51 protein-coding genes, 1 tRNA gene and 1 other RNA gene (2 of these 53 running past the window's edge) are annotated in these 57,671 nt (G+C 47.1%); 23 read left to right on the top strand and 30 right to left on the bottom strand.

Going from position 1 to position 57,671, the window contains the following annotated elements; genetic code table 11:
• The 8 genes from LTAR_RS09210 to LTAR_RS16880 all read right to left on the bottom strand — a co-directional run.
• On the bottom strand, positions 1-612 hold the 5' portion of the coding sequence (locus tag LTAR_RS09210; RefSeq protein ID WP_062421931.1) for a M48 family metallopeptidase. Its footprint begins 168 nt before the window's first position; 612 of the gene's 780 nt are visible here — the first part of the coding sequence; it begins with the start codon at positions 610-612; the stop codon falls past the left edge of the window.
• Complete coding sequence (locus LTAR_RS09215) at positions 609-1,646, bottom strand: quinone-dependent dihydroorotate dehydrogenase (RefSeq protein ID WP_062421932.1); 1,038 nt, start codon at positions 1,644-1,646, stop codon at positions 609-611. Before LTAR_RS09215 ends, LTAR_RS09210 begins: the two co-directional genes overlap by 4 nt.
• 4 nt (positions 1,647-1,650) lie before the next feature.
• Positions 1,651-3,087 carry an orotidine-5'-phosphate decarboxylase gene (gene pyrF / locus LTAR_RS09220; RefSeq protein ID WP_062421933.1) on the bottom strand — a complete coding sequence of 479 codons (1,437 nt, stop codon included), beginning with the start codon at positions 3,085-3,087 and terminating at the stop codon, positions 1,651-1,653.
• Between the two features lie 22 nt (positions 3,088-3,109).
• On the bottom strand, positions 3,110-4,102 hold the full coding sequence (pyrB, locus tag LTAR_RS09225) for an aspartate carbamoyltransferase (protein ID WP_081419915.1): 993 nt from the start codon (positions 4,100-4,102) through the stop codon (positions 3,110-3,112).
• Between the two features lie 25 nt (positions 4,103-4,127).
• Positions 4,128-5,198 carry an amidohydrolase family protein gene (locus LTAR_RS17520; RefSeq protein ID WP_062421934.1) on the bottom strand — a complete coding sequence of 357 codons (1,071 nt, stop codon included), beginning with the start codon at positions 5,196-5,198 and terminating at the stop codon, positions 4,128-4,130.
• Between the two features lie 223 nt (positions 5,199-5,421).
• Positions 5,422-6,216, bottom strand: a complete 795-nt coding sequence (locus LTAR_RS09235) for a nitrilase-related carbon-nitrogen hydrolase (RefSeq protein WP_062421935.1) — start codon at positions 6,214-6,216, stop codon at positions 5,422-5,424.
• A gap of 55 nt (positions 6,217-6,271) precedes the next feature.
• Complete coding sequence (locus LTAR_RS09240; protein WP_062421936.1) at positions 6,272-6,943, bottom strand: lysoplasmalogenase; 672 nt, start codon at positions 6,941-6,943, stop codon at positions 6,272-6,274.
• Between the two features lie 84 nt (positions 6,944-7,027).
• A complete protein-coding gene (locus LTAR_RS16880) occupies positions 7,028-10,624 on the bottom strand; it encodes a PAS domain S-box protein (RefSeq protein WP_081419916.1) in 3,597 nt (1,198 codons plus the stop codon).
• 386 nt (positions 10,625-11,010) lie between these two features.
• On the opposite strand from LTAR_RS16880, the gene LTAR_RS09255 reads away from it, so the two are divergent.
• From LTAR_RS09255 to LTAR_RS09265, 3 genes are all read left to right on the top strand, one after another.
• Positions 11,011-11,448, top strand: a complete 438-nt coding sequence (locus LTAR_RS09255; protein ID WP_062421938.1) for a hypothetical protein — start codon at positions 11,011-11,013, stop codon at positions 11,446-11,448.
• A gap of 74 nt (positions 11,449-11,522) precedes the next feature.
• Positions 11,523-12,209 carry a response regulator gene (locus LTAR_RS09260; RefSeq protein WP_062421939.1) on the top strand — a complete coding sequence of 229 codons (687 nt, stop codon included), beginning with the start codon at positions 11,523-11,525 and terminating at the stop codon, positions 12,207-12,209.
• Entirely contained in the window at positions 12,206-13,417 is a 1,212-nt protein-coding gene (locus LTAR_RS09265; RefSeq protein ID WP_062421940.1) for a sensor histidine kinase, read from the top strand. Before LTAR_RS09260 ends, LTAR_RS09265 begins: the two co-directional genes overlap by 4 nt.
• An 18-nt stretch (positions 13,418-13,435) precedes the next feature.
• Here LTAR_RS09265 and LTAR_RS09270 read toward each other — a convergent pair whose 3' ends face one another.
• The 7 genes from LTAR_RS09270 to LTAR_RS09300 form a co-directional block, all read right to left on the bottom strand.
• Positions 13,436-13,870: a DUF3592 domain-containing protein gene (locus LTAR_RS09270; protein WP_062421941.1), complete on the bottom strand. Its 435-nt coding sequence runs from the start codon at positions 13,868-13,870 to the stop codon at positions 13,436-13,438.
• A gap of 113 nt (positions 13,871-13,983) precedes the next feature.
• Positions 13,984-14,433, bottom strand: coding sequence for a nitroreductase/quinone reductase family protein (locus LTAR_RS09275; RefSeq protein WP_158423417.1), 450 nt, complete (start codon positions 14,431-14,433; stop codon positions 13,984-13,986).
• Positions 14,434-14,463: 30 nt separating this feature from the next.
• Complete coding sequence (locus LTAR_RS09280) at positions 14,464-15,216, bottom strand: MBL fold metallo-hydrolase (RefSeq protein WP_062421943.1); 753 nt, start codon at positions 15,214-15,216, stop codon at positions 14,464-14,466.
• Positions 15,217-15,222: 6 nt separating this feature from the next.
• Entirely contained in the window at positions 15,223-15,738 is a 516-nt protein-coding gene (locus tag LTAR_RS09285; RefSeq protein ID WP_062421944.1) for a flavodoxin domain-containing protein, read from the bottom strand.
• Positions 15,739-15,803: 65 nt separating this feature from the next.
• On the bottom strand, positions 15,804-16,664 hold the full coding sequence (locus tag LTAR_RS09290; RefSeq protein WP_158423418.1) for a CPBP family intramembrane glutamic endopeptidase: 861 nt from the start codon (positions 16,662-16,664) through the stop codon (positions 15,804-15,806).
• A 155-nt stretch (positions 16,665-16,819) separates the two neighbouring features.
• On the bottom strand, positions 16,820-17,770 hold the full coding sequence (locus tag LTAR_RS09295; protein WP_062421946.1) for a sugar-binding transcriptional regulator: 951 nt from the start codon (positions 17,768-17,770) through the stop codon (positions 16,820-16,822).
• A 187-nt stretch (positions 17,771-17,957) separates the two neighbouring features.
• Positions 17,958-18,863 carry a ComEC/Rec2 family competence protein gene (locus tag LTAR_RS09300; protein ID WP_062421947.1) on the bottom strand — a complete coding sequence of 302 codons (906 nt, stop codon included), beginning with the start codon at positions 18,861-18,863 and terminating at the stop codon, positions 17,958-17,960.
• A 248-nt stretch (positions 18,864-19,111) separates the two neighbouring features.
• Here LTAR_RS09300 and lsrF point away from each other — a divergent pair, with 248 nt between their 5' ends.
• From lsrF to LTAR_RS09315, 3 genes are all read left to right on the top strand, one after another.
• On the top strand, positions 19,112-19,972 hold the full coding sequence (gene lsrF / locus LTAR_RS09305) for a 3-hydroxy-5-phosphonooxypentane-2,4-dione thiolase (protein ID WP_173426731.1): 861 nt from the start codon (positions 19,112-19,114) through the stop codon (positions 19,970-19,972).
• A gap of 202 nt (positions 19,973-20,174) precedes the next feature.
• The gene (locus tag LTAR_RS09310; RefSeq protein WP_062421949.1) at positions 20,175-21,734 is read left to right on the top strand and encodes a PAS domain-containing protein; all 1,560 of its coding nucleotides are present in this window, start codon (positions 20,175-20,177) and stop codon (positions 21,732-21,734) included.
• Between the two features lie 5 nt (positions 21,735-21,739).
• Positions 21,740-22,807 (top strand): HD-GYP domain-containing protein, encoded by a 1,068-nt coding sequence (locus tag LTAR_RS09315; protein ID WP_062421950.1) that lies wholly within the window; start codon positions 21,740-21,742, stop codon positions 22,805-22,807.
• Positions 22,808-22,812: 5 nt separating this feature from the next.
• On the opposite strand, the gene LTAR_RS17715 is transcribed toward LTAR_RS09315, so the two are convergent.
• Positions 22,813-23,313 (bottom strand): substrate-binding periplasmic protein, encoded by a 501-nt coding sequence (locus LTAR_RS17715; RefSeq protein WP_413784836.1) that lies wholly within the window; start codon positions 23,311-23,313, stop codon positions 22,813-22,815.
• 507 nt (positions 23,314-23,820) lie between these two features.
• Between LTAR_RS17715 and LTAR_RS09325 the strand changes: the two genes are divergently transcribed.
• The 4 genes from LTAR_RS09325 (at position 23,821) to LTAR_RS16885 (ending at position 25,679) form a co-directional block, all read left to right on the top strand.
• On the top strand, positions 23,821-24,387 hold the full coding sequence (locus tag LTAR_RS09325) for a TetR/AcrR family transcriptional regulator (RefSeq protein ID WP_062421952.1): 567 nt from the start codon (positions 23,821-23,823) through the stop codon (positions 24,385-24,387).
• Positions 24,384-24,584, top strand: a complete 201-nt coding sequence (locus tag LTAR_RS09330; protein WP_062421953.1) for a hypothetical protein — start codon at positions 24,384-24,386, stop codon at positions 24,582-24,584. Before LTAR_RS09325 ends, LTAR_RS09330 begins: the two co-directional genes overlap by 4 nt.
• A gap of 83 nt (positions 24,585-24,667) precedes the next feature.
• An RNA gene (ffs, locus tag LTAR_RS09340) (signal recognition particle sRNA small type) lies at positions 24,668-24,767 on the top strand.
• Between the two features lie 27 nt (positions 24,768-24,794).
• On the top strand, positions 24,795-25,679 hold the full coding sequence (locus LTAR_RS16885; RefSeq protein WP_081419924.1) for a methyltransferase domain-containing protein: 885 nt from the start codon (positions 24,795-24,797) through the stop codon (positions 25,677-25,679).
• Here the strand turns inward: LTAR_RS16885 and LTAR_RS09345 are convergent.
• A complete protein-coding gene (locus tag LTAR_RS09345; protein WP_062421954.1) occupies positions 25,658-26,413 on the bottom strand; it encodes a class I SAM-dependent methyltransferase in 756 nt (251 codons plus the stop codon). The two genes, LTAR_RS16885 and LTAR_RS09345, sit on opposite strands and share 22 nt — an antisense overlap.
• A 52-nt stretch (positions 26,414-26,465) precedes the next feature.
• Positions 26,466-28,145: a sensor histidine kinase gene (locus LTAR_RS09350; protein ID WP_062421955.1), complete on the bottom strand. Its 1,680-nt coding sequence runs from the start codon at positions 28,143-28,145 to the stop codon at positions 26,466-26,468.
• A 133-nt stretch (positions 28,146-28,278) separates the two neighbouring features.
• On the opposite strand from LTAR_RS09350, the gene LTAR_RS09355 reads away from it, so the two are divergent.
• Entirely contained in the window at positions 28,279-28,917 is a 639-nt protein-coding gene (locus tag LTAR_RS09355; RefSeq protein WP_062421956.1) for a molybdopterin-dependent oxidoreductase, read from the top strand.
• 4 nt (positions 28,918-28,921) lie between these two features.
• Here LTAR_RS09355 and LTAR_RS09360 read toward each other — a convergent pair whose 3' ends face one another.
• Positions 28,922-29,692, bottom strand: coding sequence for an SdrD B-like domain and LysM peptidoglycan-binding domain-containing protein (locus LTAR_RS09360; protein ID WP_062421957.1), 771 nt, complete (start codon positions 29,690-29,692; stop codon positions 28,922-28,924).
• 77 nt (positions 29,693-29,769) lie between these two features.
• Here LTAR_RS09360 and LTAR_RS09365 point away from each other — a divergent pair, with 77 nt between their 5' ends.
• Genes LTAR_RS09365 through LTAR_RS09375 form a run of 3 tightly spaced genes read left to right on the top strand, consistent with a single transcriptional unit; the run spans position 29,770 to position 33,774 of the window.
• Positions 29,770-30,657 carry a hypothetical protein gene (locus tag LTAR_RS09365; protein WP_062421958.1) on the top strand — a complete coding sequence of 296 codons (888 nt, stop codon included), beginning with the start codon at positions 29,770-29,772 and terminating at the stop codon, positions 30,655-30,657.
• A gap of 49 nt (positions 30,658-30,706) precedes the next feature.
• Positions 30,707-33,073 carry a hypothetical protein gene (locus LTAR_RS09370; RefSeq protein ID WP_062421959.1) on the top strand — a complete coding sequence of 789 codons (2,367 nt, stop codon included), beginning with the start codon at positions 30,707-30,709 and terminating at the stop codon, positions 33,071-33,073.
• An 8-nt stretch (positions 33,074-33,081) separates the two neighbouring features.
• A complete protein-coding gene (locus LTAR_RS09375) occupies positions 33,082-33,774 on the top strand; it encodes a Type 1 glutamine amidotransferase-like domain-containing protein (protein ID WP_158423419.1) in 693 nt (230 codons plus the stop codon).
• A gap of 145 nt (positions 33,775-33,919) precedes the next feature.
• On the opposite strand, the gene LTAR_RS09380 is transcribed toward LTAR_RS09375, so the two are convergent.
• On the bottom strand, positions 33,920-34,336 hold the full coding sequence (locus LTAR_RS09380; protein ID WP_062421961.1) for an Hsp20/alpha crystallin family protein: 417 nt from the start codon (positions 34,334-34,336) through the stop codon (positions 33,920-33,922).
• Positions 34,337-34,490: 154 nt separating this feature from the next.
• On the opposite strand from LTAR_RS09380, the gene LTAR_RS09385 reads away from it, so the two are divergent.
• Together LTAR_RS09385 and LTAR_RS09390 are read left to right on the top strand one after the other, a co-directional pair.
• Entirely contained in the window at positions 34,491-34,847 is a 357-nt protein-coding gene (locus LTAR_RS09385; RefSeq protein WP_062421962.1) for a hypothetical protein, read from the top strand.
• A gap of 2 nt (positions 34,848-34,849) precedes the next feature.
• Positions 34,850-36,115, top strand: coding sequence for a cysteine desulfurase-like protein (locus tag LTAR_RS09390; RefSeq protein ID WP_062421963.1), 1,266 nt, complete (start codon positions 34,850-34,852; stop codon positions 36,113-36,115).
• Positions 36,116-36,206: 91 nt separating this feature from the next.
• Here the strand turns inward: LTAR_RS09390 and LTAR_RS09395 are convergent.
• From LTAR_RS09395 to LTAR_RS09405, 3 genes are all read right to left on the bottom strand, one after another.
• Positions 36,207-36,280 (bottom strand) — tRNA-Arg (locus tag LTAR_RS09395).
• Positions 36,281-36,369: 89 nt separating this feature from the next.
• Positions 36,370-37,251, bottom strand: a complete 882-nt coding sequence (locus tag LTAR_RS09400; protein WP_062421964.1) for a hypothetical protein — start codon at positions 37,249-37,251, stop codon at positions 36,370-36,372.
• A gap of 474 nt (positions 37,252-37,725) precedes the next feature.
• Positions 37,726-38,946 carry an MDR family MFS transporter gene (locus LTAR_RS09405; RefSeq protein ID WP_062421965.1) on the bottom strand — a complete coding sequence of 407 codons (1,221 nt, stop codon included), beginning with the start codon at positions 38,944-38,946 and terminating at the stop codon, positions 37,726-37,728.
• A 136-nt stretch (positions 38,947-39,082) separates the two neighbouring features.
• Here LTAR_RS09405 and LTAR_RS09410 point away from each other — a divergent pair, with 136 nt between their 5' ends.
• From LTAR_RS09410 to LTAR_RS09420, 3 genes are all read left to right on the top strand, one after another.
• Complete coding sequence (locus LTAR_RS09410; protein WP_158423420.1) at positions 39,083-39,766, top strand: B3/B4 domain-containing protein; 684 nt, start codon at positions 39,083-39,085, stop codon at positions 39,764-39,766.
• A gap of 127 nt (positions 39,767-39,893) precedes the next feature.
• Positions 39,894-43,694: a DNA polymerase III subunit alpha gene (locus tag LTAR_RS09415; RefSeq protein ID WP_062421967.1), complete on the top strand. Its 3,801-nt coding sequence runs from the start codon at positions 39,894-39,896 to the stop codon at positions 43,692-43,694.
• On the top strand, positions 43,687-44,499 hold the full coding sequence (locus LTAR_RS09420) for a PhzF family phenazine biosynthesis protein (protein ID WP_062421968.1): 813 nt from the start codon (positions 43,687-43,689) through the stop codon (positions 44,497-44,499). The genes LTAR_RS09415 and LTAR_RS09420 overlap by 8 nt, the downstream gene beginning before the upstream one ends.
• An 18-nt stretch (positions 44,500-44,517) precedes the next feature.
• Here the strand turns inward: LTAR_RS09420 and LTAR_RS09425 are convergent, their stop codons facing one another.
• Both LTAR_RS09425 and LTAR_RS09430 read right to left on the bottom strand, forming a co-directional pair.
• Complete coding sequence (locus LTAR_RS09425; RefSeq protein ID WP_062421969.1) at positions 44,518-46,590, bottom strand: glycosyltransferase family 87 protein; 2,073 nt, start codon at positions 46,588-46,590, stop codon at positions 44,518-44,520.
• A 111-nt stretch (positions 46,591-46,701) separates the two neighbouring features.
• On the bottom strand, positions 46,702-47,391 hold the full coding sequence (locus LTAR_RS09430; protein WP_062421970.1) for an endonuclease III domain-containing protein: 690 nt from the start codon (positions 47,389-47,391) through the stop codon (positions 46,702-46,704).
• A gap of 234 nt (positions 47,392-47,625) precedes the next feature.
• On the opposite strand from LTAR_RS09430, the gene LTAR_RS09435 reads away from it, so the two are divergent.
• Genes LTAR_RS09435 through LTAR_RS09445 form a run of 3 tightly spaced genes read left to right on the top strand, consistent with a single transcriptional unit; the run spans position 47,626 to position 50,419 of the window.
• Complete coding sequence (locus LTAR_RS09435; RefSeq protein ID WP_062531891.1) at positions 47,626-48,645, top strand: FHA domain-containing protein; 1,020 nt, start codon at positions 47,626-47,628, stop codon at positions 48,643-48,645.
• Positions 48,646-48,665: 20 nt separating this feature from the next.
• Complete coding sequence (locus LTAR_RS09440) at positions 48,666-49,163, top strand: hypothetical protein (protein WP_062421972.1); 498 nt, start codon at positions 48,666-48,668, stop codon at positions 49,161-49,163.
• 35 nt (positions 49,164-49,198) lie between these two features.
• Positions 49,199-50,419: an FHA domain-containing protein gene (locus LTAR_RS09445; RefSeq protein WP_062421973.1), complete on the top strand. Its 1,221-nt coding sequence runs from the start codon at positions 49,199-49,201 to the stop codon at positions 50,417-50,419.
• A gap of 83 nt (positions 50,420-50,502) precedes the next feature.
• Here LTAR_RS09445 and LTAR_RS09450 read toward each other — a convergent pair whose 3' ends face one another.
• Positions 50,503-51,918, bottom strand: coding sequence for a TolB-like translocation protein (locus LTAR_RS09450; RefSeq protein ID WP_062421974.1), 1,416 nt, complete (start codon positions 51,916-51,918; stop codon positions 50,503-50,505).
• Between the two features lie 117 nt (positions 51,919-52,035).
• On the opposite strand from LTAR_RS09450, the gene LTAR_RS09455 reads away from it, so the two are divergent.
• Positions 52,036-54,564, top strand: coding sequence for an ATP-binding protein (locus LTAR_RS09455; RefSeq protein ID WP_062421975.1), 2,529 nt, complete (start codon positions 52,036-52,038; stop codon positions 54,562-54,564).
• 60 nt (positions 54,565-54,624) lie between these two features.
• On the opposite strand, the gene recR is transcribed toward LTAR_RS09455, so the two are convergent.
• The 4 genes in view from recR to LTAR_RS09475 are tightly spaced (at most 50 nt apart) and all read right to left on the bottom strand, a layout consistent with a single transcriptional unit that may run on beyond the window.
• The gene (recR, locus tag LTAR_RS09460; protein ID WP_062421976.1) at positions 54,625-55,230 is read right to left on the bottom strand and encodes a recombination mediator RecR; all 606 of its coding nucleotides are present in this window, start codon (positions 55,228-55,230) and stop codon (positions 54,625-54,627) included.
• 3 nt (positions 55,231-55,233) lie between these two features.
• A complete protein-coding gene (locus LTAR_RS09465; RefSeq protein WP_081419918.1) occupies positions 55,234-55,572 on the bottom strand; it encodes a YbaB/EbfC family nucleoid-associated protein in 339 nt (112 codons plus the stop codon).
• Between the two features lie 10 nt (positions 55,573-55,582).
• Positions 55,583-57,283 carry a DNA polymerase III subunit gamma/tau gene (dnaX, locus tag LTAR_RS09470; RefSeq protein ID WP_062421977.1) on the bottom strand — a complete coding sequence of 567 codons (1,701 nt, stop codon included), beginning with the start codon at positions 57,281-57,283 and terminating at the stop codon, positions 55,583-55,585.
• Positions 57,284-57,333: 50 nt separating this feature from the next.
• Positions 57,334-57,671, bottom strand: partial view of a DnaJ family domain-containing protein gene (locus LTAR_RS09475; protein WP_062421978.1) — the 3' portion only. It continues 25 nt past the right edge of the window; the window shows 338 of its 363 coding nt (coding positions 26-363); its start codon lies beyond the right edge, outside the window; its stop codon occupies positions 57,334-57,336.

The following is a 57,671-nucleotide window of genomic DNA, read 5'->3' on the forward strand; positions in this document are numbered from 1 at the left end:
GGCGGAAATACTCTTGAGGGTACTGCCGCAGGCAGCCCGCCCGGCGCGGTCAGCGCTGTATTCACAGGCCCGGTTCCACCAGCGGAAGGCAAAGGTGAAGATGATGGCTGCACCCAATGATGACGGCATTCCTGCCATTCCGCCAAGCAGAGTATTGAGCCAGGTGTGACCGAATACAATATGCCCCATCTCATGCCCGATGACGAATTTCAACTCATCGGCGTCCATGATTTGCAGCATAGGCTCATACAAAACAATCACTTTGGGTGAATCCAACCCGAAGGTATAGGCATTCACCTGCTGGGATGGCGCAATAAACATCTCAACCGGCTCGCACCCCAGGGTATAGCGACACTCCCTGACCATTTCACCCAGTTTATCCAGCGTTTCATTCTCACCTGTTGGGTGGTCGACAGGAACGCGGATGGCCTGGCGCATCAATGTGCGGTGGTGATCCTGGTTTGCCTGATAGCTGAACATGACAAGCACTGCCAGAATGACGGGTATGACACAAACAGTCAGTCCGGTGGTAACCACCAGCACACCGCCCACCACCAGCAGGGTAGCCAGAAAGATGGGTGTTTCAGAGGGATAGCGAGCCGGCCGGTTCATTTTAGTTTCAATCCGAAATTCAGGATATCTTTCACCAGTTCAGGGCCGGTGTAGATAAGGCCAGTGTAGACCTGAACAAGCGAGGCCCCTGCATCAATTTTCTCCTGGGCATCCTGCGGGGTGATGATTCCGCCGCTGGCGATCACCGGCAAGTTCCCGCCGGTGCGGGCAACCACTTTACGGATCATTTCGGTATTCAGAGATTTCAATGGTTTACCGCTCAATCCACCGATCTCATTCGCCATATGAGAATGCAGTTTCGGCCGCTTTACTGTGGTATTGCTGATGATCACGCCGTCAATTCCAGTATTTGTAACAACATCCAGGGCATCATCCAGCTCTTCATCGGTCAAATCGGGGGCCAGTTTCACCACCAGGGGGACATTCCGGCCAGTGGCTTCGCAGGCTGCGGTGACTTCAGCACTCAACGGACCCAAAAGATCCGTCAACGCCTTGCGAGATTGCAACTCGCGCAGACCGGGAGTGTTGGGTGAGCTGACATTGATCGCCAGGTAATCTGCCAGCGGGAAGAATTTTCGGATAAGGATAAGATAATCATCAAGGGCTTTTTCGTTGGGGGTTACCTTATTCTTGCCAATATTCACTCCCATGACAAAGCCATTTCCCCGTCCGCGGGCGATTTTCTTTGCCAGAAAGTCAGCGCCGTTGTTGGGGAAACCCATCCGATTGATGACAGCTTCATCTTCCACCAGACGAAATACCCGAGGTTTCGGATTACCCGGTTGAGCTTTGGGGGTTACAGTTCCTACTTCGATGTGACCGAAGCCCAGGGCAGCCAGACCGCGCCAGCCCAGACCGTCTTTGTCATATCCGGCGGCCATTCCCACCGGATTGGGAAAACGCAGACCCATACAATCCACTTCGGGGCCTTGTTTCCTGGCCCGATACATCGCGCGGACCAGAGCCGTGGCAGGCGGAAACCACCCGGCCAAAGAAAGCATATAGATGGTCGTGTGGTGAGCCTGTTCCGGTGTGAGTAAGTAAATCAGAGGCCGAAACGTTTTATACATCATGATTTTATTTTCCCGGTTGTTTCAGAAACTCCCGAACGGCATTGATCTGATCTAATGGGATGCGTTCTTCTGCTTCCCAGTGATCCAGCAGGCCGGTCAAGGTTAATGCGGAGTGTAATTTGTAGCCGGCAGCTTCCAGCGCTTCGCTTGCGCCAGATTGTCTGTCAATCAGCACGGCGACGTCTTCTACGACAAGACCAGCCGATGCGAGTTTTTCAATGGCTTCAAATTTGCTTCCGCCGGTTGTTGCCAGATCATCAATCACTACCACCCGCTCGCCGGGTTTATAAAACCCTTCGATCTCCGCACGGGTACCGTATGCTTTGGCTTCCTTGCGCGGGTAGATCACCGGCCAGCCGGTTTGCAGGCTGATGGCTGTGGCAATCGGCAGGGCTGCATATGGCAGGGCAGCCAGCCGGTCGAATTTAAGCTCTTTCAAAATAGGAATATAGGCGGCCGCCGCCTGGGCCAGAAGGTCAGGGTGTGAGACGAGCTGGCGCAGGTCAATGTAAATCGGTGAAATCAAGCCTGATTTAAGGGTAAATTTTCCGAACCCGATACATCCGTCAGTGAGCAATCCTTCCACCAGGGCATCTGAAATGCGGCGCTTGCCATTTGTTTTGGAAGCCACAGCCGACGGATTGCACAGGCTGATCTGCCGTTGAATTTCAGTATGCAGGTCAAGCGCAGCTTTGCGCATATCGGGTGCTTTGGAGATGGCCCTTGAGACTGGAATGAGCAGGCCGGATTTATCCGCCCGCAGACCTTCACGCAAGGCAGCCGCCAGGTCACCCCCCTGGGGACCTACTCCGGGTGCCAGTATCCACATATCAGGGACCAGTTCACGTACACAGTGCAGGGCTTCCACCTGGGTGGCGCCTACCACCAGCCCGATATTATTCCCGGTGTTCCATTCCTGTGCCAGCAGGGCGACTTTTTCAAAGAGACGCAAAGGTATATGTTCACCGGCGAGATGAAGGTCTTGCAGGTCAACGGCGCCCGGATTGGATGTTTTACACAGCAGAAAAACACCGTGATTGGGATTCTTCAAGAATGGCTGGATGGAATCGTACCCGAGGTATGGGTTCAGTGTAATGCCCCCGCCCTTCAGGTTCTCAAAGGCGGATCGGGCATAGGCTTCTGCCGTGGAGGAAATATCCCCCCGTTTGCTATCCAGAAGGACAGGAATATCCGATGGAATGGCAGCCACAACCTCTTTCAAGGCCTGCCAGCCTTCTGGACCAAAGGCCTCAAAGAAAGCCGTGTTTGGTTTATAAGCGGCTGCGATATCTGATGTTGCTTCGATTAACCGCAGACTAAACTCCCGGGCGGCGCTGGCAGTCGGCTCTACCAGTTCTTCCGGTCGCGGATCGATCCCGATGCACAAAAGGGATCCGATCTTTTTGCTACGATCTTCCAATTGGGCGAAAAACGGTTTCATCCCCACCTCTTTTTACGGTTGATTATACCTTGCCTAACACGAGAGCAAGCAAAGCCATACGAATGTAAAGGCCGTATTCCATCTGACGGAAGTAGGCTGCCCGCGGATCATCGTCCACTTCCATGGCGATTTCATTGACACGTGGAAGAGGATGCATGACGATCATTTCCTCTTTGGCTTTGGCCAGTGTGTCAGTGCCAATCACATAGCTGCCTTTGACAGCTTCGTAGGAGGCTTCATCAGGGAAGCGCTCTTTTTGAACGCGGGTGACGTAAAGGACATCCGATTCTCCCAGGCAGGAATCCAATTTCTGATATGCCTGCTGGGGAATGTTTTTTGCTTTGATTTCATTGATAACTTCTTCGGGCATGCTCAGAACTTCGGGAGAAACATAATTGATTTTCACATCAAAGAGTGTGAGCAGCCGGGCCAGCGAATGGACTGTGCGGCCGTGTTTGAGATCGCCCAGCATGGTAACGGTCAGGCCGTCTATCTGCCCCATCTCTTGATAGATGGTGAACAGGTCTAACAATGCCTGAGTGGGATGTTCACCCACACCATCACCGGCATTGATCACCGGTTTGCGGGCATATTTTGCGGCTATAGCTGCAGAACCGACTTCTGGATGTCTAAGAACGATTACATCGGCATAGCATTCGAGTGAACGGATGGTATCTGGCAGAGATTCACCTTTGGAAACGGAGGAGTATTTCACCTCATTAATCGGGATGACCGATCCACCCAGACGTTCCATGGCTGATGTGAAAGAAGCAGACGTACGAGTGGAGGGTTCGTAAAACAAATTGGCCAGAATTTTTCCTTTTAGCAGGTCAAATGTGCCGATCCGGCGCACCATTCCCTGCATTTCTTTGGCAACAGCGAAAATGTAATCCAGGTCTTTCCGGTCAAACTGTTTGACTGAAATGACATCGGTTCCGTAAAAACGGGTTTCCTTATGATCACCAAACGGAAGAACAGGGTTTGGTTTATAGGCAGGTGGTTCATGAGGGGTCATATTTACTCTCCTTTTCTACTAGCAATTATTGAATTCCATTAAGGGCAGGTCTGATATTCTGACCTGATCCAGATTTGGTTGTAATCTTTCCGTCTTGATAAACAACTTTGCCCCGCAGGGTGACGGAGATCACGCGGCCGGTCATAGTGTAGCCTTCAAAGGGTGACCATCCGCAGCGGGTGTAGGTGTTTGCGGCGGAAAACGTCCAGCGGGCTTGCGGATCTATTTCCACGAATGTATCGGGCTGTTCCGGCAAATGAAAGATGCGGCGCGGATTGGTCACACTCCGCGTGATGATATCGTCTATGGTCAAACGGCCTTCTGCCGCGGCAGTCAGATAGAGGGGCAGGGCGCTTTCCAATCCTGGAAACCCAGGAGGGGGATTTTCGCCATCTTTTTCCTGTAACGTGTGAGGAGCATGATCGGTGGCAAAGCAATCGATGTATTCAAGGTTGTCCCACAAAGCCTGTACATCTGCACGACTGGCCAGCATAGGCCGAACCTCGGAACGGCCGGGGCCAATGGTAGAAACATCATCCTGACTGAGGAACAGATGGTGTGGGGTGACTTCGCAGGTCACCGGAATGCCGCGTTCTTTAGCTGCCTTGATCAGTAGAATCTCACTGCGCAAGGAAATGTGACACAGGTGCACCGGACGATTGGTCAGTTCTGCCAGTAAGATGGCAGTAGCCAGCGATGGACCTTCAGCGTGCACACACAGGGGCGAAGAAGATGGCCAATTCCTGAAATGGTTAAGCCAATCTTCCATATTATTCAATTTCAATGTGCCAAATGTTTGATCAAGGTACATTTTCAATCCGGCAGTGAAAGGCGCCAGAGTGGCAGCTTTCGTCAGATTACCGGAACCGGCGCCTAGAAATTGGGCATAATCGCAAACTGCCTTTGTCCGGGCGGCGGATAGTGCTGTTGCCAGTGTGTCTGAATCTGTGACGGATGGTTTCGTGTTGGGCATGGCCAGCACCATGGTCACACCGCCAGCCAGGGCTGCCCTGGTACCGCTTTCCCAGTCTTCCTTATGCTCACCCCCGGGTTCGCGCATATGCACATGTGGATCGATCAACCCTGGTGTACGCATGGTCTCTCTCCGGTAATAGACAAAAAAAGAGAGCCCGATTCAGGCTCTCTAATAAAAATAAAATATTGATCTCCGCCGGGAAACGACGTCATTGACTTTTGGTTTCGGAAATGCGGGGGATTTTTGTACATGTCGTGCGCTATTTTACAGGAAAAAAAGACCGTGTCAAGGGGGCAATTCTTAAAGTGGATTATTTGCGGATTTATCTCCGTCAATGACGAGTCTACCGGCAAAGGTCATCGTACAAATCCGGTCGTCTGCAGATGAAAAGGTCATTCTGACGGGTCACATGCTTGTTGTCTGCCAGAGATAAATCAATGTCGACCACAGCAATTCCGGCGGCAGTGTCATCCATCTGTGTCAAAATGTCACCGGTGGGTGAAGTAATCTGTGACAGACCGGAGAAGGTCAGGTCGCGGTCAGTGCCAGTGCGGTTGGCCGTGGCAGTGAAGATGCGGTTCTCGATGGAACGGGTGAGCATGGCCTTCTGGCACCAGGGAAGCACCAGGTTGGCTGGATGCAGAATGATCTGCGCTCCTCGGAGAGCCAGGCTGCGAGCCATTTCTGGGAAGAACCAATCGAAACAAATCATGATTCCCAGGTGGTGTCCGTGGTAATCCATTACGGGAGGTTTTTCGCTGCCGGGGACGAAAAAAGTAATTTCATTGGCGAACAGATGGGCTTTTCGATATAAACCGGTCAGACGGCCGTCAGCATAGACAACGGCGGAATTAAACAAAGTATCTCCGGACTTTTCACATAATCCCCCGGCCACCAGACGTCCGGCTAATGACCAATCGCGCAGCAATGTGCAATACGGGCCGTTATCTGCTGCTTCGCTGGCAGACATGGCCTGTTCAATAGTCTCAAAGTTATAACCTGAATTGGCCAATTCTGGCAGAACCAGTATGTCCACTTTTGCCTGATACGCCTGGTCAAGCAAGTCAGCAACAGTGTTCAGATTAGCCTGGCAATCTGCCAATTTGAAATCCGCCTGGGCAACACCTACTCTAAGCATCAGGGTCTCCTTGGGAATCAGATATTTAGGGCGATAATGGTTATGCAGAATTGCTTTATTTTAACAGCGCTCCGGTAATGATGGCTGCCTGCGCAAGATGATACAACACCATTTCCAGCGTTTTGCCACCGGGCAATGAACGGACAAAACGGTTGTATGCGAGGAGACTATCTGATAGAAGGAAAAAGAAACCGCCAGCAGTAGAAAAAGCAGCGGCAAAAACCGGCCAATCTGGACGAAACAACGTCTGGCAGGCACAAAGAGTCATAGTACAGAGAACAATACCGTAAAGAATTATCGGCACGACAAATCGTTGCCTGAAAATGCTGAATTTAAGTATCTGTAAAACATGATGAAAATAGAGATACCCCCCTGATATTAATAAAAACACAAAGAGCATAAGTCTGGGATCAAGGGCTGGTGTGGGCAGACAGAACCAGATGATGTAACTTAGATGTGCCATCAAGAAACTGAACAACCCGGCAAGGAAGAATTTTCCCGGCAGCAATAATAGCCCATCACCAACCAGTGAAAAGATCAAACCCAATCCCATCCACCTTAGGTTACCACTCCATCCTCCGAATGACAGGCTCCAGAAGATGAGGGCAGCCATGACGGGGAGCTTTGTTAGTATACTGATGTGCATCCATCCGCATGCCCGGGCGATCCAATGAATAACAGCAAGAGCAAAAGCCGCCAAAAGCCACAGGTTTACCGGTTCTGGCAAGTTGTCCTCCTGTTTACCACATCATTCGATTGCGATCAAAATGTCTGATTTCCTCATACTCCAGGAAAAATAAACGTAGATTAATCACAATGTTTTTAAATCGTTGATTTCTGAATCTTTTTTATTCTCCAAAATTTTCAGAAATGTAGCTACCACTTCCGGGTCGAATTGCCGGCCTGCCTGTTCCTTCAGGTATAACAACACCTCTTCTTCCGACCAGGCTTTGCGATATGGTCGGTCTGATGAAAGGGCATCCCAGACGTCAACCACAGAGAAAATCCTTGCGGCGATGGGAATATCATATTCTTTCAACCCGTTTGGGTATCCCGTACCATCCCACCGTTCATGATGGTAATAAGGGATATCCAATGCCGGAATCAGATACGGAATTTGAGAGAGCAGATTATGAGCATATATCGGATGTTTCCTCATCACCTGCCATTCTTTTTCTGAGAGAGGACCTTTTTTTAATAGAATCTTGTCTGGAATACCCATCTTGCCAATATCATGAAGCCTTGCGCCGCGTTGGATGTTAATCAGGTCTTGTGGGCCAAATCCCATTGCTTTTGCCAATTCCACAGAATATTTCACTACACGCTTGCTGTGACCGGCTGTCTCCTGTTCGCGTAATTCCAGCGCTCTGGCCCAGCCTTCCAGTGTGGTCTCATAGGCGTTGGCCAGTTCAGCCGCGTCTTTTTGCGTTTGTTCGTGCAAGGTAGAACGATAGATGGCATTGGCGGCAATATCGGCTATGGCACTGAGCAGTCGTATCTCATTTTGGGAGATGCTGCTTCTTCGGCCAACCCACATAAAACCGAACAGGTTATCCTGGGCAATCAACGGCATTCCGACGCTGCCCATTATCCCGTATCGAGCCCATTCATGATAAAACGTGCGTGGATCCTTCTCCAAGTTCTGGGTTATATAAGGTTTTCGTGAGGATTGAATAATGGCGTTAATACCAGTCCCCGCTTTTTGACGGGTACCAATCAAGCGTTCCCAGAGACCGTGGGCAGCTTCTACAACGGCTTCACCTGTAACAGGATCAATGATTTCAATAGTTGCACAATCGCAATCCAGCATGTTAACGGTTTGTTCCACAATGACCGGAAGCATTTCTGCCCTGCGGGGAGCTGTTCGCAAAGCCGAGCTAAGTGTGGCTATGGCCTGGAGTTCAATATCATGCTGTTTGCGATCGGTAATATCCCGAATGATCTCCATGACGGCCGGTTTCCCGTCATATTGGATCGATTGACCTGAAATTTCCACATGAACGCGCATTCCTGCTTTATTTCGATAGACCGTTTCATAATTCACAATACCGTTTACTTCAAGTTCCATCTGGCGGTGGGTTAGTTGTTCGTCTGTAACCGTCGGTTCAAGGTCCAATGGGGTCATTTCCAGCATTTCTTCTGGAGTAAACCCGAACATTTTTGGAGCCGTATTATTGACCTCAACATATTTGCTGATTGATTTCTCTCTTGACTGGAAATAAATACAGATGGCGTCTTTGTTTTCCTGGAAAAGTTCACGATATTTTCGTTCACTCTGTTCAATCCGTTCTTCTGCTCTCTTTCGTTCTGTGATAATTTCGCCAAAGACGGAAATTCCAAATGTATGATTCCCCTCTGTTAATGAATTAATCGTAAGCTGCAAAATATCAGGTGTTGATTGGACTTTGTACTCCGTGATGAAAAGGCCTTCTTTCAGAGCATTTTGATATAAACTGTGCCAGAGCTCGATGTAACCGGAACCCCTGGGATACAGGTCTTCGGGGCGCATCCCCGATTTGATTTTAATTCCCCTGTGTTTCATAAAGTAGTTTTCAAAGGTTGGATTCCATGTCAGCAGACTAAAGTTCACTGGATCTACAGTCCAAACCATATTAGGGGTATGATCAACGATCGCTTTTATAAGCGCCTGGGTCTGGGCCAGCTCTTTTTCCGCCTTCTTCTTTTCCGTAAGGTCCATATCGATGCAATAGAGTTCAAACTGCTGGCCGGAAACCTGAGCGACAGCATGGCTGGTCAGAACGGGGATACGGGTTCCATCTTTCGTCATTAATATGTGTTCCATGGCAGGAGCGGTCTGCCCGGTTTTGATCATGTTTTTTATACATAAACTTAACTCGTCGAAGGATTCAGGGGGGACGACTAGATCAAAAAAATTCCTGCCAATGGCTTCCTCGGCGGAATACCCATATAAGACTTCGGAAGCTTTGTTCCAATACTTGATTATCCCGTCAGAAGTAAATCCTTGAACAGCCACCGAAGATACACTCTGCAAGAGGTTGCCGAATCGAACCTCACTTTCATGAAGTGCATCAATTGCCTGCTTTCGTTCAGTAATATCCTGAACTATTCCAGTTCTTGATATTGGCCTTTCGTTGACATCCTTCTCTATTTGACCTGATTCGAATACCCAGCGAATATCACCATCTAATTTCCGAATAATCCTATATTCAAGATTAAAAGTAAGATTCTTGTCTTCAGCTTCATTTTGAAAACAAATTTCCACATTGTCGCGGTCATCTGGATGGATCATATCCATCCAGAGGTTAAGTGTATGGGGTTCAGATGGTTTAATTCCAAAAATCTCGTCGAGAATTTCGGATGATTCCCATGTTTCATTGATGAGGTTGGCTTTGTAAGAACCTATATGAGCCGCTTTTTGTGATTCTCGAAAGAAGTATTCGCTTTCTCTGAGCTTCTTTTCGGCTATTTTTTGTCTGGTTATATCGAGAGTCACCCCGCCAAGCAATGGATCCTGTCCGGGGCGGTCTATAGGGAATTTATACGTAGACCAGTATTTTCCGGCAAATTCCTCATCGATTTTGTGGCTGGTGTTAGACGTTATCACCTTTCTGTCATCTTCCTGGATCTTTCTGCCAAATTCATCACCAAAAAGCATCTCGTTGGTTTTGCCGATCATATCTATCGGATCCATTCCAAGATATGTGTTGAATCCCTGATTGGCAAAAAGCACTCTGCCATCAAATGTTTTAATGTAAGCCAGGCCAGGAAAGAACCGCATGAACATTTGAAATCGATCTTCACTGAATTTCAATGCCTGTTCCGCCAGGAGCCGGGCATCACTTTGCTGTTTCACCTTCTGAAGAGATCTCTTCATATTATTTACAACAATGGTGATAAAAAATTGAATGAACAACAAGGCCAATGAAAACATGATCCATGAAGCAATCGGGGAAAATATGAATAGTTGTATTGATGGAGCTGTGTTGTTTTTTGAAAGAACCAATCCGAATGCCAATAAAATACCCAGCAGGAGGAAGATCAGGCGGAACCGCTGCTGGAAGATGAAGCTGATCACAATGGTTGAAGTCAGAATGACCGGCAGTAATGGACTGTTAATACCTCCCCCGAAAAATGCAACAATATAGAACAATAACCATGCAGGAATGGTCTGGATTAGAGCGGATAATTCCAATTTACCCATAAAAAGATATCTTCGCGCAAGAAAGAAAAGCGCTGTCAGTGCCGCCACCATGATATAGGCTTCGAGTTTCTGTTCAATAAATAATGGGATATAGAAAACAGTAATAAGTGCATACACTATGAGCAGGATAAGCCCCATTCTGTTTAGGATGTCTGCCAGTGTTGTTTTTTCTTCATCCCCATCAAAAATTGGAGGTTCTACCCACTTCTTGATTTTAGCCAGCATACTGTACCTCTCTTCAAATTTCAGTACTTCCGGCTACGCAACGATGTGACTCCATTTTCTAGAGCCAGATTTTTTACATCTTTCATAACCTTGAAATACTAGAATCTTAAATCAACAACTTCACCTTCAAAGAACAGTAAAAGGTGATGATATTAAAAAATTGACATCCAATTTTTGCTTGTCTGTAGGAATACCCCTTATTCAACATGAATTCATTATAGAAATTCAGATTACACGACGCAACTGTACAAGTGAGGATGCTAAAAATATTCTGTTTCCGCAGACCTCCCGAAAATCTCCATTTCTCCTCCACAATACATCCATATTTAAACGCCATACTATATCCATAGACAGATGTGACACAGGTCACGATTTTGGAGGAGCAAATGATTCATAAAAAATCGATTTTCTTTAGTTTTGTGGGCATATTTCTGGTTTTGGCCCTGATAGCCATTGCCGGAGTGATGGGGTATCATGCCGGGCAGGTGCAGGGTTATGCCCTCGGAGGGGCATCGAACGGCGGACAGTCACAGGTGCAGGCTCCATTACCGGCTCAGATCCACCCGTATGAAATGATGCCGATACACTATTTCCCCTTCGGAATCTTTTTTGCGATTATTCCAATGATCGTAATCTTTTGTCTGATCGGATGTATCTTCCGCTTCTTCCTGTGGGGATGCACCGGGAGGCGTTACAGCCGCTGGGCAGATGCCCCATTCATGCATCATCACGGTTGGATGTATGATCAGCCGGATAATCCATACGAAAAAGAGCAACCCCAATCACCTTCGGGACAGGGACAAAAGGGGCCCGACTCGAAATAACATCCAAAACAGGGCTGATTTTCCACAAGAAGATCAGCCCTGTCGTTCTTTGAACTTTCAGGTACACTACAAACATGCATGAAACCATCCTTCTCGTAGATGATGAACCCAAGATCGTCAAACTAACAACAGATTACCTTGTGAAAGACGGATTTCGTGTTATCAGTTCGGGCGACGGTCTGGATGCTCTGGCGAAAATCAATGGCGAGAAACCCGATCTGGTGATCCTTGATTTAATGCTGCCTGGAATGGATGGCTGGGAAGTGTGCCGGAAAGTTCGTCAAAAAAGTGGAATACCCATTATCATGCTTACGGCCCGATCCGAAGAAACCGATCAGTTGATTGGATTGGAACTGGGGGCAGATGACTACATCACCAAACCATTTTCCCCTCGTATGCTGGTGGCACGGGTAAAAGCTGTTCTACGAAGGACGCAGGGGCTCATCAATCCTCCCTCCATAATCCGTGCAGAAGGTTTGGAAATTGATCTGGATGGACACCGGGTCTCGTTGGATGGCCACCCGATCCATCTGACCCCCAATGAATTCCGCTTACTCGCTGTTCTCGCTCAGCATCCGGGACAATTACTTTCAAGGGAACAATTGATAGACCAGATTCACGGTATTTCACTGGAGAGCTTTGATCGCAGTATCGATTCGCATATTAAAAATTTACGCCGGAAACTGGAAAAAGATCCTAATCATCCAACCTATATATTGACGGTTTACGGCGAAGGTTACCGATTTATGGATGTGAAATGAACTGGTCGAAAAAGAGGAATGATCGCTGGCATTACGATCAGTCAGAAGATGCTTATCCGGGGGTAAAGGATGGGCCAAATCACGAATCATTGTATGACGATAGTAAAAAACCGTATTTGAGGGGGGTGGATACGATAAAAAGATCTCAACGCGAGAAAAAGCATCGTTCGCTGTTTATGCGATTCTTGTTCTTTTTTCTTCCGATGTTTATTTTGTTTAACATCGGGTTTTATTTCTTCTATGGGTTGATTTTTCATCAGATTCCGTCATCTGCCGGCACCCCGGATTCCTGGTTTACCCTGCCCCGGATTTTATTGATAGTTTTCATTATGTTAATTGCCGGAATTGGCAGTATGGCATTCCGGCGGTTCAGTTCCCCTTTCGCTGCCATGATGGATGCACTGGACAGAGTGGCTGAAGGTGATCGAAAAGTCCGCTTATCGGAAGATTTTCACGGGGAATTTAAAAAAATGGCCCGCAGTTTTAATCGCATGGTTGAAGAACTGGAGAGTGCCGAACAACGCCGCCGTAATATGACAGCGGATATCGCACATGAATTACGCACCCCTTTGCATATTGTTCAGGGAAACCTGGAAGGTATCCTGGATGGAGTATATGAGCCAACGGATGAACAAATCCGTTCCACCCTGGATGAACTTCATCTTTTAACACGACTCGTTACAGACTTGCAAACCCTTTCACTGGCTGAAGCCGGGAAATTGCATTTGCATTTTGAAAAGGTTTCTGCGGCCGATCTGATTGAAGATACGGTCACCAGTTTTACCGGTCTGTCATCAGAACATGGGATTGAACTCAGGTCTGTTATTAATAACAAAGATGAAACTCTTGTTTTTTCGGCAGATCCTGATCGATTGAGTCAGGTTTTGAACAACCTGGTGGCAAATGCCATCCGCTATACACCGGCCGGCGGCACTATCACACTGACTGCCGGTAAAATTTCCAACCGTATCCATCTGGAAGTGAGTGACACCGGGATTGGCATTTCAGATGAGGATTTACCGTATGTTTTTGATCGTTTCTGGAAAGCAGAACCATCACGTACACGGCATGAAGGAGCCGGAAGCGGTCTTGGTTTAGCCATAGCCCGCCAATTAGTACAGGCTCATGGGGGAGAAATCTATGTTGAAAGTCAGCCTGGAAAAGGGACCCGGTTTATGATTGATCTTCCAATAAAACCAGAATACTGATTACCTGTACAGTGATTACTACTGGAACAACTCTTTGATAACGGCTCTTTGCGGATTGTTTGGATCGATCAGAACTACAACCTCATCTCCTACAGAGTATCGGGATGTTGCGGCATTCTTCAAAAAAATCTGTTTGCATGTGCGTAGTTCTCCCTGATAGCCATATTGTAATGATACCGAAATTTGATTCCGGAAACAGACAACGCGTGAGATTACAGCCTCAACACCGGTACCGAAATTAAAAATTCGGTAAAAAAGAGCAAGCCGAGCCACAACAATCGTACCTGCAATCATCGAGCCGATGACCAGAAACAATAAAAAGATGGCAGTTCCACCGGCTGTCAGAAAAGAACTTACCAGAATCACAATCAAACAGATGAGCGGGAATGCAATACAGGTATAAGTAACATAATCATTAGAAATTATTCGAAAGAAAGATGGCTTTGATGGCATGCCGTCTGAAGAGAATCCTGATGAATTACCTGGAAGCTATTATTTCCTGGGGAAAGTAATTAACGACCATATAAAATGTGTGAAACTCTGGTGAGGATTACATTCCACATTTGTTATTCGGCCGGTAAATCGATACGGACAACAATAACACCCTTAGCGATTCGAGCCAGATCTTCGGCCTTATAGTTACCGTCTGAATTGCGTTGCAGCTTTTGCATGCGAGCCGCTTCATTAAATTTGTTGAAGAACATACCCAGAATCGAAGCAATATCTAACAGATTGTTTTCCGGAGTCAGCAGACTGGCAGACGCCTGATAATTTTGTCCGCGGAGAAACACATTTACCGGTGTATTCTCATGAATGTTATGCCACCATTTCTTTAATTTCGGAGCACCTGGCATCACATACACCTTTCGGCCTTCCTGAACATATTGCACCGGTAATGTAATGGTCTTCCCAGACTTTTGGCCGACATATGTCAAAAGTAAAATGGTTTTATCCATCATCCCATGCAGAGGAGATTGTAAAATCAGACGGACAATTGGATTCCAGATATGATTCATGAACCACATAATCTACTCCTGATACGACGGTTATAAAGTGACCATTTCCCCATCATCAGGAATGATCAATCGGGCGTCAGCTATGCCCTGATAATGAGCCAGATTACGAAGACTCTGACGGGTAACCGTTCCATGATCGAGCGCTTCCATGTGGACGGCTACTACTTTGCTTTTAGGTACCAGTTTGCAGACCTCGACGGTCTGTTCGGCATCCATCACTATCGTGATGCGGTCTTTGCCCCACACAGCCCCGCTGGAGTGGGTGATGATAACTTCAGGCTGCCTTTCTGTAATTTCTCTACGGATCGCATCCGTCAGAATGGAATCGCCTATCCAGAAAACATCAGGTTCACCGGGGGCAGAAAGAATAAATCCAGATGCTTTCCCCATTTCTTTCAGCACATCACCGCTGCCATGTTGCACCTCAATTCGGTGGATATGAATATTTTCGAAATCAGCTTCATCATTGACTGCGGTTACGTTTGAGAAGCCTTTCCCTATAAAAATCATCCTGTCTTCGGGTTGGCTGAAAATTGCTGCGTTTTTCGGTAAAAGATCCGCAGCAGCCGGATCAAAGTGATCGGAATGCAGGTGTGACAGCATAAAGAACTCGGCCCCGGCGATCACGTCAACAGCAGGCATAGGCAGATCTACCAGCGGATTGGGAGATTTGCCAGTATATGACGGGCGCGAGAATTTATCTGCCAGATAAGGGTCGCAGACAAACAGATGCCCTCCATATTCAATTCGCATGTTGGCATTTCGAATGGACTGAATCTTCATTGAACCTCAAAGTAATAGTTTTGGTAATGCCGATGCCCAGATGCGGATGGCATTCCAATCACGGTGGTCGCCTTCCTCCCAGATCCTGAAAATTACACTCAACCTGAATTTAATGCGATCTCCGAGCGAAGGAATTTTTTTGATATCCAGGGCACCGGCGAATAGGCCTTCACTGCGTGTCTTTACGAGCGAACGAACCGGCTGCATCCAGGTGGAGACGTGTTCACGATATTTTCCACCGCCCATAGCCAGTGTCATGCATACGAGGAAGGCGGCAAAGGGGCGCTGGTTTAACGCCGCCCTGTGTTTCTGTAGAAAATGCATTGCTTCTGGCAGCCAGACGCCGCCCTGAATGGCGCTTCCGGCGATTACCGCTTTGTAAAGATTCAGCTCTTTCACGTCTGGCATGGGAATAACATCTACCTGCATGCCCTGTTCAGTCAACGTTGCGGCAATGGCCTGGGCAACACCGATGGTAGATCCGGTCCGGCTGGCATACGTCACCAAAATTCGATCAGCCATAGGGAAGTTCCTCCCGCAGATCTGGATTGGAATGACAGCCTTATTATAGGGTAGTTGCGGCAAATTTATTCTGAGAGTAGTTGAAGTTCTTTCCGCTTTTTCCAGAAAATAATCGCAAGAACTGAAATAGCAATGGCTAATCCGCAGCCGAATTCATCAATAATAAAAGGAGTAATGGCTGTCTGGCCGGTGAGAGGGGTGAAGATGGATTGAACAAACAGATTGTGACTGGCATGCAGCATGGCAGCTGTCCACAGGCTGCCGGATCGAAGGCGCAGCCAGGCAAACACAAAACTGATCCCCACCACCATAATCATGAACATGAGAGCCGCATACCATGTTGGTATACCCGGCAGGTTATAGTTCGAGAAAAAGATGAGCGGCATATGCCATACGGCCCAGATCAAACCGCTGAACAGACCAACCTTCCAGAATGGGAGTATTTTTGCCATTTCCGGAACAAGCAATCCACGCCAGCCAATTTCTTCACCCAGACCTGAAAAAAGACTGACCAGTACACCGACTGTTCCCATTATCAGAGTATAGACGGCAATAGCGGCAGGGCTTGATAATCCTGGATAGGAACCTGTGAGGTTTTTTAGGAAAGATGAACAAGGAAATTGTCCCAATCCTGTCAACCAGGTTATCCCATATACTACAAGACAATAGATGAGTGGAATGATATAAGCGAGAGCCAGATATTTAAATGGCCCTGGTTTCCAACCCAACCCTTTGATGGAATGTTCGTAGATCAGCTGTGTGGCAATGCCGGCCAATCCTGGTGTCCACATGAGTAAAAAAACATAGAGGCCGCCTTTGGCTTCCAAACCACCTGCATTAATAATCAGAAAATAAAAAATACATGATATTGCAAAGGTAATACCCAGAAATGTTGATATTTTCTTTATTGGTTTATTTGCCAGCATGGTTACCATCCAGATTGGAAGTATTCCCTCGGGTGATTTCAGAGGAAATGATTTTTATAATACGGTATACGATTTCAGGTAAATTTAGTTGTTTATTGAGAATTAAATAATCCAGTTATGCTGTAGAAATCCTTATTTTAAAATGAAACATTTCATCAGGAATGATCAAGCAGATATTGAGCAGTCGTGTAGTCTGTGGCCAGAACATGCACGAATTTCCCCCGCAATGCGCCTAGAATGGCATCCCCTTTGCGAACATCACCAGCAACGGCCACAATCTTGTGGATTTTTCGTAAAGCTGGCATACCAATACTGATCACACGGTCATTGATATCAATATCAACAATGGAACCATTGATATCAAAATGGTGACCGCAGAAGTCGCCTACTACACCAGCATCTTGCAATCGCTGGCGTTCTTTTTCCGTCACGTAACCGGCGATCTTTAGACTATAGAGATCTGGATGGATCGATCCAATTCCAACCAGGGCAACATCCGCCTGACTGGCGCGGTTTAGCGTATCTTTGATGCTTTTTTCTTCCAAAAGCGAATCACGGGCTGATTTTGTATCCACCACCAGGGGGGCATGCAAATATTGACAGGTGGCATTAAGCCGGTTGGTTAACAATTGGGCCAACAATGGGCCGTCAGATAGATTGCTTTCCAGTCCCGTTGCACCGATCAGTTGGACAATTTCCACTCCGCTCATTTTTCGGGGTTTCAAGGCGTTGATCATGTGCTGGATCGCACTTCCCCAGGAGATTCCAATGATCATGTTATCGTGCAAGATTTCGTCAAAGTATTCGGCAAACACCTCGCCCAGCCCAACCAGAAGATCGTTGTGAGTGGCTGCATCCATCACCATCACTCGGGCAGCTTCCAACCCAAATCTGGCGGAAAGCTCTTTTTCCATATGTTTTGATGTCCACGGATAGTGGACTTTGATTTCAACAACACCACGTTCACGGGCTTCCATGATCATATGCGATACCATCGATCGGGCAATTCCCGTGATGTCTGAGATTTCTTGTTGAGTTTTATTCTGATTGAAATATAGCGAAGCGACTCTAGCCAGGATGGCGTTGCGAGATTCGTTGTTGTCCATAGGCCGCCCCTTTTTAATCTATTCAATTCAATGAACACAGAAAATCATACTATTAATATTGCACAGATATTAAAGAAAATCAAATGCAATAGAACACCAAGTAATCTTCTTTATATCTTATTCGATAATGATCTTTGAGGATTATCTCGTCTATTCGACCAGATGAGAGACTGCCAGTTTTAATGGATCAATTAAAAGGTATCAATGGTTCACCTTTTTCCGGTGTCACGATGAAAGTGTGGCCATCGGTTGTAATCGTAATATTTCCATTGAAATTAGTACCATATACTTTGGCGCCGGCAAGCCGCAATCTGTCAAGAATGTCTTCATCTGGAAAACCGGGGAAAAAGTTTGAAGCAGAATATACAGCAACAGATGGCTTTATTGCCTCCAGAAATGCAGAAGAGGAGGATGTGTTTCCGGCATGGTGGGCAACTTTTAAAATATCCATATGCAGATTACGATTGGATTTAATCAGACGTTCTTCAATCGGTTTTTCAATATCACCTGTAAAAAGAAAACGCACTTTCCCAACCTCAAGGAATAGCACAATCGAATTATTGTTAACCACGTCCGGCCGGGCTTTGGATGGATTCCAGACTTCGAATGTTAGATCTCCAAAAGGAATCCGGTCGCCGGTTTTTACTGTTTTTCGGTATACACCAGTCTCTTTAAGTGCTTTTTCAAGCTCAAGGTAATAAGTGGAGTCCAGAACTTGCCCATTCTCGATAAACTTGTCGACCTTTATTGACCGCAGAACTTCAGGTATACCTCCAATATGGTCTTCATGACCGTGCGTGGCCACCAGCATATTCAGATGGTTGATCTTGTGTTGCTTCAGATAGTCCAACGTACCCGAATCTGGGTATCCGGCATCGATAAGTACATTTTCTCCTTTTGATGATTGCAGAAGAATGGAATCGCCATGATTTACATTGATAAGCACTACCTTCAGCCCGGTCTGGCTTGATTGGCCAATGGTTGACCAGGAAAAACCTGTAAGCCAGATAAACAGCAATATCGTTGCTGCCAGAAATGATCTCTCCCAAAAATAGACTTTATGAAGTTTTATCTCATTGCTGTGTATCATCATTTTTAATTCTCGGGACTAAATGGATTGGTTGGTTTACGATTTGTTGAAGACTGATTCTAGTACAAGGACCACAATTGGAAGATTTTTTTGTTCAATATTCTTAAATCCCAATCTCAAAGTCCCTGGTACCTTCAGGTTCTCTTGGTCTTTTTAAGTTATGGTTGACATCTTACCTCAAGAAACCTATACTGACGATATTCAATATCAGTAAAATCATGCCTTATGCGGAGAGTGCTATGTTTGAATCAATGAGTTGGGGAAAAAGAAATCGTTTGTACCAGATAGTCAACCAACGGGACAACCGATGTCTTATGCTGGCCATTGATCACGGCTATTTTATGGGGCCTACTCATGGCATGGAGTTCCCACATGAAGATACGGCAAACCTGATCCCGTATATCGATTCGCTTATGCTCAGCCCCGGGATTCTATCAACCTGTATTGATCCTCAAACCAGGGGTATAGGCTGGGTATTACGGGCCACTGGTGGAAATTCAGTGTTGGATGTGGATATTGATGACGAGGGATTGATATTGGAGGCGGAAGAAGCAGTCAGGTTGAATGCTTCCGGCGTGGCTGTTTCCATTTATGTGGGAGCAGAGCATCAACACCAGACATTACTCAACCTCTCGAAAATGATCAATGATGCTTCAAAATTCAATCTTCCGGTTCTGGGTGTGACGGCTGTTGGGAAACGTCTGTCTGATAAACGCGAAAAAAGATACCTGAGTCTGGCTTCCCGGATAGCGGCGGAATATGGCGCAGATATTGTCAAGACATATTATTGTGAAGGTTTTGAGGAAGTGGTGCAAAAATGCCCTGTTCCCATCGTGGTGGCGGGCGGTGCCCGGCTGGATACCTATCGTGATGTGTTAGAGCTGACGTATAACTCCATCCAATGTGGCGCTATTGGTGTAGATATGGGACGGAACATCTGGCAATCTGAATACCCGGCGGCCATTATTCAAGCGGTCAGAGCGATTATTCATGAAGGCGCCAATGTAAAACAGGCTGCTGAGATGGTCGAATCTCTCAGCACAGAAGCCAACCGGCGAAAACCCCGATTTTCTATTTCAGACGAAGATAATAAAATCAGTTCGGTACATTAGTTGAACCATTTATAGAATGTTTTGTTTTGTACTATGTTTTTCGGAGGCTGTCAGTTATCTGTATAATATATAACGTAAATTGTGATTTTCCGGTTGTTTTTCTCTGGATTACCTGATGCATAAGTTGATGCAGGTTTAAACCGCTCATTTATTGCAAAAAAGTGCACATGTTTATGTCCCCATCAAAAGGGAATCCAGCCTTATGAAATTTAAACCCCAAGACAGCACTCTGGGACGACGTTTTTTTCGACTATCTTTACTGGTAGCCGCTTTTCTAATAGTTGTTATCAGCCTGATTCAGGTATTTATAAGCTATCAAGAAAAACTCCATTCTGTACAGGAAACCTTTACCGATATCCGGAATACCGAAGTGAAAGGTATCAGTACAGCCCTTTGGAATTTCAGTCTGCCTGAACTTGAAGCATTGACTGACGGCATCGCCAATCATCCTCTGATTACCTATGTAGAAATCCGAGAGACTTCACAGAATGTACTTTATTCAGCCGGGCGTGAAAAACTGACCCAGAATGTTATCGAAGATGCCATCCCACTTGTTTATGAAAGCAATGGTGTTAAAACAAGCATTGGAACTCTATTGATGCAAGTGGACCGTTCAAAAATTTGGGAAACCCTCTGGGATGATATCGTAGAGGTCTTGATTTTTCGAATTGTTACTATACTGGTGATGATCTTTTTATTTGTTTTTTTGATTGATCATCAGATTACCCGGTATTTACATTACGTTTCTGAAATTTTGCAGAACTATGATCTGTCACATCTAGAGATACCGTTAAAAATAGACAAGCCAGACAATAATGATGAAATAGATCAACTGGTACATGCCTTTAATGATATGCGCCAGAGGGTATTATTCGCTAATCGTCAGCAAAATGAATCGGAAAGAAAATTCGCCACTCTGCTCGGAAATCTACCAGGGATGGCCTACCGCTGTAAATATGATTTAAATTGGACGATGGAAGTAGTCAGTGCAGGCTGTTATTCCCTTACAGGATATCAACCGGATGATTTGATTGAAAACAATGTAATCAGCTACAGCCAAATTATCTATTTTGAAGACAGAGATATGGTCTGGAATTCCATCCATTCTCAGATAGCTAACAGCCAATCATTTGAAATTTCGTATCGAATCGTAACAAAATCTGGAAGCATGCGGTGGGTATGGGAGCGAGGAAGCGTAATTTATTCGGAAGATCACAGTATTTCGGCTATTGAAGGATTTATATCTGACATCACAGAAAAAAAGCAACAAGAACGCGAGTTGGAAGCCATCGCATCCATGAGCTATGCCATTCGATCGGCGGAAACCAGTAAAGCAACACTTACTATTATTATGGAACAAACCACCAGTTTGTTGAGTACAGATGGCTGCATGATTGAATTGATCGAACCTGAAACGGGTGGATCAGTCATTCAGGTGGCAAATGGTATATATGTAAATGCGGTTGGTTCTCATATACCTGAAGGCAAAGGGCTTAACACGTACATTCGCGAAACATTGAAACCATACCTGAATAATGATGCAATAGATGATCCCAGAGTCTATCTGACAGAGATTATCAAAAAAAGCCCTGCTGTTTGCGGTGCTCCTTTAATCGCTCAAGACGAACTTATTGGTTTTCTATGGATTGGCCGAACCGACGAAATCTCTAATAGAGTAGTCAGTGTTTTAACTGCTATTGCGGATATTGCCGCAAATGCCATACATCGGATTCGCCTCTTCCAACAAACGGAAAAAATCTGAAACAATTGATTGGATTACGCAAAATTGACAATGCCATTAATAGTAATGTTGGCTTGTCTAATACGCTTGATGTTGTTCTTCAGCAAACGATTACCCTGCTAGATGGAAATGCTGCTCAAATCATAGATTACAACGCCGAATCCAATATGGTCACATATTTAGCCGCCGGTGGGATCGATATACCAACAACACAGAAGACATCATTGCTTGATCGTAATTCTTTAATCGGGAGGGCAATTGATGAGCATAAAACTATTCGAATAGAAGATGTTCATGAATCAGACCTGCCTGTAAATTTTCGGGCTTGGATGCAAATTCATGGCTTTGTCTCTGTGTTTACGGCACCATTAATTGTAAAAACTGATCTCCGAGGTGTATTGCAAATCTTCTTCAAAAAAGCCTTTCATCCTGATCAAGATTGGATAGATTATTTTGAGACATTGGCCGGACAGACGGCGATAGCCATAAATGAAGCTTCATTGTGGCAAAACCTCCAACAATCCAATATGGAATTAATACAAGCCTACGATGAGACTCTGGCGGGTTGGTCAAATGCACTGGATTTGCGCGACCATGAAACAGAAGACCACACCCGGCGTGTTACGGAACTCACCCTCCGTCTGGCAAAAATGCTTGGAATAGATAGAGATGATCTGGTTGATATCCGGCGAGGAGCCTTGCTGCATGATATTGGGAAGATGGGTGTTCCTGATAATATTCTTACAAAACCGGGCAGATTAACGGCGGAAGAATGGGAAATCATGCGTAAACACCCTGTTTTTGCCTATACTCTTCTTTCTCCTATTAAATTCTTGCGAAAATCACTGGATATTCCATATTGTCATCATGAAAAATGGGATGGCACAGGCTACCCCAGGGGATTGAAAGGAGAGGAAATACCTCTGGCTGCCCGGATTTTCGCTGTGGTGGATGTGTGGGATGCCATGACTTCTGATCGCTATTACCGGGCAGCAATGAGTAAGAAGGAAGCCGCAGATTATATACTGGCGAATTCCGGTAAACACTTTGATCCTATGGTTGTTGAAGTATTTAAAACAATTCTCGAAGAATAACGGTTTTACTTTTGATCACAATTTTCTACGATTTCTCTATACCGTGAGCTGTTTTGATATTTTTTGAATTCATCATCAAATTGCTTAATCAACTGTTCATTACTTGGATTGGCTTTCGTTAAGAGTAAATACGGTTCAAATTCGGTTAATGGCCTGTCATTAAAGGTTATCTGGTCTCTTTCTTCCTTGGTGAACTCATTATTGAGGATATATATCCCTACATTTTTCTCCATGGGGAAAATATCGACTCGACCGGCAAGAATTTTCTTAAAATTTGCACTATCAGATGAGGCTTCCTCTAATTTCAATTGATTTGAGATTGGATCGAATATATCGCTATAAACGTAACCACTGGTAACACCAATAGTCTTGCTTTTAATATCATCCAGTGTTTGCCATTCGAAAGGTCTGTCTACACGATGGAAGAATACCCAAACTTGTTTAGAAATAGGTAAAGAGCTGATGTAAAACTTTTCAACAGCCATCTTTGATTTTGCCCATTCCATAGTTCCATCCCAATCCCCTGTCTGTGCAAATGACAGGCTCCTGGCCCATGGAAAGAATCCGTACTGCACAGAAATTCCCATCTGAGCGAAGGTTTCTTTTACTATTTTCGAATCACAACCGTATTCCGATAGGTTTTTACCTGTATAAGGGGGCCATTCTCCTATGGCAAGTCGGATGGTTCTATTTATTTCAGGCTGTTTTGAGTTTTCTGGTGTGGAACCGGTCAGGGAACTGTATGAAGGTTGAACCTGTCCAGAGCAGGATGCCAGAAAAATGGAAATAAGAATAATCGGAAGGAATTTGCTCATCTGAAGAATTTACTTTGAAAAATTCGAGAGGCAACGGGGGACCCGATTTCTGGTTATAACGAACTTTTTCTATCAGATTAATTATAGAGGGTAAATAGACCGGATTATATTAACAATTCCGAAAAAACTATTGACAAATTTTAGGCAAGATATATAATACCTATTGAACATGTTCAAAACAGATTCAAACGAGAGACCATGAAAAATAACATCCGCGAACAAATTCTTCAGGCAACCATCCAATTGTTGGAATCAGACAATGATGCCAGCCACCTTACCGTTCGGCAGATTGCTGAAAAAGCCGGTGTCGGGCTCGGGTTGATCAATTACCACTTCAAATCCCGCGATGCACTGATCAATGATGCCATCGGAGCAATGATGTTCCATGCCGCCAAGCCTTATTTCTCCATTCCATCTGCTTATGAAAACGACCCGGCCGATGCCATAAAGTCCATTTTCAAAGCAACTTCTGAAATAGGCATCAGGTATTCACTGGGACGATTTGCAGTTCAATACACATTGCTTAACGGAAATATGGAAGTACCTGCATTGATTGTGCCGCTTCTACGTCAATATTTCGAAGGACGAAAATCTGATCTTGAAATTCGCATGATGGCATTTTCTATGGTTACAACCATTCAAGTGGCGTACATTCGCAGCGATGCCTTCCGAATTTATGCCGGAATGGATATTCAAAATGAACAACAGAGAAATCAATTGATTGATCTTGTTGTTGACCAGTTTCTATCTAAGGAGCAAAAATGAAAGCAGTGAGCATTATTTTGAGTGTGGTCAGTATATTGATGATGGGTTCCACCCTGTTATGTGGTTTCTGGCTTCGGTCTCACACCGCAGCTGGTACCGCAACGGATCCAAGTGGCGTGACATTCCATATCCAGATTGCTGTTGCTACAGTGGTTTGTGTTCTGGTTACCCTGGGAGTATTCTTATTCTCCAACTAATCTGAAAATCCTTTTACCCATTAAAAGGCCGCATGGATTCAATTGACATGCGGCCTTTCCTAAGGTATGCTTACGCCGCGTTCGGGTGGGACCGGCGCGGCAGAATCTTTCGAACCCCGCCAGGTCTGAGAGGAAGCAACGGTAAGGAGGACACTCTGGGTGCCGCCGGGAAACCTGCCCGAACGCATTTTGTTAAGCTGGAGACCGGATATGATGGAAAAAACACCGCCCGTTTGCAGTTATGAGGGTTCAGATTATCAAAAAAGTTTTTGGGATGAAGGTGGACGGGCGTATGAGGATGCCGCAGAAGAAAGAGCCCTTCGCCGTTTATTACCGTCAAATGGAAATATGCTCCTTGAGCTCGGCGCAGGTGCCGGCCGGAATACCCCCCGGTATCGTGGATACAAACAGATCACCCTCGTGGATTTTTCCCTGACACAACTGCAGCAGGCCAGCCAGAGGCTTGGGCAATCTGACCGCTACCGGTATGTGGCTGCTGATATTTACAGACTGCCATTTGGTGAAAACCAGTTTGATGCCGCCACAATGATTCGAACCTTGCATCACATGAAAGACGCTCCTCTGGCATTGAAAAAAATTCATGCCTGCCTGAAGCCGGGAGCAACATTTATTCTTGAATATGCCAATAAACTCAATTTAAAGGCGATACTGCGGTATGCTCTTAAGCGTCAGACCTGGAGCCCGTATACATTAGAACCTGTCGAATTTGTCGAATTGAATTTTGATTTCCATCCCCGGGCTATCCGTAATTGGCTGTTTGACGCCGGTTATACACTTGAACGCCAGGTGACAGTTTCACATTTCAGGGTTGGATTTTTGAAACGATTATTTCCGGCGAATTTTCTGGCAACACTTGATTCCTGGGCATCCTTTACCGGCGGTTGGTGGCAGTTAACTCCCAGTGTATTTACCCGGTCAATCGTGACGGCAAAGGAAAATTCAACTACCGGATCGTTTTTCTGTTGCCCGTCCTGTGGATCCGCATTGCAGGATACCCCGCCAGAACTGGTTTGTCAGGCCTGCGGAAAGAAATACCCAGTGGTTGATGGAATCTACGATTTTCGATCTGCCTGAATTTTTTCAACCACCCAGAAATGCGATAACCCCAGGCCACGCAGGGGTGTTTTTTCCAGCCATTGTAGAAAGCCCCGCAATGCTTTTCCTAATGCCGGTGCACGGGCAATGATATTGTCGTATGCACCAAATATCACTGTGCGGTATTCAAAACGCACTGGATGCCCTGAAAACAGGCGTTCCAGGTCTTTGCGGGTATATACATTCACATGAGGGGCAAGTTTGTCGCGCCAGACTCGGGGAAGATAATTAATAAAGAAAATATTTCCAAAGTGATACTGCCCATGCCAGTAAAACCCATGGGTTTCAAAAGGGTACCCCCGGTTCGGGACAAATAATATCAGCCGGCCGCCGGGTTTTAACACCCGCACAATTTCGTTAATGGTTAATTGATCGTCCTGAACATGTTCCAGAACTTCATGACTGAGAACCAGATCAAACGAATTGTCAGGAAAGGGAAGGTGTTCTCCAACACCGGCTAAAGTGATCGGGCCTTTCTTATGGGCTTCGAGGGCGCGTTCAAATTCAATATCCAAACCGACTGACATGGATGCCTGTTCTGCCAGTTTGGCCAGATAGGAACCGACCCCGCAGCCATCCACAAGCACCTGTCCTGATGTTCGCTCACCGGCAGCCTGCCGGATAAGAGCCAGCCGGCGTTCCTGCCCGGCACGCCAGACATAGGATGGCTCGCCGCGCAGGGCGGCTTTGGAGGATGGATTATGATCAGTCAAAGGAGTGATTTCCTGAATTGAGTAAGATGCGCCCTATTGTAACCTGAGATGCCTACTCTTCCGTGGTGAATGGCACCCAGGTTAGTATAGTGGTACCCATTCCCGGTTCAGACGTCAGTTCCAGATCACCACCCACATTGCGGGCGCGGGTTTGCATATTCGACAGGCCATGGCCCAGGGATGTTCGGGTACTCTCCATCTCAAACCCTTTGCCATTGTCTCGTATTTCCATCAGGGCACGGTCAGCCGTTGTCCAGACTACCACTTCCACCTTCTTGGCTTTGGCATGTTTGGCTGTATTCGCCAATGCTTCCTGACAGATGTGAAAGAGAGCCAGAGCTTTGGAAGCCGGCAATTTTTCCAATCCGTCTGCCGGGCCGTTAAGGTGAGCTTCAGCCAGAGTATTTGCCCGGAATTCATTAACGAGCCGCTGGAGCCCTTGCATCAAGTTCTCATCCACCAACTGGCGGGGACGGAGATCCAATATGTACGTCCGGATATCCCGGATAGTGTTGTTGAGGCCATTGATGGATTGGTCAATGCGGTCCTGTGCTTCACCGGGATTTTCAGAAAGAAGCAAACGTGCGTGTTCCAACCCTAATCCAACAGCATAAATGGATTGAATAATGCCATCATGCAGATCCATACCGATCCGTTCACGCTCTTCAAGAACTGCGAGCCTGCGGCTGTTATTGTTATATCGCACATTTTCGAGAGCGGTGCCCATCCAGGAGCCGATGGCACCGATAAACTGAATATCCAGATCGGTAAACGGTCGGTTATCCAATACGGCAACACAGAGTACGCCAAGAACGCTGCTGCGTCCACGAAGCGGAAAACTGGCAATCTGATGAATGCTGTTCAACAGAACACTTTCATGCAATTCCTGACCGTCATTCGGGTTGACCGTCAGCACTTTGGGCAGCCCGGTTTTGGCCGTCATGCCGACCATCCCACGACCAACGGAAAACGTTTCTTCTTTCCAAAGGCAGGGTATCAGTTTTCCCCGGTGAAGGACAAGTTTCATTTTCTTTTCCCCTTCAGGACGCAGATAAACCTCACCAACTTTCAGATTTAAAAAGTCCATCAACTGGGTCAAAGAAATTTTACAGATGGCATCAATTTCAGTAGATGTCGCCAGGGTAGATGCCATATTATTCAAAAGGGAAAGATTTTCATTCCGTCTGGTCATATCCTGATCTCGTTTGATCAGGCGGTCATATTTGCGTGCATTCCGGATCGCAGCCGCAGCAGATATGGCCAGCATTTCAATCAGGTTTTGATCGGAATCGGTGAAATCTGTCCCATCTTTTTTATCCGCCAGAAAAATCACACCCAGATTCCGGTTATCTTGTCGGATGGGTACGCCTAAAAATGATCTCATGGCAGGATGATTGACCGGAAAACCAACACTGCGAGAATCGGTAGAAATATCCTTTAGCCGGATTGATTCGCTGGAACACATTAACTCGCCAATCAAACCCATCCCGATCGGTTGGTGGTCCATCCCGGCCAGCTCGGCAGCTGACAGACCAATGGGGATAAACCGTTCGAGTTTACCCGTATCGCTCAACATGCCAAAAGCGGCATAGCGGGCTTCTGTCAATTCGCTAGCCTGGGCGGCAATTCGTTCCATCAGTGAATCAAGCGAGACATCCTGAATTAACTGAATTGTTGCCTGGTGAAGCGCCATCATCTTTTGTTCCAATGATGAGCGCGAATTTTTCGCCAATAGAACCTCCTGAACCGAAGCGCTTAGGATTCTACCCGAAAAATGCCTGAGATGTTACATAATCCGGCAAGGCTTTGACATTTAGGAGACAGTCAGAAACAGAACCGATATAATCAGTAAAGGAGATTTGATTATGTTGGATAGTTTCAGGCAGCGCAAGGAACGTGAATCTCAATTACAGGCAGAAGGTCGTATTCCACCAGGGCAATCATTAACCCAGAAATTCCCGGTTCTGCATTATGGACCGGTTCCGGCATTTAATCCAGAAACCTGGGATTTTAATATCTGGGGAGAAGTGGAAAAACAGCTCACTCTGACCTGGGAAGAATTTAATCAACTTCCACGGACAAAATTGTTGATCGATATTCACTGTGTAACCCGATGGAGCAAACCGGATACACTCTGGGAAGGAGTTTCCGTCCGTTCTCTATTGGAAAGCGGGTTGATAACTCTTCGTCCGTCTGCGCGGTTCGTTTTACAACATGCCGAATTGGGATTCACGGCCAATCTGCCTGTTGAAATCGTGCTGGCTGATAACTTCCTTTTGGCCACACATTATGATGGCCAGCCCATCACGCCGGATCATGGATATCCATTGAGGGGTGTGGTTGGTGCTATAGTTGGACGGACTGATCTGAAAGTGCCTTATTTTTGGAAAGGCGCAAAATGGCTGCGCGGATTGGAATTCCTGGCAGAAGACCACCTTGGATTTTGGGAACAGGCTGGTTATAACAATAGCGCGGATGTTTGGAAGGAAGAGCGGCTCAGATAACGCATCATCTGGCTCTGTTCAGCCGGGACACATAAAATCCTAATCCGGCTCCACCCAGAATAAGAACAGCTCCGATGATCCCCAAAATGGGAGATTTGGGATTGCTCTCACTGGTTGCCGGCTGTATCTGTTTTGAACTGGGTTGTGCGCCAAAATCCAGTGTGGAGCTGTCTCCCCCGTTTAGTTTTAATGGTTGGTTCAACAGGGTTGTGGCGTTAAATCCTTCTGGTACAGCCACGCTGATGTTGTAATCGCCTTCCAGCAGGTCTTTGAAACAGACGGCTTCTGTGGCGTTGGTCTGATTGGTAAGTGAGACTTTCCCATCACGGTCAGTGACGCTGATGGCTCCTCCAGCCAGCGGTTTTTCATCCCCATCGGGAGTGGCATTTCCATTTGTATCATTGAAGAGCAGAACACAAATGTCTCCAGTGCCTGGCGGCAGGGTTGGGGTGGCAACCTGGCCTGCCGGGGTGGCAGTTGGTTGCGCTGTTGTTTTTTCTGCTATCCCAATAAGTAATTGTTGATTTTCCTGCAAGGTACAGTCATCTTTCAGGTTGTTTAATCGTTTCAATTCTTCAATCTGAATGTTGTTCTTCCATGAAATGCTGATGCAGTTATCACCGGGTTTGACAACATAGATAATGCGACCATCGGCATTTGGAGTGGGCGTAGCATAAACGACCTGCGGGGGTAGATTTTCTGCCTGAACAGGAAAAATGCGGAAAAACAGGGAAAGGGCTGAAATAATCAAGCCTGAAATAAAGAGTTTTTTCATCGTTCGTATCCAGTATGGCGACATTATAACATTTACATGAAAGCCTTCACCACCGGCGGTTATAATTTTACCTGCGCATGAAGATCAATGATCGATCCAATAAATATCTAAAGATAGAAACCCTGTTGGGTTTCTTCCTGGGTACTTTGTTGTTTTCAGCCTGTACAGGTACATTTGAACAACCCGCATATCTAACCCCAACCCCCACGGATTCTCCTACACCCACTGAGACGATTATCTGGTTTCCAGCCACATCCACTGCCACCCAGGTGCCCACCCGGCAACCGGAACCGACTGAAAACTTGCACCCGTCGGTAACAGAGATCCTTTTTCGGGATGATTTCTCCAACACAGCATTATGGTCAACAAAAGCTGAAGCGGGAGGAAATATCGCGTATGGGAAAAATGAATTAACTCTTGCTTCTCAAGAACCTAAAACCTACATTGCCAGTCTATTTGCCCCGGCTGAATTGGATGATGCTTCTGTTGAAATCTCGTCAAATGTAACTCTGTGCAAGTCAGAAGATTCGTATGGATTCTTAATGCGGGCTGTTAATGGAATGAACGGATACCGTTTTCTGGTAAACTGTCAGGGACAGGTGAAGCTGGAAGTCCTTAAATCGGGTCGTCCTTATACGTTGGTAGATTGGATGCAGAGCGGACAGGTTTTACCTGGTTCACCTTATCAGTTGCGGCTGCGAGTCTGGATGGTAAAAGATGAATTGAGGTTCTTCTTGAATGATGTGTTTCAATTCTCTGCACGCGATGCCGTTTTCAAAAAAGGTAAAGTGGGTGTTTTTGCCCGGCAGGCAGCTGATACACCTGTCACTGTAACATTTACAAATCTGATCATCCGGGCGATTGATCCGGAATTTGTTTTGCCAAAGGCAACCCTGAAACCTACAGCCACCCGGCAGCCTAAGTACATTCCGGTAAACACCAGTGTACCATCACCAAACCCCTGATCGGCGGGTTGTATAATCAAATGAAAACCCGCAGAGAACAGAAACCACCTTGTTTGATCTCTACATCTTTCCCATCTTTATAACGGGCGGCAAAGAACTGGCAGACTTGCCAGGTCTGGTTGCTTCGGCTGCTCCACGCCGCGTCCTTCGCAACCGGGCGGGGGATATGCTGACAGCTCTGCTCACACTGCCGAGCAAGAATATATTGACGGCAGAATCACAGCAAGAGATGCTTTTGCACCTTTCAGCCACGTATTTCAGTACACCTGGATCGGTAACCTCTGGTTTACGGGCTGCCTCTGAACAAATTAATACATTCATCCTGGGGTCAAACCAGTTTGATTCACCGTCAGGGCGTCCAAATGTGGGCGTCTTGAATCTGGCCGTTTTTCACGGCGATACACTGTTTATGTTGCACGCCGGACCGACCCATACCCTGGTGGTTAACCCAGATGGTGTAACTGATTTTGTAGACCTTGAAGGAGCCGGGCGCGGGTTAGGTGTAAGCAGTACGATCAATCCGCGGTATTTCACAACCACGCTCAGGGAAGGTTCAATGGTCTTGCTATGCCCGGCGCCCCCGCCCACCTGGACGGCAGCTTTGCTGGGGGGCAGTTCAAAACTTAGTTTGGACCAATTCCGCCGGCGGCTGCTGGCCCAATCGCCGTTCAACATGACGGCTGCTGTTGCCCAGGTACAGGCCGGGAGGGGTGAAGTCCACCGGTTAAGGCCGCGAATTCCGCAGGAACCATCCCCGGCTGATCCATATTCTGAACCGGTTGGGCAGCCAGAAAAAAGTGAAACCACAGTTGAAAATCATCAAGAATGGCCGCTCTCCCCGGGTGCAATTGTTCACCCATCTGAACAACCATCTGATTTCGATGCAGCCATTCCACCATCCATGCCGGAACCGATCTGGCCTATTGACTTGAACCAGCCAATCGATCTGTCGGGAATACCCGAACCGGCACCGGAAAAACCAGCGCCTCCACCGGAAAAAAAACCGGCTTCTTCGGTTCCGCCACGGCGGGAAGAAAATATGGGGTTCCGAACAATCCCGGCCAGCGAACTTCCCGGTCCGCAGGTTGCAGCACCAGATACTCCCTTATTGGATAAGTTAACAGATTTCCTGCGGAAAATTGTAGAGGTTTCATCGCAGGTCAAACCAAAAATTAAGCCTCCACAAATCAAGATCAATCCGGTAAAAACCGACCCATCTGGCAGTATTGCCGCTTCGACCCTGTTATTCATTGCCCTGGCTGTTCCGGTGATCGTTGTGTTTATCTCCACAACAGTGTATACACGATCGGGGCGGGGGGAACAACGCACTGGTTATCTCGTTCAGGCGCAGGCATTCGCCTTGCAGGCAGCCGGTCAAATTGACCCTGAAGCCCAGCGCAGTGGTTGGACCCAGTCTCTCTATTACGTCAAAAAAGCGGAAGAATATGGCCGCACTGACGAAACGAAACTGCTCCGTGCTCAGGCTCAGACGGCTTTAGACAGCCTGGATAGCATCATCCGCCTGCCGGTTCAAGAAGCCGTTCCCGATGCTATACCATCCACCGTCAATATAACCCAGCTCGCGGCATCGCCAACCGATGTCTTCGCATTGGATTCCAATCAGGGCCGGGTATTGCGATTCGAACTGACCGGCGATGGTTACCAGCTCGATCCCAATTTCAATTGCGGACCTGGTCCATCAGGCGGAAAAATCATCGGTGCACTGGTGGATATTGTGCCACTGCCGATCAACAACCAATACAAGGCATCTGTCATGGGGATGGACGCCACAGGCAATCTGTTATATTGCATTCCCAACTCACCGCCATTATCGTCACAACTTGCTCCTCCATCAACCAACTGGGGAAAGATCACCGCTTTTACAATTGAAGGAAGTGCCTTATTAATCCTTGACCCCGTGAGCAATGCTGTCTGGCGGGTGGGTGGAGATGGAATCGGGTTCCCCAACCAGCCGCACCTTTTCTTTGACCAGGATATTCCAAATCTGTCTGATGTTATCGACCTGGCCATGTATGAAGACGATCTTTTGCTTTTACGTAAAGATGGTCATATCACACGCTGTACATTCAATAATTTCTCCAGCTCACCCACGCGTTGTCAGGACCCGGCAGGTTTTGGTGATAAAGCCGGGAATCCCATCCCGCAATTTGCGGATGCTCAATTTACCCAACTGGCTACTGTACCGCCGCCGGATCCGTCTATATACATCATGGATGTCTCCGGCCCGACAGTCTATCATTTCAGCCTGCGATTGAACTTGCAGCGTAGATTAAGATTTCAGACTCTGGACGAATATTCTCTGCCCGATAAACCAGTCACTGCATTCACGGTGGGTTCCAACCGGGTGGCGTGGATTGCCCTGGGTAATAGGGTGTACTACACTCCGCTGCCATGATTGTTCCAGTGGACTGCCGTTTCCCCCATAAGGGAACACTGGCACTGGCGGGCAGTGGTGAGTATTTACCGCCCATGGAACCGGTTGACAGGGTTTTGCTGGCTGAGTTGGGTGAACCAGGCAGGGTTGTCTGCCTGCCAACAGCCGCTGGAACAGAGGGACAAGACCGGTTGGATTACTGGATGCAATTGGGAGAAAAACACTTCAAGCAATTAGAAGTGGAATCGGTTGAATCACTCCCTGTATTTACCCGGGAACATGCTTTTTCTGTAGAATTGGTAAAGAAAGTTGAACAGGCAAATTTCGTCTATCTCTCAGGGGGTAAGCCGTCATATCTGCTGGAATGCTTCACTGCAACTCCTATTCTTGAAACCATTTTGCGCAAATTGGATACGGGAGGAGTTGTGGCAGGTTGTTCTGCCGGGGCTATGATATTCGGAGAACGCATTCCAAACCGTTCTTTCATAGGTGGTACTACAACCGGTTTGAATTTACTTCCCAATCACTTTGTTGTGCCGCACTTTGACGAGATTCCCTTTATTTTGAAATTTGGTATTCCACAAATGGTTGGTCACTTAACGTTATTGGGAATCGAAGCCAACACGGTATTACATTGCCGGGATAATCGTTTTTCGGTTATTGGCGAAGGAGGAATCACGCTGGGTTCAGGGAGCAACGCCATCAGGTATTTGGCTGGTTGACAGAAAAGAGCCGGTTATTGAACTGCACCCCTATCAGTTGGTGATGTCCAACTTTTGGGGTGCAGTTTATTTAATACCAGCTTTTTCCTGTTTCAATCTATTTAATTGTGATTCAGAGGATGCACCGGTAATCAGGCTCTCTCTGTTATTTCGTTACAACTTTAATGGATTTTGGTTTAGCGTCTTCTGCTTTCGGGATTCGCAGAGTTAAAACACCGTTTGCCACTTCAGCTTCTGCTTTGGAAGCATCCAACGGATCTGGCAGTGTCAGTACCCGACTAAACCGGCCGGCAGGACGCTCGTTCAGCAGATATGTGTCTTTTTCATCCCGGTCAATCTTGATTTCACCCTGAATGGTCACTGTCTCGTTGACCACCTGGATATTCAAATCTTTAGCGGAAACACCGGGAATGGTGGCCGTCAATTCATAAGCCTCTTCTTCTGCTTTAATATCCACCGGGATAAAGATATCGCAATATTGATCTTGCTGTTCGGCTTCAATCCATCGCCGGGCCCAGGGACGTGCAAAAGCATGTGGTGTTTGTGTAAAATAGAGTGTCATTTTTTCCTCCAATGATTCACGTGTTTTATATGTTGATAGTCTTAGGATAGACGATAATTATCAAAGAAATGCAAGAGAAAAATAGGAAAAATATAAGAACAGTTAAAATGGCAGAAATCATATTGTGGTATGATCTTTGCAGTGGAGATGAACAATGGACGACAAAATCACCATAATCGAGGGACCAACCCCGACATTTGAAGAGATAAACGATGGGTGGGCACTGGGTTTGAATGAAGGACCAGTGTTATATGACCTTGTGATGACCCGAGTCCGCACGTTCAACGGACCGGCTCTGGTGGAGCGTTGTCACCGGGCCTGGAATGATCATTCCAATATATTTCTCCATTACCGGAATGAACTGGGAATGGAAGAAAAAGCTCCCATCATGGCTGCACGATCCGTAAATACCCCGGATGGTTCTGTTTTACTACTCTGGGTCAGATTGGAATTTGAACAGACAGAGACAGAATCCGGGAAAGATTCTGGAAGCGAGGATTTTGACGACTGACGATGCCATTGGATATCCAAAGGATCCGAAAAGAATTTCCTGCCTTATCCCGCCCGGTATTATTTCTTGATAATCCGGGCGGTACTCAAATTACCCGGCGAAGTCTTGAACGAATTCAAGACTACCTGATCAATAAAAACGCCAATCATGGCGGCGCCTTTGAAACCAGCCGCCTGTCAGATCAATCTGTAAACGATGCCCGCCTGGCCGAGGCGGAATTTTTGAATGCTTCAAGCCTGCAGGAAATTGTCTTCGGAGCAAACATGACCACGCTGACATTTAATATCAGCCGGTCATTGGCGCGGCTATTTAACCCGGGCGATACACTTGTGGTCACCCGTCTTGATCATGATGCCAATATCTCCCCCTGGCTGCTCGCTGCTGAAGATCGCGGATGCCGAATCCGCTGGGTGGATTTTCATCCAGAAGATTGCACTCTGGACGTGGATGATTTCAAAAAGGCCATGGAGGAAAAACCGCGCCTGGTTGCACTTGGTTATGCTGCCAATGCCGTGGGTACGATTAATCCCGTGGCTGACCTGATCCCTCTGGCACATGCCGCCGGGGCGCTGGTGTATATTGATGCTGTTCAATACGCACCTCACGGCCCAATTGATGTTCAGGCGTTGGATTGCGATTTTCTGGTGTGCTCGGCGTACAAATTTTTTGGCCCGCATGCCGGTGTTTTGTTTGGGAAATATGAATTACTCGATCAGTTACGTGCCTACAGGGTTCGGCCTGCCCCGGCTCTTCCACCCGGCAAGTTTGAAACCGGTACCGGCAACTTTGAGCACATGGCCGGTACGCTAGGTGCGTTGGACTATTTTGAATGGATCGGCCGGACATTCGGCGACGAATTCAGAGAAAACACTCAGACATATACTGGCCGCAGGCAAGTTTATAAGCAAGCCATGCAGTCCATAAGAGCATATGAATTTGAGATCAGCCGCGAGTTTGTCAAACAGCTTGAAGATATACATGGTTTGCATCTGTACGGGTTGACTGAAATCTCAAGATTGGATCACCGCGTACCAACATTTTCCTTTACCCTGGATGGTTGGACACCAAAAGAACTGGCCGTAGAACTCAACCGCGAACATATCTACACATGGGACGGAAATTTCTATGCCCTGGCAGTAACTGACCGGCTTGGCCTGGAAGGCAAAGGTGGGTTACTGCGTTCGGGTGCTGTTCATTACAACACTATTGAGGAAATTCGGCATTTTGGCGAAGTGGTACGTAAACTGGCCGATAAAAACCCTCGTTAAAAGAGATAAACACCTGGGTGAGGGGGGCACCCAAGTGCTTATCTCTTTGCATTCTACACGGATAGTTCTAAAAATGCAAGTGTTTAATATATGCCCCAGGGGGGAATTGAACCCACAACCTTAGCCTTAGGAGTGCTCTGCTCTGTCCATTTGAGCTACTGGGGCTTACAAGCGGATTATAGCATTCCACAGGGAAAAAACCAATAAAAAACGGGAGAGGTTACCTCTCCCGTTTTGACTGCTATTTTTATGTTTCACGGAGTGGTTACGGAGAAGTAATCCCACTGGATTATAACGGGCAGATAAACCGCGGACATAACACCCAGACCTACCATGCCGCCGCCCTTGATTTCATTATTGTTGGTTTCCAAAATTTTCTCGCCATTAATTTTATAGGAAAGCTTTGGGCCGACGCAGCTGAACTCAGACACGTTATCACCAGAAACCTTGACGAGTTTATGCTTGGCAACACTCTTTTTGATGGTTACATATGGGTTGGCATATGGATCGGCATCGCGGATAGATTTGTCATATTTCAGCAATTGCCATTCACCTTGAGATGAGATTCTCATCTCGTACCAGCTCGAATAATCTTCTGAAACACGGCAAACCAGAGCCACACCGTTCATGCTCTGGCCGTTGCTTTTCCATTTGGCTTCAATGACCACATCTTCGGCAACAGAACCTTTCAGGAATTTATAAACATAGGTTTCATTATCCCGCAGATTAAAAACCATAATACCATCCTGAACACTGGATGGCAGCGTTTGCATCCGGTCTTTGGTGGTCGCCTGCGTGGTGGTGATCATATCTTCCGAGAAATCATCATTGGGCAGATCGAACTCATCGCGGAAATTCAGGCCTTCTGAAGATGTTTCCTTTTCCGGAGCTTCTGCGGTTACCTCTTTTGACTCTGCCGGAACTTCTGTGGGAGCTTCAACAACCACTTCGGTTGGTTTAGGCTGAGTTGGCTCTACGGGTTGTTCAGGTTGTGCGGGTTGTTCAGGTTGTGCGGGTTCTTGAATAGCTGGTTCATTTGAAGCTTCATCTGTTTTTGCGGCTTTTCCGCCGGGCAACGAACAGGATGATAAAATCACAACCATTATTAACCCGAGTATTGCCAATTTCTTTGACATCTTCTCCTCCTGAGTCTTCTTTGTGTTTATCTATTATGAAGGGAATGTCTGCAAATCGTTAAAAATACCCCGTCATCTGGTAGACAAACACCATTATATATTATTCATTTATAAAAGAAAAAGAAACCCGAGTCAAGTTCGGGTTTCTTAAATAACATGGACGGCTTTCAGGGACGAATACATTAGGACGCATTTCCTGAAATCAGGAGCCGCCTCAAATGGGCCGGCGCGTCAAAACCAAACACGGATTGCCTTCTAACAATCCTGCACGGGGTAGCGAAAGCTATCTACCTCTGAGAATATAGGTTTTTGGAGAACTTACCTCCATCCCTGGTGTCCTCATTAATGAAAGCCGCCCATGCAAATTCACTGTAGCACGTACGAATGCTCATTTCAACTAACCTGAAGAAACTCTTAAGCTGCGGTCTGACGTCAGAGTTAAAGTATCTGCACCGGGCCAATTTTATGTATAGATTACCTGATGGAACTTTGAGGTGTCTGATTCTTTTTTAGGGTAAGGAAAACCAGCACACTGATCATACCGATCAGACCGCCGCCTATCCAGATAAACCGTGGGCCGAGATTATCCGAGAGAAGGCCGCCCAAAACCGGCCCGATCCCGGTGGAAAGTCCCCATGTCAATGAATACAGGCTCATATATCGTCCGCGCATATCAACTGGAGCCATATTAGCGGCAAATGTACTTGATGTAGGCACAAGGATCATTTCACCGATCGTCATAAGTACCATGCTAAACCAGAATCCCCAGAAACCTGTCATAAAGGCAATGGTAAATGTGGCAATGCCGTAAAATGCGGAACCGACGGCCAGCATTCCATGAGAGGAATATTTCCTGGTTTGACCAGTGACCCATAGTTGCAAAAGTACGATCATGATGCCGTTGGTCGCAGGCAGAAAACCATACAGTTTTTCGGGCATACCGAATTGCTGTTTGGTATAGACGGAAAGGAGTATCCATACCAGCGCGGAACTGATTTGAATCAGGGTAAACGCAGCAATGAATTGCATATATGGCCGGTCACGGAAGATGATGTTATACCCGCCCAATTTCAATTTCGTTTGCTCAATTTCAACCGTATCGTTGGTTTTGGCCGGTATGGTTTCTTTTCCAAAGATCCACATCATGATGCCATAGGTGCTCATACCGGCGGCAGCACAATAAAATGCGATACTGTACGAGGAAGATGCTAGAAAACCGCCGATGGTTGGGCCAAGGGCAACACCCAGGTTGTTGCTTAATCGCAATAGTGAATAGGCATCAATGCGCTTGTCCTCCGGAATCAGGTCAGCCAGCATGGCATCGGCACCCACACGGAAAAGCGGATTAAAGGATCCTGCCAGACCGGCTGTAACGGCGAATTGCCAGTAGGTAGTGTCCCCCTGATACAGGAGATAAACCAAACCGTTGCCCAGCAGACTGATGATCATGACCCATTTTCGTCCGATCTTATCCGTCATTGGACCTGCAATGAATGTAAAGATAATGGAAGCGGCGGAATTGACCGTCATAATGCTGGCTGCTGCTGTCAATGGAAGATTTAGTCGGCCGCTGACATAGACCATCAGGAATGGCCAGATCATACTGGCGCCGATGGTGCTGATCAACAATCCCCAGAACAACAGCCAGAACTGGCGTGGATATTCTTGTTTGGCTCTTTTGAAACTATCCAACATTCTCTTAAAACCTATAACGCAAACTTTATCCAGGATGGAAACGAATTATCCATCATACCAGAATTTGCTACTTCTGTTCTACAAGGTCATCCGAATCCTGTTAGAATCACAGGAATTTTCATTAATAGAGGGAAAAATGACCGTTTTTAACTATGATTCAGAGATTATCACGCGCTTCCCATTGGTCGCCGGTGCTGTTATTTTGGGCAGCGGTTTACATAACGGGCCAACCCCTGCCGATGTACTTGACCTGTACAGGATGGAACAGAAAACTGTATCAGAAAAAATTGGATCAACGCCGTTAAGTGAATTGCCTACACTTGCCGGATGGAGGGCGGCTTTCCGGTCATTTGGTGTCGATCCCACAGGTTACCGCAGTGCGGCTGAAGCGCTTTTACGCCGGTTAACCAAGAAAGGGGACATTCCATCGATTAACACTCTGGTTGACCTGTGCAACCTGATCAGCATCCGGTATGGTCTGCCTGTTGCCGCCATCGATCGAAAGAGAATCAATGGGACGATCACCGTCCGGTTCGCCCGCGGAGACGAAAATTTTGTCAACCTCAATCAGGCAGAAGCGGATCACCCGGCTGCCGGTGAGGTGATTTTTACCGATGAAAAAGATGTTGTCATAGCCCGCCGCTGGTGCTGGCGGCAGAGTGAAGAAAGTGCTGCCCGCGAAGAAACCACCGATGTGCTGATTACGATTGAAGCTCAAAATGAAGGCGGCCGAGAATTGGTCAAATCTGCTGCGGCTGACTTGCGTGAGCTTCTTAAGACACATCTTGGAGGAGATTACACACAAACCTTCCTGCCCTGAGACAGAGTCTCTGGTTCTTAAAATTTATACAAAACAACCTTCGCAAAGGTTATCCACAATCCGCGATGCTATAATTTTGACAACCGGTCAAAGTTATAGCATCGAAGGTTTTTAATTGTAGAAACGTATGTCATTTGTCCATTTGCACGTCCATTCTGAATATTCACTTCTTGATGGTTTCAGCAACATCAAGAAGTTGATTGCACGTACAAAAGAATTGGAAATGCCCGCCATTGCCCTCACAGATCACGGCACAATGCATGGCATTATTGAGTTTTACAACACAGCCACAAAATCAGGAATCAAGCCGATTCTTGGTGTGGAAGCCTACCTGGCTGCCCGAAAGATGACAGACCGCGAACCAACTTTGGACCGCAGTTCAACGCATCTTCTTCTTCTCGCCGAGAATATGACCGGCTACCAGAACCTGTTGAAGCTGGCAACGGCCGCACAATTGGAAGGTTTTTATTATTACCCGCGCATTGACCGTGATCTTCTGGCACAACATTCTGAGGGGATTATTGCCACCACCGGGTGCCTGGCTTCTGATATTTCACGCACAATTCTAGAACAGGGTGAGGATGCTGCCCGTAAGAAACTGGACTGGTATTACGATGTGTTTGGCCGAGACAATTTCTTTATGGAATTGCAGGAGCACAATATTCCTGAACTGGAAACCCTGAATAAAACACTCCTGAGCCTCGGCCCGCGATACCAGGCCCGCTATGTGGCTACCAATGATATTCACTATATCAATAAGGCAGATGCTCGTCTGCAGGATGTTCTGCTGGCTATTCAGACCAATGCCATGTTAAGCGATCCAAAACGGATGCGCATGTCAGATCCCACTTACTATTTGCGGACGCCGCAGGAAATGCAGGAAATCTTTACAGCCGTGCCTGAAGCGATCAGCAACACCATGCTAATCGCCGAACGCTGTAATGTTGACCTGACGCCGGGGGGGTATCATCTTCCTGTATTTCCAGTGCCTGAAGGATTCACAGCGGAAACGTACCTTCGTTATCTATGTGAAGAAGGTCTGAAACGGCGGTATGGCGATCGGGCGAACGATCCAAAAGTACGAGAACGTCTGGAATACGAACTGGGTGTAATTCACACGATGGGCTTTGATGCCTACTTTCTCATCGTTTGGGACCTATGCCGCCATGCTCGCGAAGTGGGTATCTGGTACAACGCCCGCGGTTCAGCCGCCGGTTCTATGGTGGCCTACACCCTGGATATCACCCTGGTTGAACCAATCAATCATGGATTGATCTTTGAACGCTTTTTGAATCCGCACCGTATCAGCATGCCTGATATTGACCTTGATTTCCAGGATGACCTGCGGCCGCGGATGCTGGAATACTGTGCCCAGAAATATGGCGAAGACCGGGTAGCGCAAATCATCACCTTTGGCACTATGGGAGCCCGAGGTGCTCTGCGGGATGTGGGTCGGGTGATGGATATCCCGTTGTCAGAGGTCGACCGGGTGGCAAAGATGATCCCCAATGTTGGCGCGGGGGCATTGACTATCGCCGAGGCTCTCGAATCGGTTCCCGAGTTTAAGGAAGCTTACGAAAGTGGAACATACCTGAAGGAATTAATTGAAACCGCGCGAGATATGGAAGGTGTCGTCCGCAACGCCGGAACCCATGCCGCCGGTGTGATCATCGCCGATCAGCCTATTGTCAATATGGTGCCTTTGCACCGGCCGACAAGCGGTGCAGAAGACAGCCCGGTCAAAGTGGTAACCCAGTTTGATATGGGAGTTCTGGATGCCCAGCGGCTTCTTAAGGTGGATTTCCTCGGGTTGGCCACATTGACAATCATGTCGCGGGCAACCGAATTGATCTACCAGCGGCACAAAATCCGCCTCGATTTGCACAATATCCCCACGGATGATCCTGAAACCTTTGAGTTCATTAGCAACGGACATACCGCCGGCACCTTTCAGCTGGAAGGCAATGGGATGACCCGGTACATCACTCAGATGCACCCGGAAAACCTGGATAATGTAATTGCCATGGTAGCCCTCTATCGGCCGGGTCCCATGGATTTTATTCCCACCTATATAAAGCGTATGCATGGGGAAGAGGAAGTCACTTACCGGCATCCCATGCTCGAACCGACATTCAAAGAGACATACGGCATTCCGATCTACCAGGAACAGTTGATGATCGCGGCCATGAATCTGGCCGGGTATAACGCATCAGAAGCTGATGAATTGCGTAAAGCCATATCGAAGAAAAATGCCGAGGCATTGATGAAACACCGGTTGAAATTTATTGCCGGTGCAAAAAATAACGGTATTGCCGAGGAAACCGCCACAGCCATCTTTGATGACTGGGAAAACTTTGCTCGGTATGGGTTTAATAAAAGCCACGCGGCTGATTACGGTGTCATTGCAGTCCAAACTGCTTACCTGAAAACTCATTACACGATTGAGTACATGACGGCGCTGCTTTCTGCCTCAAAAAACGAGACAGAGAAAGTGGCGTTCTATATTGCTGATTGCCGTTCGCTGGGGATCAATGTACTGCCGCCTGATATAAATTCGAGCGGCTGGGATTTCACGATTGAAGATTGTGAAGGCAAGTGCAGTGAAATCCGATTCGGTCTGGGTGCCATCAAGAATGTAGGACAGGGGCCGGTGGATGCGATCCTGGCCGTCCGAAAGGAAGGCGGCCGTTTCAAAGACCTGAATGATTTCGCGCGCCGGGTGGACCTGCGGACTGTCGGCCGGCGGCCGCTGGAATCTATGATCAAGGTAGGTGCACTCGATTCCTTTGGGTCACGAGCCGCTTTACTGCAAGCCCTTGATCAAATCATTTCAGTCAGCGGCAGCCATTTTAAAGCTGTTCAAAGCGGCCAGATGACATTCTTCGGCACCATTCAGGGCGTGGAGGAACGAATAGTCTTGCCAATGGTTCCCGAGGTGGATCGGCGAGAAAAACTGGATTGGGAAAAAGAACTGATCGGGTTGTATGTTTCTGACCATCCGCTTTCTCCTTACATGGCATACATGACGGAAGTCGTCACCCATTTTTCTGCCCAGTTAAAGGAAGCATCCCCTAAAGAAAAAGTGACCGTAGCTGGCATGGTGACCAAATTCCGCACTCATACCACCAAAGACGGCAATGCCATGGGTTTTGCCACCCTTGAAGATGTGCAGGGTTTTATTGAACTGGTCATTTTCCCGCGTGCCTGGGAGGCCTGTGGTGATCTGGTGAAACCCGATGCGGTATTACTTGTTACCGGTAAACCGGATTGCGAATCCGGAGATCCCAAAGTCCTTGTTGACCGGATAGAAGTGATCGACCTGACAAAGCCTCCAAAAAAGAAGAATGGATCAAAGAAAAAAGCTGCCGAAGAAAAACAGGACGAACCCGAAACCCCATTAGAGAATGCGGTAGAACCCGAACCCGATTGGAATTCATTACCTCCATCAACGGAGGAATATGAGACGCAGGTTCTACCGCCAGAAGATCCTGCCCCGATTATTGAGCCGGTCTCAACTGGTTGGCCGGGCATGGGGGCTCCTGTTAATGGACAGGTTAAACCTGAGCCGAAACAGATCAAAGAAAGCTCCCCGGTTGTTGCGCCTTCTGAAAGCCAGAATCAATCACCACAACCGACATTTGACCCAAATGCCATTCCGCAAAAAGTAACGGTGGTGCTCACACCCACAGGAGATCGGGAGCGGGATAAAGCGAGATTGATCCGGGCACATACCATACTGGTAGCTCATCCTGGAATTGACCGTTTTGACTTTCTGCTGTTTGAAAACAACGAGAAATACGAACTTGATTTCCCCAACCACACCACACATGTATGCGATGAAGTATTAACTACATTGAAGTTGCTGGTCGGAGAGGAGAATATTCACATTCATGAACTTCCCCGACAGGAAATTTCCTCCAATGCCTGAAGTTATCTATCAGGTTGATGCGTTCACCGCCATTCCCTTCAAAGGAAATCCGGCTGGAGTGTTTATCAGTGAAAAGCCGCGCGATGATGACTGGATGCGTCAATTGGCCCGCGAGATGAACCTGTCTGAAACCGCCTTCCTGGTTCCGGCAGAAAAATATAAAGATGGTTATTCGTTGCGCTGGTTTACCCCAACTGTCGAAGTGGACCTGTGCGGGCATGCCACATTAGCCAGTGCTCATATCCTCTGGCAGGAAGGATTTCTTCCACGCGATCAAGAAGCCAGATTTCAAACCCGCAGCGGGTTGCTTACCGCCCGGTTTTGTGAGGGTGGTTGGATTGCATTGAATTTTCCTGTGAAGAAGGTTGAACCCGCCCTGGCTCCGGATGGTCTGTTAGAAGGCTTGAAAATCGCTTCCGCGCGATATATTGGCCTGAATAAAATGGACTATCTGGTCGAGCTGGACAATGAAGAACAGGTTCGCAGTCTTCAGCCTGATCATTCCGCCCTGAGAAAAGTTCAAGTGCGTGGTGTGATGGTTACAGCCCGAGCCAGCAGCAGCGAATTTGATTTTGTATCGCGTTTTTTTGCCCCGGGTTCCGGCATCGATGAAGATCCTGTTACAGGGTCATCCCATACAGCGTTGACACCTTACTGGTCTGCGAAATTAGGAAAGAAAGAAATGACCGCCTGCCAGGCCAGCGCCCGCGGTGGTGTACTGAAAGTTGTGGATCTTGGTGAACGGGTTGAATTGCGCGGCCAGGCGGTAACGATTTTTAAAGCCGAATTATTGAATTCCCGGTAATTCTCACAGGGCGGATAATTAAAAGTGAATCGTCCGGCTATGGATGTGCAGAAAAACATAAGCCAGTCTTTTCCGGTAGACTGTCATTTTGTTTTTAACAATAACCGGAATTGTCTCTGTTCTGACGACGTGAAACGATAACAAGACTGAACTCCCCAGCAGAACAAGGAGAAGGGGGAATTGTTCATGCAAAATAAAGGGTTTCAACATGTATGAGAAATAAGTGCCTGTAAATGAAAAGGCAAAGAGAGCTAACAACAAACTGGTTATCCAGGTATGTGTTTGGTTATGTGCAAATCGGTCTTCTGAAAGTTCGTCATCTATTTCCATACAGAAGTAAATGACTGGCCCAGTTAAATATGAAAGTGTGTAATCATGGCTTAAGGCCGGGAGAACCAGTGCTGTAATCGTACATGCCAGGAACAGGGTGGGGTCTTTAAAATTAGTTCTCCTCCAGGCATGGTCAAAACAATGCAGAACAATTGTCAGGACTACAATTTGGAGGGCAATTTCCAACCCTCTCATTAAATGCGGTGAAAGATCGAGATAAAAATTGCAGAAATTCAAAAACCCCTGAATACTATGGTTTCCCGGCCAATCTGACTTTCCCGATGAATTCACGATGGAAGAAACCTGATGGAAGTATTCAACACCGGTATCCAATCCTAAAACAAAGATCAGGCTTATATTGGCTATCCCCAATACTGACCAACGAAAAAGCGTTCTTTTCCAATTTTTCCAATCATCGATCAGGAATAGAACAAATATCGCCGGATACAATTTTAGTTGAATGGCAATGGTGATCAGGATATAGGCAAGCCAGCGATATTTCCTGCTTTTATGAAAAATCGTAACTGCCAGGAGAGCGCAACATATAGCAATCAGGTTGAATTGCCCCCGTTCAATCTCGAAGGAAAGACCGTATGAGAAAAAGCCAATGGCAAACAGAAAACTGGCGAATGCCGGAAGTTTCTTTTTCCCGGATAATACATACGGAATGATAAGCGTCACTACAATATACGACAGGTAAGTCAATACAAGGATGATTCGATAGGCAGACCGCTTGTCCATCAATGAAAGTGGAATAAACAACAGGGCGGCAAGGGGTGGGTATTTATTTGCCCCAGCATAGGGAGATCCACCGCTTGTTACAGATTTGGCTGCATCCAAAATAAAATTCAAATCAGTACCGATGGGTCGAATGGCCGGCAGAAAGTTGCCGTTTTGCATTTCATTGGAGGGATTTAAGAAGACACTCTGAACATAGGCGATTCCAAACCAGAAGAGAAAACCGAGGATTAGCCAGAAAAACACCGTTTGAGATTTCTCCTCAAGAAACGATGCGATTTTTCGAAGAGTTTCCGACGAGAATGCCATCAGGGAACCGGTGTAGATCAAACCGAACAACAACAGCCAATAACAAACCGAATAGATAACCGCCCAGAGTTCGGGGTTTTCTTTATCAGGCAGAGAGATGACAACTTCTGCGTTTTTTTCCTGTTGAAGGTCAACAACCTGTTCATCCCAGTTCAGACGGATGGACACCTGCCCATAGTCAGGTCCTTTCGCCAGAAGCACCTCAACATCTCGGGACAGTTCTTCATTTTTCTTGATGACAAACGGGGTGGAAGTTCCGGGCTGGCTTTCCACCCCATAAAAGGTATCCTGCCAACCAGAGGAGGGCAGGTAATTGGATAATGGTTGTGGATTACTATTGATTTTGATTTCCTCAATCAAAACCGGTTTATCTGTTTCAGTGTTCAATGGTTTGATTTCAATAACCTGCATTTGGTCGGGAGTCATTCTGTGTGGAAGAGGAATCACCAGAATGATCAAGCCTGACATTATTAAGATTGCAGCCGTCAGAACAGCACGTTCATTCCTGTTTATCTTCCGAACGGCCAGGTTATTGACATGGTAAAACAAGAAGAAGGTTACGAAGGTTAGTACAATTGCAGAGCCAACGAACAAAGCTCCACCATGAACGGGTGAATATGCCCATATGTGTAAATACTGTGAGCTAAAAATCAGACTGCCTGCAATACCTGTAAGTACCGATAAAAAAACTTCGAAAAATCTATACCTGTTCATTAATTCTTCCAATAAGAATAGCCGCAAAATTTTACCTCACATTGAAAGAGGAAAACCTTGTGGGGTGAAAATTTACAAAAAATTGATATTTGGATTACCAGAAATCTTGACTTATGAAGTTCGGGTCAGGTTGTATCGGCAAATATCATTAATCGGGCATATGTCACAATCCGGCTTACGGGCATGGCAAATCTCACGGCCAAGACGGATTAGATTAAGATGTGCCGGACCATACGTCGCTGGGTCAAAAAGACTGGCCAGATATGGATGAGCTTGCTCGACGGATAAATTATCGGGGCGCAATCCGATCCGTCCACTAACCCGGAAAATATGCGTATCCACAGGGAATGCAGGAACACCCAGCGAGAATTGCAGCACAATAGCAGCGGTTTTTGGACCAACACCGTTGAACTGAAGAAGCCATTGATGGGCTTTTTCGACGGGCCATTCCTTCAGGAATGACAGATCAAGATTTCCACGTTCATCAGTAATCTCTTTAAGTACCTTTTGAATGCGGGGGCCTTTCTGGTTAGCCAGACCTGCCGGGCGAATGCATTCAATCACTTCCTGTGGATCAGCATCTCGGACAGATTCCCACGAAGGAAAAACCTGAACCAGACGATTGAAAGCTGTATCCCGGTTTTTGTCATTCGTGTTTTGTGACAGAATGGTTGAAACAAGCTCATCAACAGGTGAAAGCGCGGTGCGCCATTCGGGCAGCCCGAAGGTATCCAAAAGCCGCTGGTACACCTCTTGTGCTTGAGCAGTATGATCAAATGTTTGACGTTGAATATCTTCCATAAGCGGAATTTTGGTACCAGAGTGTTGATACGGTTAAGTCCATTGGAATATAATTATAGTATTCGCAGGGTTGATTTGTCTCAAGTCCAATTCTGGTTAGGTAAAAAGGTTTCAAATAAACCGGAACGGATGGGGGATAGGGAAATTCATAAATCAACCATTCCCGCTTTTTTGAAAATTGAATAAACGGATTTTGTCTTTTTTACCTCATCAGTTGTATTCCCTGGAGGCAAAATGAGCTATTTCCTGTGCGATCCAACCGGGAGGTATATACCTGTTGGTTTATGTATGCGGATAGGCAGTGACCCGGCCAATGATATTGTGCTCCCGGATTCGCTGGTTTCTCCATCTCATGCCATAATCGGAGACCTGCCAGATGGCCTTCTGATACGTGATGAAGACAGTGTATCGGGGACATTTATCAATGACGTGCGCATCGAAGCGGTCATGGCATTAAAACCAGGAGATCGGGTTAAGATCGGTGATACAGAATTTACTATCGGTTCAACTGAATCGATTTCTATTGAAGAATTCCCTGTTTCTGTTTCACAAAAAGTGGAAGAGGTGCAAAAACCGGATCAATCGAAGATATCCGATGGTTCCATCAATTTGACAGAAGAGCCGCATGCCATTGAGCTGCCTTCGGACGAGACTGTCTTGCCTCCCCCACCGCCAGTTGTTCCACAGGAGGTTAAATCGGCCGAACCATCCATACCTTCTGTACCTCCAGCTTCTGTGAAGACGAAGAAATCCAAAGGATGTTTACGAACAGGATTGACCATTCTTCTTATTTTGGTTCTTTCATGTGCGGTACTCGGAGGCGGTGGTTATCTTCTCTATCGGTTGGGGATCATTCCAGAACGGCTGATCAGGGTAATGACTGGTTATGGTTATCCTTATATACAGGCATATAACCTCACAGATCAGACGGTATATATAAAAATTCAGGAAGATATGGATGAGAACACCATCACAATCCCCAATGTGTATTGGACTCTGGCTCCCTATGATTCCAATGTGGATATGCAATTTTCTGGATCCTATCTCCGGGAGAAAATGATCATCGGTACAACAAAAGATGGCAATGAGCTGGGAACGTGCATCTTTTACCCAAAGAGCGAATTCACATACAACATAGTCATTCTGCCTGGAAAGGTGTTGTTTGATGCAGATCAGTACCCCGAATTCTTGGATAAACCTCCCGCCAGTGGCAAAGATCTGATACTGGCGACCTCATCCCTGTGTGTGAAATAGGTAATTAAAGCGAGGTATCGATGAATAAGAAGATTCTGTTTGCCGTTGCCGTCGTCGCCCTGGTTCAGTTGGCCTGTGGACCCCAGATTGAAGTGGTCAATAATACTCCAGATATTGTGCGGCTATCGGTTACATTTGCAAACCGCAAATTCACCATATCACCTGAACCCGGATCAACCCATATGATTGATGCTGTTCCCGGACAATACACAGCGGTTGTGGTTCCGGCAGCCATGTGGATAGATTTCGCTAAATCAGAAGAAAAGGCCATTTCCCAGCTTTTAACTGATCCTGAATCCATGACACCTGAGCAAATTCAGCAGGTGGCAGATCGGATGAAAAAAATCAGTGAAAATGAACAACAATTGTTCAAAAATGCACCTGATCAGGCGACCTGCGCCAATTCGACGAGTGACAAAGAAAATGGCCGTATTGAGATCAGCGGATCTGCAGATTCCAACCTGTCACTCTACTGTACGCGTGTGGCATCTTCAACAGCAGAACCGGGTTCCAATTAGGCAAAAAATCAGATACGCCCATCTCTGGAGGCTGAATGAGCATCGTTCTACAGGATACATTTGAAAAGCAATATTCTCTTGACAACCCCATAAAAATTGGAAGTGATACAGCCAATACGATTGTGCTGCTGGATTCCAGTATTTCACCTTTTCATGCGGAGATCAGCCTTAAAGGGAAGGGAGTTGTCGTCAAAGATCTTGCGAGCGAAGGTGGAACATTCATTAATCACAAGAAAATAAAAGGGAGTAAAAACGCCGGTATAGGCGATATGATCTCTATCGGTAAGGTGAATTTTTTCGTCTGCGAAGCAATTTCCCATGAACCGGCTAATGAGATTCGACAGGGGGAGTCTCCTGAAGCGGAAAAAGAACCGGTGGTTGAATTGGCAGCCCAATCCTATAAAGAGCCCGCGGCAAAAAAGAAACCGCTCAGCCTGATTATTCTGATTGGTGCGATTCTAATCGGTCTACTTATGATTGCCGCCGGTGGCTTTATTGTTCTAAATACAAACCCTGAAATCCAGCAATCCTTCACTCAAATAACGGGGATCACTCTCGAAGATGTTTCTTCAGGTAATACTCCGGATGTATTGAACCTTAACAGTCCGGCATTAAACACGGTCTTTACTACGAGTTTTATCCAGCATATGGAAGATGCCTATGAAGGTGTTGACACCAACGGCAATCCCCTCAAGGTAACGATTGTTTATGAGTACATGCAGCAATTAGAACCTGAGTGGTCAAACTATACACATTACGTGTTGAAAAACAATTCCAACGTGCAGAAAGAAAGTGAATTTTCTATCCTGAAAGGGCAGGTGTATTCAAAATCCGGGAAAGAATGCAAGGTTTTTGCCGATACAAACAGGGATAATCATCAACCAGTCAATTGGCCAAAATCTTCTCTACAAAAATATGTCCTGGGAAAAGTTGAAAAAGTGGAATCCGATATCGACATAAAAGGTGTAATAACCGATAAATATGCCGTCACAATGGAGAATATGGATCCTTCACGGGGCATTGATGAACTTGTTACGGGTGAATTGTATCGGGCTCAAAAAGGGGGGTATCTGGTCGAACTGAAACTCGTCCAGACGTGGCCTGGGGCCAACTGGCCTGGAACGAAAACATATGGTTTTTCTCCCGATCAACCGGTGAAAGTCAGCCAGTCAGTTGATTTCACCTATTACCCGTCAGGAAAACTGAATGTCATTGTGCCTGGTGTTTGCGTCAGTAAAGTGCCGCCGGCTGAATAGAGTTTTCCTTTTCTCCTCGACTACGAAAAACGGCTGGCCAGGGATTAACCGGCCAGCCGTTTACCTGCTGAGGTAATACCCGATCAGAATCCCACCCAGCCCAACAGACTCGTTGCATCTGTGGATGGTTGAGGTTTCCAATCCGGTGCTGAGGCTATGAATAGCTGTGAACTAACGGTAAAGTATATTTTCTGACTATCAGGGGTAAAGAAAGCTTCCTGCAGTGGTTTTTCTGATAACTGTCCTATGGAAGCTCCTTCTTTTCCATAAATTGAAACACTACCGTTGGTGTTGTTCAAAACATAAAATTGTCCATCAGGAGAGATTGTTATAGGTGAATCAACACCTTTAATGCTCGTAATCGTTCCGTTGGGATGGATCATTCCCACCTCACCCGGCATGGAGGCTGCCAGAACCCCGGACGATGTGAAGTATTGTAGTTGTTCCCATTTGCCCGGCAAAACCATAGCCTGTGGAGCGGTAGCCGATATGGTATAAACACCCGAAGGCTGCTCATTATTGGTTTCCGAGGATGTCAGCAGGTAAAACGCTGATTGCATTTTCGCATCCCAACTGGCATTTTTGACCAACCCGACATCCATTTTCAAACTGCTCGCATCTTTAATACTGACCAGGCGAAGGTCAAGGTTGCCTCGCTCCATCATGGTTTGGACAGCGAAAATCTCCGGCCCTGCCCAGCCAAGCACTGTTTCCCTCAGGCTGGTCGGTTCATAAAGCAGATTGTCTTCACTGCCATTCGAACGGACGGCATGCATCGAAGTCACCTGCGGTAAGCCCTGAGCGGTGAACCCATCGATGGTCTGATACAAAACCCACATGCCATCCGGCGACCAGACAGGTGCCACCACATCTTCCGTGGCTTGACTCAATACGGTTGAGGTCTTTGTGGCTGTATCAAATAGCATCAGGCGGGTTTTATCACCGGATGGTACATCTAAATAGGCCAATCGGGTCCCGTCCGGCGACCAAACCTGGGCGGGCTGATCAGTGCGCAGAAACTCTGTCTTCAGTAAAGCTCGTTTTTCTTCCGGAAGTTCTTTGGATTTAAGAGTGACAAGCAGTTCTGCCGGGGATTCGGCCAGGACATTAATAATATTCAGACTGTCATCATCGGGGGAATACAGGCTGAACCACGGATGAGCCGGGTCAGATGAACCGGCGAAATGTTCTCTCCCACTTGCCGCACCTAATTCACGCAATGGTTGGCCTGTGGCACTTAATCCTCGCAAAAGAGTATTGTCTTCCTGCAAAAGGGCGATCAACCAGGCATCTTGAGCTGGTTTTTCCGATGAAACTGCCTGCACTGCTGTTGGTGCAGCAGGCTGAGCTGCGGCTGGGCTGACTTTTTCAGTGGTAGGCTCGACAACCTGTACTTGGATCCTGGTGGGATTCATAGCTCCCTGAACGGGATCAATGTTCACACAGGCTGCCAGAAGTATGGTGATCAAATTGATCATAGATGCTGTTTTGATTTTCATAGACACCTCACCTGCCAGGCTATGCATCCATTATGCCATCTTTGTGACATTTGGTTGTGATGGAGAGATTTTGAAGATAAAATCGAAATACGCATATTGAACAACAGGGAGTGAATCATGGGCGATGAACAGAATTTTTACCTTGGACGGATTTTTGATACAAAACAGGGCAAAGTCACAACCGATCCCTATCTGTACGATCCGGCGGATCTGACAACACATGCTGTCATAACCGGCATGACTGGTTCTGGCAAAACTGGTTTCTGTATCAGCCTTTTGGAAGAAGCTGCCTTGAAAGGCATTCCGGCCATATCTGTTGACCCGAAAGGCGACCTTACTAACCTGTTGTTGCATTTTCCTGATTTGCTTCCAACCGATTTTCAACCCTGGATAGACCCGGATGCTGCCCGACGGGAAGGTAAGACGGTGGACGTAATGGCAGCCGAAACAGCAGCTTCCTGGAAAAAAGGTCTGGCGGACTACGGATTGGGAAAAGAACAACTGGAAAAACTGAAATCGTCTGTTGATTTTACGGTTTACACTCCCGGATCCTCATCGGGTGTACCAATCAATATTCTGGCTTCTTTCCAATCACCCGACATTCCCTGGTCGGGGAATGAAGAAATTCTTCGTGAAAAAATCGCCAGCATCGTCACAGCATTGCTGGGACTTGTAGGTGTGACGGATATTGATCCCCTGAGATCGCGGGAACATATACTGATCTCCAACCTGCTTGAGACGGCCTGGAGCAATGGAAAAACACTCCAGCTTTCGGATCTGATCTTGCAGGTGCAAAATCCCCCATTTGAACGACTGGGTGCATTGCCGGTGGATGGCTTTTTCCCGGCAAAAGACCGCGCCGAGTTATCCATGTTGTTGAATAATTTCATGGCGTCACCATCTTTCCAGATCTGGCTGACCGGTCAAACGCTCGATATTCAACAAATCCTGTACAAAGCAGATGGCAGCCCGCGTCATAGTATTTTCTACATCGCGCACCTGAGCGACAGTGAGCGCATGTTCTTTGTGACCATGCTTTATTCCTCCATTGAATCATGGATGCGGACTCAGCGGGGGACAAGCAGTTTGCGGGCTCTGGTTTATTTTGACGAGATCATGGGCTACCTTCCGCCGGTGGCCAATCCACCGTCGCGAACAGTGATTCTGCGGATGTTAAAACAGGCCCGTGCATTTGGTGTTGGTTTGGTCTTAGCCACCCAGAACCCGGTTGACCTCGATTACAAGGCACTATCCAACGCTGGAACCTGGGTGATCGGACGCTTGCAGACTGAACAGGATAAAAACCGCCTGTTGGATGGTCTGACCAGCGCTGCGGGTGGTGTTGACCGGGGTGAAGTAGACAAGCTCCTTTCGGGTCTTGGGAAACGTGTTTTCCTTGTACAAAACGTACATGCCAAAGCTCCGATTCTCATTGGCACACGCTGGTGCCTGAATTATCTCGCCGGTCCATTGACCCGAACACAGATTCCGGCATTGAATGCCCTGGTGGGTGCGAAAGCTCCTGTTGAACAACCGGCTCCCAGAGCTTCTCAAAATATTTCCGCAGAAGCAGCTCCAGCCGCTTCTGCCAGACAGCCCATGTCGCAGGCCGCTGCTGCGGCGTCAAATGGTTACACATCCACCCGTCCGGGAGTTCCTCAGGGATTGGATGAGGTGTTCTTGCCGGCAGAGGTATCATTCAGCGAGGCGGCAAAACAATCAAATGCATCTGGGCCACAGAGCGGGTTGATTTATAAACCGGCCTTGCTGGCTCAATTACAGGTGAATTATCTTTCACGCAGTTTCAACCTGGATTCATCCCGTCGCATTGCCTGTCTGGTGGAAGATGAAGTCTCAGGGCGGATTACCTGGGAAGATTTTATAATATCAGAACAGGATATTAAGAACCTGAAAGCGCAGCGGGCTCCGGTAGATGCCCTGTATGACGCCATGCCTGGCTGGCTGACGGATATTAAACGGCTTGGACAGCTTCAAAATGATTTTGAAGATTGGGCTTACCGCACCGGAGCATTAACCATTCTGTCCAACAAGTCGCTGAAAATGAACGCGGCTCCCGGTATGAGTAAAGAAGACTTCATTGCCTCCTGCAAGAAAGCGGCGGAAGAAGTTGCCAGAGGTGAGCTCGATAAGATTGACCGTGATTACGCCGCAAAATATACGGCATTAGAAAGCAAAATCAAGAAACAACAGCTCGAGATTCAACAGAAAGAAAGTCAGTTATCTGCCCGCCGCACCGATGAAATTGTCAAAGGCGCCAGCGTAGTGGGTAATGTTCTCATGGGGATACTGGGCGGAAAGAAGAGTGGAATCAGTTCGGCGATTTCCGGTGGATCATCGACAATTAATAAACACCGCATGGCAGAAGAAGCCGAATCACGGGTTGCACAGGAAAAACAGGACATGGCTGCTCTGGAAGCTCAAAAGGCGGCGCTAATTCAGAACAAAGAAAATGACCAGGCTGCTGTGAGGGATAAATGGGCAAAAGTGGCTGAAGATGTACAGGAAACATCGATCGCCCCGGCGAAAAAAGACATCTATACCGAATTGTTCGGTATTGTCTGGCTGCCGTATTACACTGTGAAAGCCGGTCTGGAGAATCGATTGATTCCGGCCTTCAAACGATAAAAAAAGAAAACGAGCCCATTTGATAATGGGCTCGTTTGTTATTACGTACGAAAGGCTGACTTACATATCCTGACGGCCAGCCAGGGCGCGGAGAAGGGTGGATTGATCGGCGTATTCCAGATCGCCACCCGCAGGCAGACCACGTGCCAGCCGGGTCATGCGAATACCCAGAGGGGCAAGCTGTTGTTTCAGAAACAGTGCAGTGGCATCCCCTTCCATGCTCGGATTGGTGGCCAAAATGATCTCAGTGACTGGTTCAGTACGCAGGCGTTCCAGCAATTCTCGGATGCGCAAATGCTCTGGTCCAATGCCTTCAATGGGTGACAGCACACCATGCAGTACATGATACCGGCCTGAAAAAGCGGCTGTCGATTCAATGGCAATGACATCGAGTGGTTCTTCCACCACACAGATGGTTCCGTTGGCGCGTTTGGGGTTGGCACAAACGTCACAGACTTCCTGGCTGGATGAGGTGATATTGAAGCATACTTTGCAGAAAGCTGTCGAGCTCTTCAATGCCAGCAGCGCCTCAGCCAGTTGACGCGAAACATCGTCTGGCGAGCGCAGAAGAAAAAATGTTAATCGTGAGGCGGTTTTTGGACCGATTCCCGGCAAACGTTCGAGCGCTGTGGAAAGATTGGTAACTGGAGCAGGCAGGATAGGCATAGACTAGAACGGCAATCCGCTGGCCAGAGGACCCATTTCCTGTGAGGTGAGGTCGCGGGATTTATCCAATGCCTGGTTTACCGCACTTAAGATCAGGTCTTGCAGCATATCGGCATCGGCATCTTTCAACAATTCCGGATCGATAATCACCGATTTACAGCGTTGATCGCCTGTCATGGTGACTTGAACGGCTCCACCGCCCACACTGGATGTAACTGTCATTTCGGTCAGGCGGGCCTGGGCTGCTTCCATTTGCTCCTGAAGTTTCTTGAATTGCGACATCATTCCGCCGCCGCCCATGCCCCCACCCATACCCATTGGTCGATTGAATCCCTTCGCCATGGTTTTCTCCTTAGTCCTTTTTAATCTGCCCGCCCAGACTGAGAGCTGCATCGAGCAGGCCTTCGCGGGCAATTTCGCCCCGGTCTGTTTTGGCGGTTTTGGCACCGGCAACCGTGCAAACGATTTGCAGGTTGGCTTTCGTCACATGATAGATGGCCCGGCGGGTCATCTCCATGTTATCGTCATTTTCCATTTTTTGTTTCACAATATCACTGGCAAAAGTGAGAATCAGACGGTTGCCTTCAAGACTGATCTTTTTTGCAGAGAGAAGTAATGCATCCGTTTGAGCTTTGGCTTTTTTGACAGTTGAACGTATCTGCGGCCAGGCTTTCTGCAATTCTTCCATGGTCAGAGAATTGGTACCCGGAGTGGTTGATGCCTCAGCAGGTTGTTCACTGGATTCGGGCGCTGCAGATAACCCGGACAGGGGTTTCCCTGTTGGATTCTGAGGGACCGGGGTTGTTTTTATGCCTGACTGAGAAGAGGCTGATACCTCCCGGGATGTTTTCATCACTGCAGATGGTTCTACAGTCCGATTAACCGGATGTGAAGGTGCCTGAAATTCCGGCATTTTCATATCCCGCAGGTTGACTTCAGATTCAGCCGGTTGAACGGCAGCTTGCACCGGCGGATGGGCGGCTTCAATGGACGCAATTATGGCCAGTTCAAGGTGAAGCCCCGGATTCCAGGTGGAACGGGTTTCACCGGCAGCAGCGTTAAACAGACGGATGGTTTCCACCAGCCTGGCTATTGTAAATTTCTGTGCCTGCAAGGCCATTTTTTCACGGTTTTCAATGGTTGCATCCACGATCTTTTCATTGCCCACACGCACTTGAAGCAGGTTTCGCAGATAATCAACGGTTTGGCGTGCCAACTGTCGGGCATCGCTGCCGCCATCCAGTGCATTGTGAATGATTTGCAGCCCACCGGCGCGGTCTTCAGCAATCAAGGCATCCACCAGATCAACCACAGCCTGCAGGGCAGCCGTACCCAGAACGGTCTGAGTCAGGGCAAGGTTGACATGTTCTCCAGTAGATGAAAGCTGATCAAGTAAAGAAATGGCGTCGCGCATGCTGCCAGTGGACTGCCGGGCAATCAGTGTGAGAGCATCGTCATCCACTCCGATCTTTTCACCATCAGCCAGTTTGCGCAGATTCCCGGTGATCTCTGGAACCGGAATTCGGCGGAATTCATGCCTCTGACACCGGGAAAGCACGGTGGCAGGAATTTTATGAATTTCCGTGGTTGCCAGAATAAAAATGGCATGCGCCGGGGGCTCTTCCAGAGTTTTCAACAGAGCATTGAATGCGGCTGTTGAAAGCATGTGAACTTCGTCAATAATATAGACTTTGTATTTACCCTGGGAGGGAGAGAAGTTGATCTTATCGCGTAGATCGCGCATATCGTCAACGCTGGTATTGGAAGCGGCATCAATTTCTATCAGGTCAAGAAATCGGTTTTCGTTTACGGCCCTGCAGTTTTCGCAAACGTCACAGGGTCGGTTGGCCGGATCTTCCGACAGGCAGTTGACGGCTTTAGCCAGCAGACGGGCAGTGGTGGTTTTGCCAGTGCCGCGCGGCCCGGCAAATAGATAGGCATGCCCCACCCGTTCTCCCCGGATTGCATTTTGCAGGGTTTTTACGACCTGATCCTGGCCGATAACTTCATCCCATAAACGAGGGCGCCATTTACGGTATAGTGCCTGAGACATGTTTCACCAGCTCAATAAAGAGATTCCCTGTGGGATATCAAAACCTGCTTTCACTCGCCTGGAATGGGAACAGGCATGAGCCGCAGAGATTCAACAGGGACGCGCAAATTGTACCCGGAAATGCGGCGGTTCAATTGCTCGATCGAATCCCGGATTTCCGGTGACAGGATGACGGTATTTTTCAACTGTTGTTGAGCCCGCATGATTTCTAACTGGAGTTGTTTACGGTCTTCAAGCCAGACAGGGAGAAAATGATTGGCTTTTAAAATATGGTTAGCCATGTAATGGTCATCTCCGGCCGGGTGAATAGTCTCAATATTGACCGGTTTTCCCGAACCTTCGAGATGATCAAAAACACCATCTGATTGAGCTTCTTTGATCTTATTTT

The organism is Leptolinea tardivitalis (assembly GCF_001050275.1).
GTDB classification, from domain to species: Bacteria; Chloroflexota; Anaerolineae; order Anaerolineales; family Anaerolineaceae; genus Leptolinea; species Leptolinea tardivitalis.

What these genes read in the sequence shown, in the direction of transcription:
- pyrF (WP_062421933.1), bottom strand. Translation starts at nt 3,087, where the DNA reads ATGAAACCGTTTTTCGCCCAATTGGAAGATCGTAGCAAAAAGATCGGA.
- LTAR_RS09285 (WP_062421944.1), bottom strand. Translation starts at nt 15,738, where the DNA reads ATGGCTGATCGAATTTTGGTGACGTATGCCAGCCGGACCGGATCTACC.
- LTAR_RS09435 (WP_062531891.1), top strand. Translation starts at nt 47,626, where the DNA reads ATGAGCTATTTCCTGTGCGATCCAACCGGGAGGTATATACCTGTTGGT.
- LTAR_RS09365 (WP_062421958.1), top strand. Translation starts at nt 29,770, where the DNA reads ATGAAGATCAATGATCGATCCAATAAATATCTAAAGATAGAAACCCTG.
- LTAR_RS09325 (WP_062421952.1), top strand. Translation starts at nt 23,821, where the DNA reads ATGAAAAATAACATCCGCGAACAAATTCTTCAGGCAACCATCCAATTG.
- LTAR_RS09455 (WP_062421975.1), top strand. Translation starts at nt 52,036, where the DNA reads ATGGGCGATGAACAGAATTTTTACCTTGGACGGATTTTTGATACAAAA.
- LTAR_RS09450 (WP_062421974.1), bottom strand. Translation starts at nt 51,918, where the DNA reads ATGAAAATCAAAACAGCATCTATGATCAATTTGATCACCATACTTCTG.
- LTAR_RS09385 (WP_062421962.1), top strand. Translation starts at nt 34,491, where the DNA reads ATGGACGACAAAATCACCATAATCGAGGGACCAACCCCGACATTTGAA.
- LTAR_RS09440 (WP_062421972.1), top strand. Translation starts at nt 48,666, where the DNA reads ATGAATAAGAAGATTCTGTTTGCCGTTGCCGTCGTCGCCCTGGTTCAG.
- LTAR_RS09465 (WP_081419918.1), bottom strand. Translation starts at nt 55,572, where the DNA reads ATGGCGAAGGGATTCAATCGACCAATGGGTATGGGTGGGGGCATGGGC.
- LTAR_RS09265 (WP_062421940.1), top strand. Translation starts at nt 12,206, where the DNA reads ATGAACTGGTCGAAAAAGAGGAATGATCGCTGGCATTACGATCAGTCA.
- LTAR_RS09280 (WP_062421943.1), bottom strand. Translation starts at nt 15,216, where the DNA reads ATGAAGATTCAGTCCATTCGAAATGCCAACATGCGAATTGAATATGGA.
- LTAR_RS09400 (WP_062421964.1), bottom strand. Translation starts at nt 37,251, where the DNA reads ATGTCAAAGAAATTGGCAATACTCGGGTTAATAATGGTTGTGATTTTA.
- recR (WP_062421976.1), bottom strand. Translation starts at nt 55,230, where the DNA reads ATGCCTATCCTGCCTGCTCCAGTTACCAATCTTTCCACAGCGCTCGAA.
- LTAR_RS09215 (WP_062421932.1), bottom strand. Translation starts at nt 1,646, where the DNA reads ATGATGTATAAAACGTTTCGGCCTCTGATTTACTTACTCACACCGGAA.
- lsrF (WP_173426731.1), top strand. Translation starts at nt 19,112, where the DNA reads ATGAGTTGGGGAAAAAGAAATCGTTTGTACCAGATAGTCAACCAACGG.
- LTAR_RS09330 (WP_062421953.1), top strand. Translation starts at nt 24,384, where the DNA reads ATGAAAGCAGTGAGCATTATTTTGAGTGTGGTCAGTATATTGATGATG.
- LTAR_RS09410 (WP_158423420.1), top strand. Translation starts at nt 39,083, where the DNA reads ATGACCGTTTTTAACTATGATTCAGAGATTATCACGCGCTTCCCATTG.
- LTAR_RS17520 (WP_062421934.1), bottom strand. Translation starts at nt 5,198, where the DNA reads ATGCGTACACCAGGGTTGATCGATCCACATGTGCATATGCGCGAACCC.
- LTAR_RS09380 (WP_062421961.1), bottom strand. Translation starts at nt 34,336, where the DNA reads ATGACACTCTATTTTACACAAACACCACATGCTTTTGCACGTCCCTGG.
- LTAR_RS09310 (WP_062421949.1), top strand. Translation starts at nt 20,175, where the DNA reads ATGAAATTTAAACCCCAAGACAGCACTCTGGGACGACGTTTTTTTCGA.
- LTAR_RS09290 (WP_158423418.1), bottom strand. Translation starts at nt 16,664, where the DNA reads ATGCTGGCAAATAAACCAATAAAGAAAATATCAACATTTCTGGGTATT.
- LTAR_RS09415 (WP_062421967.1), top strand. Translation starts at nt 39,894, where the DNA reads ATGTCATTTGTCCATTTGCACGTCCATTCTGAATATTCACTTCTTGAT.
- LTAR_RS09405 (WP_062421965.1), bottom strand. Translation starts at nt 38,946, where the DNA reads ATGTTGGATAGTTTCAAAAGAGCCAAACAAGAATATCCACGCCAGTTC.
- LTAR_RS09255 (WP_062421938.1), top strand. Translation starts at nt 11,011, where the DNA reads ATGATTCATAAAAAATCGATTTTCTTTAGTTTTGTGGGCATATTTCTG.
- LTAR_RS09390 (WP_062421963.1), top strand. Translation starts at nt 34,850, where the DNA reads ATGCCATTGGATATCCAAAGGATCCGAAAAGAATTTCCTGCCTTATCC.
- dnaX (WP_062421977.1), bottom strand. Translation starts at nt 57,283, where the DNA reads ATGTCTCAGGCACTATACCGTAAATGGCGCCCTCGTTTATGGGATGAA.
- LTAR_RS17715 (WP_413784836.1), bottom strand. Translation starts at nt 23,313, where the DNA reads ATGGAATGGGCAAAATCAAAGATGGCTGTTGAAAAGTTTTACATCAGC.
- LTAR_RS09430 (WP_062421970.1), bottom strand. Translation starts at nt 47,391, where the DNA reads ATGGAAGATATTCAACGTCAAACATTTGATCATACTGCTCAAGCACAA.
- LTAR_RS09360 (WP_062421957.1), bottom strand. Translation starts at nt 29,692, where the DNA reads ATGAAAAAACTCTTTATTTCAGGCTTGATTATTTCAGCCCTTTCCCTG.
- LTAR_RS09420 (WP_062421968.1), top strand. Translation starts at nt 43,687, where the DNA reads ATGCCTGAAGTTATCTATCAGGTTGATGCGTTCACCGCCATTCCCTTC.
- LTAR_RS09300 (WP_062421947.1), bottom strand. Translation starts at nt 18,863, where the DNA reads ATGATGATACACAGCAATGAGATAAAACTTCATAAAGTCTATTTTTGG.
- LTAR_RS09295 (WP_062421946.1), bottom strand. Translation starts at nt 17,770, where the DNA reads ATGGACAACAACGAATCTCGCAACGCCATCCTGGCTAGAGTCGCTTCG.
- LTAR_RS09260 (WP_062421939.1), top strand. Translation starts at nt 11,523, where the DNA reads ATGCATGAAACCATCCTTCTCGTAGATGATGAACCCAAGATCGTCAAA.
- LTAR_RS09355 (WP_062421956.1), top strand. Translation starts at nt 28,279, where the DNA reads ATGTTGGATAGTTTCAGGCAGCGCAAGGAACGTGAATCTCAATTACAG.
- LTAR_RS16885 (WP_081419924.1), top strand. Translation starts at nt 24,795, where the DNA reads ATGATGGAAAAAACACCGCCCGTTTGCAGTTATGAGGGTTCAGATTAT.
- LTAR_RS16880 (WP_081419916.1), bottom strand. Translation starts at nt 10,624, where the DNA reads ATGCTGGCTAAAATCAAGAAGTGGGTAGAACCTCCAATTTTTGATGGG.
- LTAR_RS09275 (WP_158423417.1), bottom strand. Translation starts at nt 14,433, where the DNA reads ATGAATCATATCTGGAATCCAATTGTCCGTCTGATTTTACAATCTCCT.
- LTAR_RS09425 (WP_062421969.1), bottom strand. Translation starts at nt 46,590, where the DNA reads ATGAACAGGTATAGATTTTTCGAAGTTTTTTTATCGGTACTTACAGGT.
- LTAR_RS09235 (WP_062421935.1), bottom strand. Translation starts at nt 6,216, where the DNA reads ATGCTTAGAGTAGGTGTTGCCCAGGCGGATTTCAAATTGGCAGATTGC.
- pyrB (WP_081419915.1), bottom strand. Translation starts at nt 4,102, where the DNA reads ATGACCCCTCATGAACCACCTGCCTATAAACCAAACCCTGTTCTTCCG.
- LTAR_RS09445 (WP_062421973.1), top strand. Translation starts at nt 49,199, where the DNA reads ATGAGCATCGTTCTACAGGATACATTTGAAAAGCAATATTCTCTTGAC.
- LTAR_RS09270 (WP_062421941.1), bottom strand. Translation starts at nt 13,870, where the DNA reads ATGCCATCAAAGCCATCTTTCTTTCGAATAATTTCTAATGATTATGTT.